The following is a 57,671-nucleotide window of genomic DNA, read 5'->3' on the forward strand; positions in this document are numbered from 1 at the left end:
ATTCCGGCTCGGGCCTCCACACACAGCCTGCGCTTAAAGCGCAGGGCCAAGAGTGCCGCTTTAGCTCAGTTGGTAGAGCACATCATTCGTAATGATGGGGTCACGTGTTCGAGTCACGTAAGCGGCACCATTTCACTCAATCGTGATCGTCGACCAGTTCGCGCGCCACTATGTGTTCGAAGTGGTCTTGGTCGCGCGAGGCATTGTCGTTGGCTCCAGAGTGAATCTGAGAGCCAACGCCGCCCTTTTCCGCGCCTATCGTTAGACGCATCTCAAAAGGGCGAATGCCGTTCATTTTAGCGCTGTACGCGGCCGGAGCCGTCGCCGCTCATCAGTTTCTCGACCTCTGGCACGGTGACGCGGTTGAAGTCGCCCATGATCGTGTGCTTGAGCGCGCTTGCGGCCACGGCGAATTCGAGGCTCTGTTGACGATCTTCGTAGGCCGTGAGGCCATAGATCAGCGCCGAGGCAAAGCTGTCGCCGCCGCCAACACGGTCAACAATGTCGGTGAGTTCGTACTTCTTGGACAGCTTGAAGCCGCCTTCCCGTGTGCGCAGGCAGGCCGACCAGTTGTTGCGGTCCGCCGACAGACTTTCGCGCAGAGTGATCGCGATCGTGTGCATGTCTGGATAGATGTCGAGCACCTTCTGTCCCAATGCTTCGTACTTCGCTGTGTCGAGTTCGCCGCTCTCGACATCAACATCGACCGTGATGTCCAAGGACTTCTGGCAGTCCTCCTCATTGGCAATGCCAACGTCGACATATTTGACCAGCTCGCGCATGACTTCAGGCGCGCTCTTGCCGTACTTCCAAAGCTTGCCGCGGAAGTTAAAGTCGCACGAGACGGTGAGCCCAGCTTCCTTGGCTGCTTTGACGCAGGCCATGGATAAGTCGGCTGCAGACTGGCTCAATGCCGGTGTGATCCCCGTGATGTGCAGCCATTTGGCGCCTGCAAAGATGGTTGGCCAATCAAACTCGTCCAAACCCGCATTGCAGATGGAGGAATGGGCCCGGTCATAAACAACCTTGGAGGGGCGCTGGTTCGATCCGGTCTCAAGGAAGTAGATACCAACACGCTCGCCAGAGCGGCTGACATGGGCTGTATCGACGCCAAACTTGCGCAATTCCATGATCGCGTTCTCGCCGATATCGTTGTCCGGCAGAGCGGTCACGAATCCTGCGTCGAGGCCGTAATTGGACAGCGCGACGGCGACATTCGCCTCGCCACCGCCAAAGGTCGCCTCGAACTCATGCGACTGGAAGAAACGTTGGTGCCCCGGCGTTTTCAAGCGGAGCATAATTTCGCCAAAGGAAAGGAATTCAGCCATGGGGAGGAGCTTTCTGTCTGGGTCTGGCTTTATGAGAAGGCGAGGCCGCCATTGATGTCGATATTGGCGCCGGTGATGAAGGAAGCTTCGTCAGAGGCGAGATATGCGACGAGGTCTGCGGTTTCTTCGGCTTTGCCTTGGCGGCGTAGCGGGGTTGAGTTGGCGACGTTCTCGCGCGCGGCATCAGGCGTGAACTTGTCGTGAAAGGTCGTCGCAATCATGCCGGGGCAAAGCGCGTTGACGCGAATGCCTTTGGGGCCAAGCTCTTTGGCCAGACCGCGCGTCATCGTCATCACCGCACCCTTGGAGGTGGCATAGGCAATCGCGCCGCCGCCGCCGCCATCGCGTCCAGCGAGAGAGGCAAGGTTCACAATCGATGCACCTTCAGACATCAGCGGGACGGCCGCTTTACAGGCAAGGAAAGTTGAGGTCGTGTTCAACTGCATCACGAAGTTGAAAAACTCCTCATCCATCTCTTCCAGCGTCTTGCGCGCGACTAGGCCGCCTGCATTGTTGACGAGGATATGCACCGCATTGCCGAATGCCTCTTTCGAGGCCGCGATCAGAGCATCGACATCAGCGGGCTTTGTCACGTCGGCCTTGACCGCGATGCCCTTGCCGCCAGCTGCTTCAACCGCTGCCACTGTGGCGTTGGCATCGGCTTCGTTCGAGTTATAGTTGACCACGACGTTAGCGCCCTCGCTTGCGAGCTTGACGCAAATCGCGCGGCCAATGTCGCGGCTTCCACCGGTGACGATCGCCACTTTGCCTGCAAATTTCATTTATGTTTCCCCTTCGAAGGACAGTTTCTGGCGCTAGGCCGATTTTGGTTTGAGTGGTTTGATTTCAGGGCACAGGATGAGCACTGAAAGAACGGTTGCGATGGCAAGACCAGCGCCAACAATGAAGGCTGGCGCGTAGCTGGTAACCGTGATCGCTGGGATCAGGAAATTGAGCCCCACAACTGCAAGCTTGGCGGCGGTTCCGGCATAGCCAGCAAGAGTGCCAACTGATGCGCCGCTGTAGAAGTCGCTCGGCAGCGTTTGGATGTTGCCAACAGCGGTTTGGAAACCGAACAAAATGGCCGCCATCATCAGAACTGCGATGAGCGGAGTCGCCGCTTGAGTGGTCGACAAGAGCGAGATCAACATGATCACACCGCCCAGCGCGATCACCGATTTGCGGGTTTTGTTGACGCTCCAGCCTGCTTTGATCCTGTTGCCAGCCAAGATGCCGCCGAACCACGCGCCGAACATCGCCCCGACATAAGGAATCCAAGCGTATACCGCGATCTCCTCGACCCCAAAGCCATAGGTTTTGGCGAGATAGATCGGGAGCCAACCAACGAACAGCCACCAGATCGGATCAAGGAAGAAGCTTGCGAGGATTACGCCCCAGCTTTCTTTCCGGCTCAGGATTTCGCCAGAGCCTGGTGCGTAGTCGGCAACCTCGTTGGTTTCGACATTACGCTGGCCGGTAAGGATAAACTGGCGCTCCTCCTCGCTAATCCATGGGTGGGCGTCAGGGCCGCTTTTGTAGACAATCAACCAAGGGATCAGCCACAAGAAGCCAAGCGCACCAATGGCGATGAAGGTCGCCTGCCAGCTTCCCAGCCAGACAAACAACAGCCCGATAATGGGCGCTGAAACAATGCCGCCAATCGCAGCGCCGGAATTGAAGATCCCTTGCGCCAATGCACGCTCATCAATGGGAAACCATTCAGCGTTTGCCTTGGTCGCACCGGGCCAGTTGCCCGCTTCTGACACGCCGAGTATGGCGCGGAAGATCGCAAAACTGATCAGACCGCGCGCAAAGGCATGGAGGATCGTCGCTGCCGACCAGACCACAATCGAAAGCACGAAGCCAAGCCGCACTCCGATCCAGTCGAAAATCTTGCCGAAGATTGATTGCCCAAAGGCATAGGCAAACGTGAAGACGTTGAGAATGATCGCATAATCATACTCTGTGAGCTCAAGCTCTTTGGATATTTCTGGCCAAAGAAAGCCCAGTGCGCCGCGATCAATATAGTTGATGATCGTTGCGAGCGCGACGAGGCCGACAATCCAAAAACGGAGTTTTCCCTTAAGCATCGCTTCAATCCCCCTCGCTCAGAAAGTCTTCGCGAAGCGGGCTGAACGTGTCGATCAGGACGCCTTCTTCAAGACAGACCGCGCCATGGTCGAGATGCGGTGCAATGTAGAAACTGTCGCCTGCGCGCAGCACCTGCTTTTCGCCATCGACAAAGACTTCGAACGTGCCGCTTTCGACATAAGTCGACTGGCTGTGATGGTGTGAATGAACCTGTCCAACGGCTCCTTTGTCAAACCAAACCCGGACGATCATGATCTCTGGGCCGTAGCCCAGTATCTGCCGAGTAATTCCGTCGCCAAGGTCCTCCTTCGGCGTGTCCTTTGCGACCACAAAGGGTGGGCTTTGCGCCTCTGCAAGTGTTGCCATTTTCTAGTTCTCCCCTCCAGGAAGTGCGATCACTGCGGCAAAGCCCGTCCAGGCGACTTCTTCGCCATCGAGCCTGGCGGAATGCGCCATCTCGGGATCGGAATTATGCGATACAGCGATCACGAATTGCTGCCCCGATTTCAGGGTCACGCGGATCAAATCCATATCCTCGACTTGGTGGTGGTCGAGGTCGGAAACTTTGCTGCGACTATCGAGCGTTTGCTCGGCCGCGCCGTCATAGCTGCCATGCGCTTCGAGCAGGCTGGCAAAGCTTGCCCCGCTATCGCGTTGAGCCCGCAGCATGATCAGCGGTTCGCGCCGCAGATTGAAGTCGGGATCGTTCGCGCCGCTTTCACCCAGAATCGCGGTGAGCGGTCCATCACTTGCAAAGCGGTAGGTGTAGAACCGGCCATCAAGGATCCAAGTGAGCGCGCCTTTGCCATCATCAATGGAAGCTTCGGCATCAACCCAGATGTGCTGATAGCCATTGTCACTGCCCAGCACGGGGCGAGAGGCGACATGGCCCTGCGCGTCGAAGTCGAACTCCATGATATGGCCGGAATAATGAAGCGGTAGATCGTACTGATGCGCTCCATCGCTGGTCGCACGGACGAGATCGATCACCAACGGCGCTTCAAGCCCCGGAAGCGTCGGCATCAGCAGCGTCCGGCGCATCGAAACGCCTTCATAAGCGCTGGAAATCTCGCCGCTTGTGACCTGCAGGCCTGGCGCGTCGGAGAAATAAAGCTGGCTTGGCCAGTATTGGTCCGCAAGGTCTGCATCACCGCCAAAATGGCTGGTTTCGTCAACCACCAGAGTGTTGTGCGCGATAGAGCTCTTCGCCCAGGTTTCATTTTCCGGCAGGTAGCGTCCACCGCGCTTCGCCTCGATATTGAGGAAACGTGCTGCGCCGTAATCGCGGACAATTTCGTTGCCGTTGTCATAGAGCTGCCAAGCGAGCTTATCGAAGTGGCCGTGGCCCATGCCTTGCGCACTGTTCTTGGCAATCAGCACGGTTGCAGGCTCACCCTCACCATTTGCAGTGCCTTGACGCAGCATTGCAACAGCCCCTTGGCCTCCATCCGGCCCATCGCTGAGCAAGAGGGACCGGAAGGGGAAAGGCTCTGCCTTGCCAGCGGCGAGGTCTTGCGCAACCAGAGCGCCATTGGCGGTCAAAACTGTGCGACCCTGAAACTCTGCAATCGACAGGAGGGCAGGATCGCGCGTCTGGCCGTAGGCGATGGCAACCCCTTCATAAAGTTCCGCTGTCCGCAGGCTCTTGTCGCGGATCGCATCGTTGAACGGGAAGAAGAACCCGCGATAACTCAGCTGCACAGTTGTGCGCAGAGCTTTCAGCAGGATGCCGTCGCGGTGTTCGAAGATGCGGCGCTCAGGCTCATTGTGCTCAATCGCATTGGCAAATACCAAGAAGGGCAGCAGCGCAAAACGCTGATAATACGGGCCTTCAGTGTAATATCCGTCGGGCGAGAACAGCAACTCTGTCTGCCGGATGAAGCCCGCGCGGCCGCTCTTGTCAGAGCCCATCAGCGCGCGCTCGACCATATCTTCGTCGCCCAGCAGATAGCCGGTCATGCCAACACCCGCTGTCGCCCATGTGGCATGGTTGTGAATGCGGTCGAAGGTGACGACTGACTCTTCCGACAAGAAGCGCGCCGCAAGGCGGAAGACGTCTTCATCAATCCGCTGTCGGTCGGCCGTACTCAATGTGTCGCGGATGTCGGCATAACCTTGCACGGCATGGACCAGCCACATCGCATCGTTCAGGACTTGCCAGAAAATGCGGCCGACATTCTGGTTGGCCTTGGCCGGATGCTCACCCAAAGTCGGATAGAGATCGGCATAGGCGAGCAGCATTTCGCGCAAGTAATCGCGATACTTTTCCTCGCCCGTGATGCGGTAGAGTTGCCCGCCTTGATAGATCGCGCGGAAATTCCGCTTGTGTTGTTCGTGGGTATAACCGCCACCGGGGTCCTGTGGGACGGGGACAACCACGCCGTCCGCCATCATTTCATCGACAAAGGCGCGCGCGCGCTCAAGTTCTTGGGCAAACAAGGGCGCATGTGCAGGTGCGGTGGAGAGGGCCGCCTCGGCCATGTCACTCGAGGCGGCCCCGTGGGTTGCAGCGGCAAGGACAGAGCTTGGCAAGCTGCCAGCTGTCATTGCTGCTGCGAGGAGAAGGGCGGGGCGGATAGTGCGCGTCATTGCTCCACCCCTTCGTCAAAAACATTGCCCGTCTGAACAGCGCGGTGCTCACCTTCGAAGATCAGCTCTTCCAGGATCATGGCATCGGTGCCGGCAAAGGCATTAGACGCAATCTCAGTTGCTGGCGTGCCAACCGTATGGACGATGCGGAACGCAGCTGAGTCTTTCACTGCGTTGCCAGTAACGGCGGCAATCTGGACGCCGTGCAGGTGGATCGATCCACCTGTCCGATTGGTTGCGGCCAAACCGACATTGTTCAGCGCGTTTCCGTCAATCGTAACATTCGGCCCAAAGGTACTCTCATCCCGGCCGCCACGATAAATGTCCGCAAGAGACCCGCCAATATTGGCAAAGGCGTTGCCGGTGATGTCGAGATATTCGACATTGTATTGGCCGTAATCCTCAGTCTCAGCCGCAGCGGAGACAATTGTCCCGCTGATATCGGAAAAGCTGCTGCCGGTGATCGAGACGTGGTCAGCAAGAGTGCTCTTGCCCAGCGTGATGACATTGAACGACTTATTCACGTCGAGATTGCGCACGGCAATCTGATCAAGCTCGATGCGCAGATTGGATTGGATCGGGTAGACCCCGGTGCGGATCATAGAGTTGCCCACCGAATCCGGAGCGCGTGCACCATCAATGGCGAGGCTTTCCAGTCGAAGGTTGCCACCTTCTCGCAGCTCGATCAGCGAGGGGCGGGTGAAAAATATTGTCGTTGCTTCAGCGCTCGCACCCGCAATCGTCAACGTCGTTTCCAGTGCGATTGACCGGTCCACTATATACTCGCCTGCCGTCAGCATCAGCACATCGCCCGCCTCAGCGGTCTGAGCAGCCTGCGCAAGAGTGCCTTGACCCGGCTCGACAGAAATCACTCTGCCAGAGGACCCAAAGGCGGTCGGCTGACCCGGTTTTGCATACCAATCAACGCCAACCTCATCGAGCGAGACAACCCGCAGATCGCGCGGTGCTCCGATGGAGGCAAGCGCTAGGTCAACCGGATAGAGCAGGCCGTTATCTGCGCGACGCATTTCAACCGGCGATTGTGCGAAATCACTCAGATCTTCGGACACGCCGCCTTCAATCACTCGGTTGTTCGCAAAAGCGAAGCCGGAGATATCATCATAGACTTCGAGGAAGGATGCACCTTCGAGCCCACCCAGCAGATTATTCGCAAATGTGCTGTTGCTAGGCGCGGCTGAGCGCTCTTCATCTGCGCCGACATTGAAGGCAACTCGGCGGCTGTCGATGATCGTGTTGTTCTCAATCCGCGCGCCTTCGACTTCGACATAGCGATTAACCGGCGAGTTCGGGACGCCGTTCATAATCGCAAGCGCGCTGGAGAATGCCTCTCCGCGCAGGCCTTCCATGTAATTGCCGCGAACCGTTTGCCCGCGATTGATGACACGAATGCCACCAGTGTAGTCTGCGCCACCGCCGAGGAAAACGTTGCCTTCAACGACATTGTTGTCGCCATGGCGCAAAGTCAGCGTTCCGCGCGCACCGAGAAAGACGTTGCCTCGAAACTCATTTCCACCAGACTTAGAGGAGATGATCTCCACTTCCCCACCAGTGCGGTCGAAGACGTTGTAGGCAACCACGCTGTTCGAGTTGAACATGGAATAGTGGCTCGTCCCGATCCGCAGGGTCTCGCCACCATTGGAACCCAGCACAGCGCGCGGTCCGAAATAGTTGTATTCGATGCGGTGATTGTTCTCGCGGCTCTCCTCGGTATCGAGCCGCACGGCGAGGGTCACACCCTTGTTGGTCTTGCCTGAGATGTGATTGTGATCGAAGCGGTTATTCTGACCGTAAATGCCAACCCAAAGGTCGCTTTCATAGCGGTCAGGTTTGCTGAACCCGTCAATCACGACCTCAGTGACGCGGCTGTTGGATGCCTGATCGTCGCGCGAAACGCGGAAGGAGATCACCTCACCGCGTGGGCTGTAGCCATCGCGAAAAACCAGTCCCGAGACCGTGATAAATTCACCGCCAATGCGCAGGCTGGATTGTCCGGTTAATATCACTTGGCCGGGCTCTTGCGCAGTGATGGCAATAGGAGCGTCAGCGCGGCCTTGACCGGTGATAACCATGTCGAAGTCATGCCAATTGCCATTGGCTAGGACGATCGTATCGCCGGCCTCTACGGTGTGAGCCGCCGCAGCATATTCGTCTTGATCGGAGACAAGGATCTGCTCAGCCACAGCTTGAGTAGAGCTCGCACATAGCAGCGCGGCCACAAGGCTGAGCCTCGTAATCATCCTACAGTCCTCTCCCTCTTATCCGGGGAGAAACTATACAGTGAGTCGAGTGCCTGTCAATCAATCTGGCATGTTATTTATTCCTAGATTGTAATACCAATTGTCTAGACTGTTTTTGCAGCGGCCAGGAAGCGTTCGCGGCTCTGGGATGCTTGCTGCTGGACCTCTTCAAGTGCCAGTCGCTCAGTGGCCTCGAGCATGGATTCCAGTAGCCGATGGAAGTGCTCGCGCATGGCGGCACGGGCTCCTGCAGGATCATGGTCTTTGATCGCGTCAAAGACCGCTCGGTGCTCCTCAGTCCGCGTTTCTGCATCATGGACGCAGACAGCGGCATAAGTCGATTTTACTTCGGGAATTTCCTCCCGCATGCGCCACAAGGTTTGGATCGTGTGAACCATTGCGGCATTGTTGGACGCCTCTGCGATAGTCAGGTGGAACTGTTCATCTGCTTCATCGGCCTCTTTCTGAGTCCCGGTGCGCATTTTCTCGACCAGTTCTTCAAGCTTTGCGATCCCCTCGTCAGAGATATTGCGCGCCGCGAGAGCTGCGCTTTCAGATTCCACCAATAGTCTGGCTTCGGTAACCTCGAACGCGCTCGCTTCAGGCAAGCCGTCGGTTGAAGCTGGCGGCCGTTCGCTGACATAGACACCCGATCCGGTCTTGATCTCGAGCCTGCCTATCGCTTGCAAGGCAATCTCTGCCTCGCGGATCGTAACCCGGCTCACCCCAAGCTTTTCAGCCAGCTCTCGCTCGCCCGGCAAACGTGTCCCCGGAGGATATGCGCCGTCGTCGATCAACTGAGCAATTTGCTCCGCGACGGATTGGAAAAGCCTTTTGCTGCTCATGCACGATCACTTTCGATTTAACGCGTCCAAAAGTTCTATACCAATTTTCCTCAAGGATAGAAGTCGAAGGTTTTGCGGTGCATCGGCCACCACGCAGCGCCTTGCGCAGTGGCCGACACACAGCAGACATTGGGCTTGTTAGAAACGCAATGTCGCCCCGAAGGTAATCCGGCGATCCGGCAGCCCCTCAAAACAAAGCAGCGCGCCATCGTTGACGCAGTACTGACGGATTTTCGATTTGGTCAGGTTCACCCCTTCCACACCGAAGCTCAGATAGTCGGTGACGTCGTAGACCACACTCGCATTGAGCTGGCCTCGCGCCTCGGTGACTACAGGGAAGCCCAGTGTTGAGTTGAGCGATGCGCCCGCTGCTGTGTCCAGCGTGCGGAATTCATCACGCCAAGTGTAGCGAGCACGAGCCGACAGACCGTATTTCTCGTAGTAAAGCGTCAGGTTGTAGGCATTTTGCGAGAAGTCGAGCAGACCCTGGGCCGCCGTCACCGATACAAATTGGGAATCGTCATAGATGCCGTTGATTGCGTTGAAGACATCCGTGCCGCGCGACGCAGAACTGTTGGTCGCGTCGCCACCACCGAAGTCCTGATAAGTGTAGTTAGCCAGGATACCAAAGCCCGACGCAAAGCCGAGCGTGTCTTCAAACCGCGACAGATCGTACTGGAACGCAACTTCGATACCGGTTTGCGTGGTGTTGCCCGTGTCGTTGATCGTGGTCGTGATCGGGACACAGATGCCTTGGCCTGGCTGGTCAGACAGCGTGTTGCGTTGAGCAATCGGGTTGAACACACCGCCGCCTTCACAAGGATCGGTGATATCGGCAAAGCCGTTGCCGTCTAGCGTGACGTCCTCAAGCTGCTGCACAAACAGGTTCGTGCGCTTCTTGTGGAACACACCGACACTTAGAACCGCTGATGGAGCGAAGTACCAGTCCAGCGAAGCATCCCAAGACTGCACCGTTTCTGGCTGAAGCCCTGGATTGCCGAACGCAACCGCAGCGTTTTCACTCGTTCCGAAGGTCACCGACGTCGACAGACGCTGGAAGTTCGGACGGTTCAGGTCTTCACCAAAGCTCGCCCGGAGCAGCAGGTCCTCGGTCAATTCCGCAGCCAAGTTGATACGCGGCAAGAATTGGGAGTAGCTACCGCTTGTGACGACCTGGGTGACATCACCCGTTACGCCATCGATCGAGTTGCCAAGCGAGTCGATCGAGGTGTCGATGTAACGGAACCCGATATTCGCGGTTACCGCTCCAAAATCGAGATTCGCCTGCGCATAAAGGGCATGGGTCTTCTCTGAAATGTCAAAGAAGCCTTGCGCACTTGCAGAGGCGTCCTCGATCGTGCCGCTCGCGCCTGAATCGGCAAACGCCTGCTGCAAGATCGCAAGAGTACCGTCCGGATCGCTGAACGAGCGGTCAGGATCGATCACAAGGAAGTTGTTGACCGCAAGCTCACGCCCGTCGAACGAGTCGAAATTGTCTGGGCCCGGCACCAGCAATTCAGCAAAGAAGTCGCCGGTTGGAACTTGCAACAGCCGGCTAAAGCTGCGGCTGAAGTTCACGTCTTGGAAGGCGCTCGATGTGTTGCTGTAACGGTAACCTGCATCAAGAGTATCAATGAAGCTCGCAAAGTCCGACGCGTCGTAGGACAAATCAATGCGGAAGGCGTTTTCGGAGTTCTCCGTCGTATCCCGGCCGATGGCAAGTGCTTCAAATGCAACATTGGACGGGTTCAGCAGATCCTGCACCGTCGGCGCAAAGGGTGACGCAAAGTCGATCCCGAAGGTCAGCGAGCCGCCAGTCAGGTCATAGATGAACGGAACGGAGTTTTCGTTCGAAGTCGAAGTGGTCGGGTTGCCGTCCACATCCAAGCCGTCGAGCGGTGCGCTGGGGTTAAGGAAGTTGAGCGTGGTGCTGAAGTTCGGGTTGGATGAATCAGAGCTGGTGGTCGACCCTTCAACGCGAACTGACAGTTTGCCGACTTCCCATTCGAAACCAGCACGGAACAGAGAATTCTCGGTAATACGAGCGCCAGTATCGCTGGAGAAGCGCAGGTTGGGATCATCGTCATCGCGGTCAAGCAGCACGGGCACAACGCCAGTAACAGCCGCTTCGATGCTTCCCAGATCTACTCCATCAAGCGTTCCGAAACTGACCGTTTCAAACGAATCAGGAACCACAAAATCACGCAGAACGCTGACGCCTGAACCCTGAATACGCGAGCTGTCCTGGCGACGTTCTTGGTCGTTGTAGAAGCCGTCTACAAAGAACGTGAGGCCGGGGCGCGGAGAATACTCGATTGAGCCCGCAATGTTGATTGTGCGGAACTCAAAGTTCTCACGCTCCTGGTTGAGGAACTGAATACCGAGGAAGTCAAAGCCTTGCGCCGCCGGGCGATCGGCTGGGTCCTGAAGGTTGCCGTCGCGAATAACGTCAGCATTGACGTTCTCGACCAAGCCGCCATCGCGATCGACACGAGGACGAAGCGAGGTTGCCTCTTGCTCGGTGTAGCTGCCAGCAATGACAATGCCGAACTCACCATCGCCGGCATCCCAGCGATTGCCAAAGCTACCAGCAAGGCGCGGCGTAACCGATTCTGAAAGTTCACTATATTCGCCCTGCGCCCGGAAGGTGAGAATCCTGTCGGTGATGTCGAGTGGGCGAATTGTACGAAGATTGATCGTACCGCCAACCGAACCTTCGATGGTCGCCGCTGTCGGCGCCTTGGTCACCTCAACCGAGGAAATGATCGCTGCGTTCACATCTTCGAAGTTGATGCCACCACGACCCGAGCCAGAACCCAAAGTACCAACACCGTTGATCTCTACCCGGTTCGCATTGGTACCGCGGATTTGAACGCCAGTACCAACGCCCGCTGTACGCGTGATTTGGACGCCCGTTACGTTTTCCAGAACTTCTGCAAGGTTTTGGTCAGGCAGCTTACCGATATCTTCCGCCTGAATGACTTCGATCAGGCTGTCTGCATTGCGCCGTTCGGTGAGCGCGCTTTGAAGCGAGCTGCGGATGCCAGTGACGATGATCGCATTGCCATCGCCGTCGCTCTCAACTGATGCGTCGTTATCCGCATCTTGCGCAAAAGCTGCGCCTGGCACGAGTGCAATAGCCGAGCCCGCCAGCATTCCTGCAATGAGGCGCTGTTTTCTTGCGGACACGGGCAGTGAATTGGAACTTCCAGCCATCAGATCTCTCCCACACTTTTCTTTTGTTATTTACCGAGGGGTAGAATTGGAGTCCCAGAGTGTCAACCTGTTTGGCCTACCTTATGATTAAAATCGATCATACCAATTGGGCTAAAAGTGGCTCTTCTACCCGTGCGCGCCGGTTTAACCCGATAGCGAGGAGTGGCGCGTTGGAGTGCTCTTTGCGAAAGTTTCCCAGTGTGACAAATTCGCATCTTGCCCTCGGCAAAAGGCGCGTTGCTGCTCGTGGCAGGCAATTGGTTTGAGAGTATATTGCCGATTGGTATGGTGATTTGGTTGACTCTGGCAATTCGCAAGGTCATTCTCCAGCGAAATAAAAAATGAGGGAGAGAATGATGGGTTTTTACGCCGCCCGAACGGGGGTTCGTTCACGTATTTCTATGTCTGCAGCTCTGTTGGCAGGGACTGCGTTTCTGTCGGTTCCAGCGATGGCGCAGGATCAGGACGCCGATGTCACAGAGGAAGCGGAAGGCGATGTCATCATCGTTGAGGGCTTCCGTGCTGTCGTCCAAAGCTCGATTGAAGAGAAGCGCAATTCCACTGAGGTGTTTGACGCGCTTTCCGCTGATGAGATTGGCGACATCCCAGCGCTTTCAATCGGTGAAGCACTTGAAACTTTAACAGGTGCAGGTTCGCACCGTGAGCAAGGCGGCGCGACGGAAATCTCAATTCGCGGCTTGGGTCCGTTCCTTGGTTCGACCGTGATCAACGGCCGTGTGGCAACCAACGGCAGCGGCGACCGCTCTGTCAATTTCAGCCAGTTTCCGTCCGAGCTCTTCACCAAGATCGGCATCTATAAGACGCAGGCTGCCAGCTACATCGAAGGCGGTGTTGCGGGCCAGATCGTGCTCGAAACGGTGCGTCCTCTCGACTACGGTGAGCGCCGCATCCAGGGTGAGATCAAAGCCGAGCTCAACCCTTACAACTTCGACATCGATTCCGATCAGCGTTTCAACGATATCGGCTATCGTGGATCGCTCAGCTATGTGGACCAATTCCAAGTCGGTGATGGTCAGCTTGGCATTTCGCTTGGTCTTGAACGTCGGGATTCGAACAATCCCGAGCAAGAGGTTCAGGTCTCCAACACGATCCGGGCTTGTTCGCTGAACCCAGCGCTCGCGTCAGAGAATGACGGTGTTGCTGATGAAGACAATTGCGATACGGACACAAGCGGCATCAATGCGCTCGGCTCGATCCTAGCAGGCGAAGAGCCCTTTGTGATTGCGCGCAACAGCTATGGCTTCCGTACCAACATCACCGATGACAATCGCGATGCCTTCTTCGGCGCGATCCAGTATCAGCCATCGCCGGATGTCGATATCAACGCCGACTTCCAGTATTCGAAGCGCCTTTTCCGTGAACAGCGCAGCGATCTGCTCTTCACCGAAGGCCGTCGCATCACGCCTGAGGGCGACACCAACAACGTAGGCGCGGTCCTTGGTCTGCCTTCAATCTTGGAGTTCACTGAAACCGGTGCCCTGCGCTTGTTCACGAACGAATCGCGCGTCGAAGCGGTTAGTGAATATCTTGAGCGCGACGAGGAGTATTACGGTGGCGGCCTGTCGGTCGAAGCCCAGGTTTCCGACCGCATGCGCCTTTCGGTCGATGCGTCCTACTCGCGCACTCAGCGGACTGAGGAAGCTGTGCAAGTTCGTTTCCGTACAGAGGATGGCGAATCCATTCTTGGTAACGAGGATGCTGATGGCAATCCCTTCTTCCCTGAAGTCATTCAGGATGATGGCGATGACAATGACGACCGCGTTGAGACGCTGACCCAGATCCTTCAAAACGGCTCGGGTGGTCTCAACTTTGTTGTCCAAAACTTCGATGTGACAGACCACAACCTGTTCGCCAACGATCCGCGCGTTCGCGCTGACCTTGAGCAGGACCGCTTCAACGAGATTTGGGCCGTGCGGGGCGACGTGGACTATGAAGTCGACGGCTTCTTTTCGAGCATCCAGGCCGGCTTGCGCTACCAGCAACTCACCTATCGTGACGTGCCCGGTGCCAGTGGGCCAAACCGGATTCAGGTCAACTTCAACGACACAGACGGGACCGGAGCTCTTGCGGTTGCCAACCAGGAATGCCGCACGAACTTCCCGACGACTGGGTTCTTGACCTCGATCAGCAACGGAAATCCGCTGTTCACCAATATCGATGCCGACGGCAACGTCATTGGAACGACCAACGAATTCGCGACTTTCGATGCACGTTGCATCGTGCAGGTTCTCGACCGTGAAGACCCGTCTGACGACATCAACTTCGATGAAGATGGCAATGTGATCTTCCCGGATGGTTCCTCTGACTCGATCCAGAACACCGATTTGGAAGAGCGCACGGTTGCGGCCTATCTCCAGGCGAACTTTGACTCGCAATTTGGCGAATTGCCGGTGCGCGGTAACGTTGGCGTGCGTGTTGTCCGGACGGATGTGAATTCCACCGGCTTCCGTGGCTCGCTGATCGCAACCGTCGATCCAGTCGACGGCACGATCACAATCGACGAAGACACCAGCACGCTGCTGCCTATTACCGGCGGTGGTTCCTACACCGAGTTCCTGCCCAGCTTGAACGTTGCGGCTGATCTCAATCCTGATCTTGTAGGGCGCTTTGCCTTCTACCGCTCGCTTTCACGGCCTGATCCATCCGATCTGAGCTTCGGGCGTTTCTTCAACGGGATCACTGATGACACTGAAGACTCAGTTACTATTGCTGAGTTGGTCGGTACGGCTACTGCCACCGGTAACCCGTTCACTGATCCGCTGTTGTCGTGGAATGTTGATGCCGGCCTTGAATGGTACCCCAACCCGGATACGATCCTGGCCTTCAACGCTTACTACAAGAGCTTTGACGGCGGGTTTGAGCGCGTTGGTCAGTTCGAGACATTCTCAGTCAGCGGTGAAGACCTCACCACTCTTGTGACGACCACGAATGTATCCGACGAAACCAGCACCATCTACGGGCTTGAGATCACTGCGGCGCACCGCCTCAGCTATCTTCCTGCTCCGTTTGACGGGCTTGGTTTCAAGCTGAGCTACAACTACGCTGACTCTAACTTTGAGTTTGAAGACGATACGCTGGGTGAAATTCTGGGTGTGAACGACGATGGGTCGACCTTCGTCAGCCAGCCCGGCATTATCCCGCCGACCAACCTGTTTGGCTTCTCCAAGCACGTTCTGTCAGCACAGGCTTACTACGAAATTGGCCCGTTCGATTTCCAGGGCGTCTACAAGTATCGCAGCAGCTACTTCCAGCAATTCGTTGGCACCCCAGGACGCATCCGGAATGTTGACGATGTAGAGGTGTTTGAGGCGCGTGTGACCTTCAAGCTGAACGACAACATTCGTATCAGCGCAGAAGGCATCAACCTGTTCAACGAGCCGCGCACCGACTTCCGCGGTGCTCCGGACGATCTGGGACAGGTGCTGGTCTATGGCCCGCGTTACTTCGTGGGTATTCGCGGCCGGTTCTAAGGCTTGTGGAGCCGCCCCGGGCCAAGGCTCGGGGCGGCCACACCACTCGCTTAAGGCGTTCAGGCCCGGTTTTGAACGCTTGGGCTACGCAAAGCCCTCACTATGAAAAGGTTGCACTTGCGCATGAAATTTGAACTCCGGCAAATGGCGATCACCCTTGCAGGCGTGATGGCCGTGGCCGCATCGCCCACGATTGCTTCCGCATGTCTTTCCGAAGATATGGTGCCGGGCGAAGTCTTCGATCTTGGCCAGTGGAAGATCACTCTTCCCACCGACGACAATCGAGACGGCAAGCCCGATGAGATTGATGTGCGCGAGATTCAAGAGTTTGAGCACTCCGATTATTTCTATCTCAACGCTGATGGGCACCTTGTCTTTGCGGCGCCCAACAAAGCGCCGACCACCGCCAATTCGACCAACACGCGCAGCGAATTGCGTCAGATGCTACGTGGAACCAACACGCGCATCGGAACGCATGATCCGCGCAACAACTTTGCAGTGGAAGCGCGGCGCGGGTCCGATGAATTTGGTGCGGTTGGTGGTAAGCTCGAAGCAACTTTGCGAGTTGATCACGTCTCTGTGAATGCAGGCGATCCGACCAAGCGACCGGCCTATTCAGTGGTCATCGGCCAGATCCACGCAGTCAAATATGACGATACCAGCAGTGGTTTTGGTTACGGTAATGAGCCGATCAAAATCTACTACAAGAAGTTCCCCGGTCACGAAACCGGCTCAGTCTTTTGGACCTATGAGCGCAATCTAGCCCGCGATGACGACAATCGCACCGATCTTGCGGTTCCGGTGTTTGGCAACACTTGGGATGGGATGGATGATCCGGGCGAGGCGGGGATCGCTCTGGGTGAAGAGTTCAGCTACACCATCAATGTCCACCGCAACACGATGTATCTGACCTTCCACAATGAAAGGTTGGGCACAATCCAGCAGGTTCGCAGTCTGGTGCGCGGAGCCGACAGGCTCGACAACCCGCTCTCTTACGGCGGCGATACGCTCTATTTTAAAGCGGGTGTGTACAATCAGTGCAGCACACGTGAAGGCACGTCGATGTGGTATGCTGGTTGCCCTGGAACGGGTGAATGGTCAGTCGATAAAGCCGCGGGCAATTACGCCCAAGCGACATTCTCACGCCTTGTCATGGGACCATCAACCAACCCCGATCAGGCGGATTGAGTACAGCCCGCTGGGAGCGGGAGGTATGGCCGCCATTTGAGCCTCAGATGCGCGCTACTACCCGACTTTTTCGCGGTCCTTTTGCAGCAAGGGCGTGATTTCCGAGGCTACTAGCGGCTTCGAGATGTGATAGCCTTGGGCATAGTCACAGCCCGCTTCGCGCAGGAAGTCGAGACATTCTGCGTCTTCGATCCCTTCACCCACGACTCGCAGCCCCAGCGAGTGAGCGAGTTGGACGGTCGATCGCACGAGCAGCGCATCGCTGCGCTCGCGGTGGGCGTTCTGGACAAAGGCGCGGTCGATCTTGAGCTCTGTCAGAGGCAGCAATTGCAGATAGCTGAGCGTCGATTGTCCGGTGCCATAGTCGTCCATTGAAATGCTGACACCCAGATCGCGCAAGCGTTCAAGGTTCTTTGCCGCCTGTTCGGGGGCGTGCATGGTTGCAGACTCGGTCACTTCAAAGATCAGGCGATCGCGGGGCACGCCCGTTGCTTTCATGATCCGCTCTGCCGTTTGGAGGAATTCTTTCGAGCTCACTAGCTTGGCTGAGATGTTGACCGCGGCGGAGATCGTTGCCCCTTGCGCGCACCATTCCTTGAGATCAGCGATGGTCTGCTCAAGCACATAGAGCGTCAACCGCTCGATCCGGTTCGATTCCTCAGCCAGAGGGATGAACACATCGGGCCCCATGAAGCCTCGCTCGGCATGGTTCCAGCGCACCAGAGCTTCAACGCTTTCAATCCGGTTGCTCGCGATCTTGAGCTTGGGCTGGTAGAGAACCTGCAATTCCTTGCGGTCAATCGCGAGGTCTAGCTCACCCATCAGCGATACGCGTTGTTCCAGAATTGCCGCTTCAGCTGCTTCGTGAGCGTGCCACAATTTGCGTTCCTTTTGCGCCGTGCTCGCGGCGCTCGACGCTGCTGCCAAGTCGGCGCCAGCAGCAATACCAAAGGCGAACTGCACATCGACCCGCTTGCCTGCGACCTCAACCGGTTTGAGCATAGCCTTGTCGATCTTCTCGAACAGCGAAATCAGGGAGCGGTCATCGCCATTGTGGGCCCAAGCAAGGATACGAGCGTCGGTGCGATAGAAAGTTTCGGATGCGGATAGACCAGCAAGCCGGTCGCTCAACCGCCGGACAAGAGTCCCGATCTCACTCTTGCCCAGAACGGTCTGCAGCGAATCGAAGTCTTTGATGAAGGCGGTTGCGATGAATTGGCTCTCTTCATAGTCCCCCTGCATCATCGCCAGCGCGTTGGGCAGTCCGCTCTCTTCATCGATCAGCGACTGTTCGTAGAATCGATCCAGCGCGATCCGGATACTCTGCCCCACCGCAATCACTATCAAGGCGAGTGCAGCCGGCATGATTGCAAGGATGGTAGATGCGAAGTGATAAGCGACGATTTGGATCAGAACGAGGACAGCGATACCGCCAGCGATAGTCAGCGCCAGCCGGCGATAGCTGGTGCGCCGCAAGGCCCACAGACCGATAAGGGTCGTCACTAGCAAAAGTGGTACTGCACCGAGCTCCAAGGCCGTGCCCGCGATCAATGTCTCTGCGGCGAGCGCTTGGATCGTGACGCCAGGGATCACGCCATAGGCAGGCACACCATAGCGGTCGCCCAGCTCGATTGCGGTTGCGCCGATCATGACGTCCTTGCCGACCATGGATTGCCCACCAAACTCACCTGCCTCTGCGTCGATGAAACTGTGGCGGGGAATGGTTGCAGGCTCGATGGAATAGTCGATCGGGAAGCTGTCGTGCGCTTGCCCCGAAACACCAGCGAGGTGCGCAGAAAGTGACGGGCGAGGGACCCCGTCAGTGATCGTGCCATACACCATCCGCCGCACCCGCGCGTCCGTGTCGGGCAAAACAGAGACCGAGGCGAGGCTGGCATGTTCGCGCAGTTCAGGAATGGGGAGCGCTTCGATCCGGGTGTGCGATTGCTCAGAGGCTGCTTGAGCGAACGTCGGTAACACGACGCGCGCATTGGAATTGGCGATCGCCTCAGCAAAGGCTGCGTCGCCTTCGTGGTCAGAGCGGGAGGAGAAGTCGATATCAAAGACGATGGATCGGGCGCCAGCTTTGCTCAACTGTTCGACTAGGCGCGCATGACGCTCACGCGACCAAGGCCATTGGCGCACTTCACTGATGCTTTTGGCATCGACTTCGACAATGTGAATTTGCTGAGAAGCGTTGCGCTTGAAGATTTGAGAGACAGCGCTTTGTTGCCCGTTCTCCGCAGAAGTCAGCCAAGCGGATTGCGCAGAAAGAACCGCGAGCAGAATCGCTGCGAGGAGGATCGCCCCTTTACCCCAAATGGTTTTTGCAGTCGTCTGCATGAAGGGTGTCTCACCTCAGCTTAGGTCCATAATGTCAGATGGCGCGCGCTATCTGTTCCTGCCGTTGCCATTGCCACGGCCCGGATTGCTTTCGTCATCATCGTCGTTGCCGTTGCCATTATTGCCATCGTCATCGTCGTCGTCGTCGTTGCTGTTGCCAAGGCCTCGACCGCGCCCGCGGTCATCATCGTCATCGTCGTCGACGCCATCGTCACGGCCGCCGCCGCGACCAGGATTACTATCGTCGTCGCCGTCTTCGTCGTTGCCGTTTCCGTTGTTTCCGTTGTCGTCTTCATCGGGGGCGTCTAGGTCAACGCAGAGCCCAAGAACGGCCACTGAACAGTCGTCCTCATCGATGTCCTCTCCGCCTTCGCCTTCGCCGTCGTCGTCATCGGTGTCTTCGCCATCATCGTCGTCGCCGTCGTTTTCGTCGTCGCCGTCGTCGTCATCAGCGTCGTCGCCCTCGTCTTCATCGTCAGAGCCATCGTCTTCTGTGTCGTCGTCATCTTCATCGGCTCGGTTCCCGTTCCCGTTTCCAGCACCGCGTTCTTCATCGTCGTCGTCGTCGCTCTCGTCGCCGCTATTGCCGTTCCCGTTTCCGTTTCCAGAACCGCGCTCATCATCATCGTCTTCGTTGTTGCCGTTCCCATTGCCAGAGCCACGGTTGTCGGCGGCATTCTCGTTACGAGCTTCCCCGCCATTGCCATTGCCATTGCCGTTGCCGTTGCCGTTGCCGTTGCCGTTGCCGTTGCCGTTATCGCTCTCATCGCCACCGTCATCATCCGATGAGGACGTATCGACGACCAGTCGATCCAAGGCCGCTTCGACCTCTCCACTGATCAGACCGTCGGACAATTCGTCTAGATCGCCGCTGGAGCTGCCAACTGCGACGGCGACAATGTCAACGCTACGGCCTGCATCTGCAGTCTCAATGACCGAGACTGCCGGGAGAGAAGGCCCATCGGACCCAACCGCTAGCGGGTTCAACGTAGGCCGCAAGGCAACGCTCGACGCCTGGGGTGAGGCGGGCGTTCCCGGCACCACACTCGCCGCTGCAGCCGGAGCTGCAACGCCACGATTGGGAGAGTCGATTTCGCGGCTGACATCGCCTTCAATGCTCAGGCGGTACATGTCGTCAGCAGCGATAATGGCAATTTCGCCCGGGCGTACAAGATCGCGCGCTTCGCCGTCATTGGTGGACGCTTCAACCGCGCCTTCGGTCACCTGCATTGAGGAGCCTTCGTCGGTCACGGTGATAGTGAAGACAGTGCCTTTGACCACAGCTGCAAGGTAGGGCGTGTCGACGCCAAAATGCGGATCAGGTTGGCGGCCAATGTTGAACAATGCAGAGCCAAAGTCCTGAATGATCTGCACGACGCCGCGTTCGCGCTCACGCGGGGCAATGGTGATGCGTGTATTGGGACGCACCGTCACAAATTCGCGCCCACGCACAATCGTTGCATTGCCGGTTCGCCCAGTGACAAGCTGATGTCCTGAGGGGATTTCGACCCCGCGCCGCGCTTCGCGTTCGCCATCAGCGCTGCGAATCACAACATTGCCGCTTGTCTCGCTGACCGTCCACGGGCCGGATTGAGCAAATGCGCTGGTGCTCGAAAGCAGCAGGGCGATGGGCAGAATAGCACTCTTCGTAACAGGCATAATATAAAACTCCGTGAGCCTGCATTAGGAGCGCGCTGTGAGCGTTTAGTGAGTGCAACTGGTTAACGGGTGATTATTTTGACCTTTTCTTAGGGGGTTGGGGCTTAGGCGCGGGCACAGTTAACGTTGAGGACCCCCGATGCCTGTTAGGCAACTGACACTAATTGCGACGATTCTATGTGTTGCGGCCCCCGCCGCTGCGCAAAGCGATGCTGATCGCGCGGTTGTCGGGAGCCTCGTTGAAGAGCGCGAGCGTGACTCGGCTGAGCAGACCGGATCAGGCGTATCCGCCCAAGCCGTCCGTCAGGCCACGCCACAAGCAAATCGTTCAAACGAACGGCGGATCGAGGTTGCCTCGGTATTGATCGAAGGCAATCAAGCGCTTCCCGACAGCGATTTTCTCGACCTGATCTCCGCCTATTCTGCGCGCAGCTTGTCCGAATCGGATCTGGCGACCTTGGTTGATGCCGTTGCCAATCGTGCGCGCGATGCAGGCTATATCTTTGCCACTGCAACGGTCCCGCGCCAGAGCCTATCGCTGGGCATTCTGCGCGTTCATCTGGATGAAGGCACGGTCGGGGCCATTCGTATCGAAGGCGCAGATGAGCCAGCCATTCGCCGTCAGCTTGCACCTTTGATGGACGGCACACCAGTCACGCGCGAAAGGCTGGAACGCCAGTTATTGCTCGCGGATGACATCTCTGGCGTGCGCATCCTCGATTCCCGCTTCGAACGCGAAGAGGGAGTGGGCATCCTCATCGTCCAGACCCGGCGCTCTCACGCTTCTGCATCGGTAGAGCTGCGCAACAATGGTTCTCGACCGGTTGGCCCTTATCGGGCGCGCATTGATGTGGATTTCAATGGCGTGTTCGATTCCGCTGATGAGATCGACATCACAATTGGCACCACGCCCTTTCAGCCTTCAGAGCTTCAGATCGCGCGCGGCTCCTATCGTATCGTCGTCGATTCAAGCGGCTTGGAGCTTGGAGCGCACCTCTCCTATTCCTCGACCGAGCCCGGAGACTTCCTGGCCGCAAGCGAGATTGATGGTGATTTCTGGCGCATTGGCATCGATGCGCAATACCCGCTGGTCCGACGCAGAGACTTCAGCGTCTGGGTCATCGGCGAGTTTGAAGTGTCCGACCTAAAACAGGAGCGCGCCGGCGAGTTGGTTCGACATGACCGTGTTCCTGCGATCCGAGCCGGGCTCTATTCGCGTGGACGCTTGGCTGGTGGGCAATATCGCGGCCGCGTGATGGTCTCGCGCGGGCTGGATATATTCTCGGCCACGCAGTTGGGCGATCCTCTTGCATCGCGCGACGATGCCTCGGTTGATTTCACGAGTCTTTATGGCTGGCTCGCATGGGACCGTCGTCTGTCTCGCAGTCTTGGCCTAACGTTGGGAGCGCGCGGGCAATTGGCGTCCGATCCGGTCCTGACGACCGAAGATATCGGGCTGGGGGGAACTTCCTTCCTGCGCGGCTACAACTTCAATGAGCGGTCTGGTGATCGCGGGGTCATGGGCTTTGGAGAGCTGAGCTATGACTGGCGAGGCGAAGGCTTCTGGCTCCCGCGCGCGCAGGTTTATGTCTTTGCTGACGGTGGCTATGTCTCCAATCTGGCCGATGGCTTTGGCGGCGGTTCGCTTGCGTCAGCCGGTGGTGGCTTGCGGCTTGATGTGACCCGCGATCTGGACCTCGATCTGGAGCTGGCAGTGCCGCTTACGGGCGAACGTTTTGACAGTGATAGCGATGCGCCGCTGATAAATCTTCGGGTCGAGCAATCGTTCTAGGCGAAAGCTTCCGACCCTGATGCGGAGGGATCACTCTTCGATAAAATAGGCCGAGATAGCTGCTTGGACGGGTATCGTTTCACCCTCTGGCTTGTCAGAGAGGAAGGCGAGCATTGAGCGCACTTGCTGCGCCTTTTCGCCGCCGTGGGGGGAAGCGGCAAGCGGCGCAAAGGCTCGCCTTGCATCTGCGATGCGCCCGTCATTCATGTGCATCATGCCCGTGATAAGCCAAAGCTCCTCGTCAGTGGGCGCAAGCTCCGCAGCCCGCATCAACGCGGCCTTCGCGTTGGCGTTTGGCACCGCGCCGCGCTCAGCAAAGGAGCGGTACGTGTAGACCAACGGAACAGGGTGATCGGGCTCTATCGCATTCAGCCGCTCAAACGGTTCCATGGCCTGTGCATAGGCGGCAGCTTTGGCTTCGGGATCGATCAAGTCCCGTGCTCGGCGGAACTGGGCTTGGCCTTTATAGACAAAGGCTTTGATCTGCGAGGCATCCAATGCCAGGGCCGCGTCGGCTGCTTTGATGGCCGCCTCGTCATCGCCTGCGGCAAACTCTGCCTTTGCAAGCAACGCGAGGACGAAGGGTTCATCCGGGAACTCCTCCGTGATTGCGCGCAGGTCACCGGCGATTTCGCGAGCTGTCTCGGTTCCCACGCCTCGCGCCAGTTGGATCGCAGCCTGCATCGCGGCTCCTTCTCCATCATTCATCGCACGGACTGTCACGTCCCCTGCGCTGAGCCGGTCGGCGGTGATGTGAATCTGCCCGCGTTCCCGATTTCGCGCATGCGCGTTGATTTGCCGCTGGAGATTGCCAAGATTGCCAAAGACCTTGCGCGCTGCCTCAAGCGAGTCCGCGCCTTGCAAAACCTCCAACCAATATTCGCGTAGTTGCCCTTGGCGTTCCTCTGAGGTCGAAAGGTAGTGATACAGCAGCCAGCTATTGCTGTAGAAAGAGTCTTTGTCCTTGGGATTGCGGATGCTGAGGCTTCCCCAATCGAGCGAGAGCAATTCGGGCACCCGTGTCTGTTGTCCATCTACCCAGATGGTCATGAAATCCCGATGCGACGGATAAAGACCCATGTAGACCGACCCATCTTCATGGAAGTGGGCTGCAGAAAAGAACTCGGCTGCCCCTTCGTTCATCCAAAGTGGCATTGGGTGGCGGTCGAGCCTGGCAAAGAAATGATGGACATATTCGTGCAGCAGTATGCGCTTGGACACATCGGAACGACTGCGGCTGTCATCTACGCTCTGCACGAAGGCTGCGCTGCCGCGCCAATTGGGGAGGTAGAACCCGGCAACCCCGGTTGTCCCGGCAAGTTTGCGGATATCGCTCTCCGATCCCACCGCGTAAATCGTGATGCGGTTGGAGGGGCTGGGCTTTTCGAGCGTGCGTCCCGTCGCCTGTTCAAGCGCGCTGTGAAAAGTCTCAAGCTTTTCCGCATAGGTGCGCACATCCTCTTCGCTCGCATCGGCATAGATGACAAAGTTGTTGCTTGAGACTTCATACCAAGTGGCGTTGGCCGCGCTCGCGCTTGCAAGGAAGAAGGCAGCGAGGCAGAATTGCGCGAACCGGCGGAAAACTGTGCTCAATTGAATGGTCCCCTAGCGCTTATCAATGCGTGTTGGACAGGTCATGCCACGGGCGCTCCCAGACACCTTGTATCAGACCGACATTGCCCGCATCGTCTTCAATTGAGGACATCAGGTGAAGTGAGGTCTGCCTCCCGCGCAGCTTCCACGTTGCGCAATAGCCTCAGCACATTGCCGCTCCAGACTTTGGCAATGTCCTGCTCGCTGAACCCCGCATCGATCAGCGCTTGCGTGATCCGGGGTACAGCGGTCACATCCTGCATGCCGGTGACGCCGCCGCCGCCATCCCAATCCGCGCCAATCCCGACATGGTCGATACCGACGAGCTCGATCATGTAGAGCAGATGCTCGACATATTTATCGAAGCTCGACCGGTTGGGCGGAAAGCGCGTGTCGAGTGCGCGGCGCTGAGCGATGTAGTCGGCCTGTTGTTCGGGCGTCATTTGGTTGAAGCTGACCCCGAAACCGGCATTGAGTTCTTCGAGCGCCGCGGCGCGCTCGGGACTGTCTGCGACGTCCTCGAGGTAACCGGGAAAGGCGTTTACATGCACGACGCCGCCACTTTGCGCGAGCTGGATCAGGAGTTCATCGGGCACATTGCGAGCATGCTCGTAGACCCCATCGGGGCCAGAGTGGGAGAGAATGACCGGCGTGCGCGACACCGCCATCATATCGCGCAAAGCATCGTCCGAGGCGTGACTGGCATCAACGATCATGCCAAGCCGATTGGCTTCGCGCACCAAATCCTTGCCCATCTCGCTAAGGCCGCCATGCAGCGGGTCGTCGGTTGAGGCATCGGCGAACTGGTTGCTGTCCCAATGGACGAGGCCTAGCATGCGCAGGCCTCCAGTGTAGAAGACCTCCAACAGGGCGATGTCCTCTCCCAACGGATAGGCGTTCTCCATGCTTTGGAAGACCACGATTTTGCCAGCCGCGTGGATGCGCGCTGCATCGTCGGCGGCAAAGGCCAGTTCGACATCGTCCGAATACTTTGCGGCGAGCTCGCGGATGGCCATCTGCCGCAACAGCGCAGAGGTGCGCGCTGATTGATAGGCCTCTTTGGTGAGGGGACCGGGAGCTGTGTAAATCACCCAGAACCCGCCATCGAGCGCGCCATCTCGCAGGCGCGGCAGATCGACGCTGGTGCGGTTTTCTTCATAGGACCCGCGTGCCGAAAAGTCATAGCTGTCGCGGTGGAACTGCGCAGGAGTGTCGAGGTGCGCATCGAGGGTCAGGATTTCGCCATGCAATGCGATGGCTTCCTCGCTCACTTGCGCGTCCTCAGCAACAGCCCCTGTTGCACATAGGATAGCCAAGACACTGGCAAGGGTCGGTCTGATCATAGCGAGAATTCCTGTTGGTTCTTAGACTTGCATAAATGCCACCCGCCAAATCGCAAAGCCCGTGTTTGGAGGGAAACTGCTTCTCAAATTTGCTCGATTGCATATCATGAGCCGCTTCAGCATCACACGACCCGCAATTGGAGCGATAATCTATGGCTGACAGCCAGCAGCCGGCAGCCGAGCCTGCCGACACACCGCGCCGCAACGCATTCACGCGGTTTCTCGACGGAGTGGAATGGCTGGGCAATTTGCTGCCGCACCCGGTCACTCTGTTTGCGGTACTCGCGCTCGGTATTGTCCTGCTGTCCGGCCTCATGGGCTGGCTTGGCGTCGCTGTGATTGATCCTCGACCAGAGGGCGCGAAGGGCGTGGCGGATGATGGCATGATCCGCGCTGTCAGCCTGATGAATGGAGACGGGGTGCGGCGCATCTTCACCAACTTGGTCGACAACTTTACCGGCTTTGCTCCGCTTGGCGTGGTCCTGGTTGCTATGCTGGGCGTAGGCGTGGCGGAGAAGTCGGGACTTCTCTCGGCTGCGGTGAGAGGCATGGTTCTCGGCGCGCCCAAGCACTTGGTCACGGTGGCCATTGTGTTTGCTGGGATCGTTTCGAACACAGCTTCGGAAGTCGGCTATGTCGTGCTCATCCCGTTAGCAGGCGCGATCTTCTACGCGCTGGGTCGGCACCCGCTTGCAGGGATGGCGGCTGCCTTCGCAGGGGTGTCAGGAGGGTACAGCGCCAACCTGCTTATCGGTACTATCGATCCGCTGCTCGCCGGGATCACCCAAGAAGCCGCGCGGCTGATCGCGCCTGATTACACAGTGGTTGCGACAGCGAACTGGTATTTCATGTTCGCTTCAACCTTCCTTATCACAATCATCGGTTCGCTCGTGACGATCTACATCGTCGAGCCCAAGCTTGGTGCTTACGATTCCTCCGATGCTGATCCTGAGATCCTTGATGATCGAATGATGGAGAAGCTCACAGACAAAGAGCGCAAAGGGCTGGTCCGCGCGGGCATCGCTCTGCTGGCGACCTTGGCATTCATGGCCTTTACGCTCGTTCCCGAATGGGGCGTGCTGCGCGATCCGGACACTGGCGATCGCATCGACAGCCCGTTCTTTGACGGATTTGTCGTGTGGATCCTGATTTTCTTCGTCGTGCTAGGCTATGCCTATGGGCGAGTGGTCGGGACGATGAAGACCGACCGCGATGTGATCGACGCTATGGCCACGGCGATCTCCTCGCTGGGTCTATACATAGTGCTGGTGTTCTTCGCTGCGCAGTTCGTGGCCTTCTTCGGCTGGACCAATCTCGGAGCGATCACGGCCGTTACGGGAGCCAACGCTTTGGTTGAGACGGGCATGACCGGTCCGGTCGTGTTCTTCCTGTTCATCCTGCTGTGCGGCGTCATCAACCTATCGCTGGGCTCGGCGAGCGCGCAATGGGCTGTGACTGCGCCGATCTTTGTGCCGATGCTGATGCTGATCGGATATTCGCCCGAAGTGATTCAGGCGGCATACCGGATCGGAGACTCCACCACTAATATCATCACCCCGATGATGAGCTATTTCGGCCTCATCCTCGCCTGGGCGACGCGGTATGATAAGAATTTGGGCGTGGGCACTCTCATCGCGATGATGCTCCCATACTCGATGTTCTTCATCCTGTTCTGGTCAGTATTCTTCTACCTTTGGACCTTCGTGTTCGGCATCCCAGTAGGGCCGGGATCGCCGACCTATTACGCGATCGGCGGGTAGCGACCGGGGCCATCCGGCCAATCCCAAAACCTGAAAAGTGGCGCTTTTGTCACAAGCATCCGCGGGCCCGAAATCGGCGCACAATTGAGTTGCATATGAGAATAAGTCTCAATAGTAGGAGCGCGAGTTCAGGACGGATAGAAAGACTCGAGCACTATGACATCAGCTATTTTCCGCAGCGCATTGCTTGTCAGCAGCGCCCTTATTGCAGCGCCTGCACTGGCTGAGAACAATGAAGAAAGCGCGGAAGATGGCCGTCCGAACATCATCGTTTCGGGCGATGTTCTGCAGTCCAACCAAGTTGCCTCGGTCAAGACGCCGACCCCAATTATCGACGTTCCGCAAAGCCTCAGCATCACTACGGCCGAGGACATTGAAGAGCGCGGCTGGACTAGCATTGGCCAAATCATCGACTACACGCCCGGCGTGAACACTTCGCAAGGCGAAGGTCACCGCGATGCCATCGTGTTTCGCGGCGTACGTTCAACCGCCGACTTTTTCATCGATGGTGTGCGCGACGACGTGCAGTATTATCGCAGCCTCTACAATCTTGAGCAGGTCGAGATCCTGCGTGGCCCCAACGCACTACTTTTCGGGCGCGGCGGGGCGGGCGGTGTTCTGAACCGTGTGACCAAGAAGGGCGTGTTTGGAGAGAACTTCTCCAGCGGACAGATCGCCATCGACACGTTCGGCGAATTCAGCGTCTTCGCTGACCTCAACCTCTCCTCCAGCGAAACCGCCGCCTTCCGCATCAATGCTGCGTATGAGAGCCTCAACAATCACCGCGATTTCTACGATGGAGAGCGGATTGGCATCAATCCGACAGCGCGGCTGGCGCTCGGCGAAGGCACGGTGCTCGATCTGTCCTACGAATACGCCGACCACGAACGTTTCGTGGATCGCGGGATCGTGACGGGCACGGACGGCCGCCCGGTCGAGGCGTTTGAAGACATCGTCTTCGGCGACCCTGAAGACAACTTCACCACGCTCGAAGCGCACCTGCTGCGCGCCAATCTGCAGCACAATTTCTCGGACAATTGGAAAGGCACCTTCAGCGCATTCTACGGCGACTATGACAAGGTCTACGCCAATTATTATGCGAGCGCTTACGATCAGGCGAACACGCCCGATGAAGTCACGCTCGACGGTTACATCGATACGACCCAGCGCGAGAACCTGATCCTCACCGGCAACCTTGTCGGCGAGTTCGAGACCGGCAGTATAGCACACACTCTGCTGATCGGTGGTGAGTATATCAACACCTCGTCCGATCAGGATCGCTTCAACCCCTTCTGGTCCGCGCAAGGCGCTGACCGCGCGGCCGAGATTGCTGCGACCGGCAGTTCCTCGATCCGCACTGATACGACGAACTTCCTCATCAACCGCCCGCTGGCTCTGCGTGGCAGTGTCGGGACGCGCACCGATGGAACGCCCAATGTCAACATCTATGGCGATTTCAGCGTGCCCAACGCAGATGTCGCCAACTCGGCGATCCTGAACGACTTCACCTTGGTCGATATCGATGTCGTCTCGATCTACATTCAGGATGAGATCGAAGTCACCGACTGGCTCAACCTCGTGGTCGGAGGGCGCTTCGACAGCTTCGACATCACCGTCGATAATGTCGTGTCGGGCGAAGTCCGCACCCGCAAGGACGAGGAATTCTCCCCGCGCGGTGGCATTATCCTGAAGCCGCAGGAAAACATCTCCTTCTATGTCAGCTATTCAGAGAGCTTCCTGCCGCGTTCGGGAGAGCAGTTTGCCAACATCAACGGCGACAACAATGCGCTCGATCCCGACACCTTCGTGAATCTCGAAGCCGGCGTGAAGTGGGACTTTGCACAGGGCCTCAGCTTTACTGCTGCTGTGTTTGATATTGAGCAAAGCTCGCCGCAGCCCAACGATGACAATCCCGAAACGCTCGATGTGATCGATTCAACGATCCAGGGTTTCGAGCTGCAATTGGACGGCGAAATACTTCCTGGTTGGACAGTCTCTGTCGGCTACTCATATCTCGATGGTGAGCAGCAGGGCCTCACAGGTCCAACCGGTCTTCGCCCACGTGAACTGCCCGAAAACATGTTCTCGATCTGGAACAGCGTCAGCGTGACGGACCGTCTCGGGCTGGGCCTTGGCCTGACGCATCAGGGCGAGAGCTTTATCAACAATGGCAACACCGCCACGCTACCCGCCTACACACGGATTGATGCAGCGGCATTCTACGACATAAGCGAGAATCTGCGCATTCAGGTCAATGTCGAGAACGTGACTGATACGCTCTATTTCCCAAACAGCCATGCGACCCATCAGGCAAGCGTGGGCGCGCCTATCAATGCGCGATTCGCGATCTCGGGTCGCTTCTAAGACGCTCCGTGACTGCCCATCGGTCGAGCTGTGCGGCCCGAAGGCCACATTTCAGTGCGGGTTCATGTTTGAGATAACATGCGGAACACTCTAAGCGGTCTGCTTTCGCAGCCGCGAAATGGACCAAATCGATTCTCTGGAGCTTTCTGAGCATGCCCACTGCGCTGACCTATCGCCCCTATCTGACGATCCTTTTGCTGACCTTCGCCGCTTTGGCGCTCGCAGCATGCGGAGAACGCGAACGGGATGTCGATGTCGCTACGCAAGAGGGAATTCTGCTGGTCGGCAACGGTTCGGAGCCCAAGTCGATCGACCCGCATCTCGTTACGGGCGTGACTGAAAACCAGATCATCCAGACGATGATCGAAGGCCTTATCGCCTATCACCCCGATGACGACACGGTTCCCTATCCCGGCGTTGCGGAAAGCTGGGAGAGCAATGATGACTTCACGGTCTGGACCTTCAAGCTGCGCAACAATGCCAAGTGGACCAATGGTGATCCTGTAGTCGCGAGCGACTTCGTCTACAGCTGGCAGCGCGCGCTTAGCCCGGCTCTCGGTTCCGAGTATGCTGAGATGCTGTACGTGGTCGAGAACGCAGAGGCCTTCCACGCTGGCGACATCACCGATTTTAACCAGGTCGGGGTTAAGGCGCTGGACGATTACACGCTTGAAGTGACGCTTAAGGGCTCAACCCCTTACTTCCTCTCCATGCTTAAGCACTATAGCTTCTATCCCGTGAACCCGCGTGTGGTCGAAGAGTTTGGCGGCATGACCGATCGTCAGAGCGGCTGGTCCACGGTTGAGAATTTCGTCGGCAACGGCCCGTTCAAGATCACCGCGTGGAACACCAACGACTTTCTGGAAGTGGAACGTAACCCGACCTATTGGGACGCAGAAAATGTCGGCCTTAATGGTATCCGCTTCTACCCGATTGAGAACCTCAACACCGAACACACCGCTTTCCAGGGCGGCCGTCTGCACGTGACCTATGAAGTTCCTGCCGATCGCATCCCGCGACTGCAGGAAGCCAATGATCCGGCGCTCAACATCGACCCGTATCTCGGTTCCTACTTCTACCGTGTGAACGTCACGAAAGAGCCGTTCAACGATCCGCGCGTGCGTGAGGCTTTGTCGCTGACCATCGACCGCGAACTGATTGTCGAGCGTGTTTCGCAAGGCGGCCAGACCCCGGCGACCGGCTTTGTCCCCGGCGGTATCTCCACCTATCCGACTGCGCAGGCTGTTGGTTATGATCCGGAGCGTGCACGGACCCTGCTGGCAGAGGCTGGTTATCCGGGCGGCGAGGGCTTCCCAGCGGCTGAGATCCTCATCAACACCTCGGAAAACCACCGCAAGATTGCCGAGGCCGTTCAAGCCATGTGGCGCGAGCAGCTTGGCGTTGAAATCGGAATCTACAATCAGGAGTGGAAGGTCTATCTCGATAGCCAGAGCTCGCTGAATTATGACATTTCGCGTTCCGGTTGGATCGCTGACTATGTCCACCCGATGACGTTCCTTGAGATTTTCACCGCGGGGAATGGCAACAACGACACTGGCTGGGAAAATGCTGAATATGACAGCCTGATCCGTCAGGCCCAGCGCGCGAGCACTGAAGAGCAGCGCACTGAGCTTATGGCCCGTGCTGAAGCTATCCTGCTCGAAGAGCTGCCGATTGTGCCTATTTACTGGTACACGCGCCCTCGGATGATCGATCCGCGGGTGCAGGGTTGGAACCCGAAGCTGCTGGACAACCGTCCGTTTAAGCACATTACCCTGTCCGCCAACTGATCCTGGGCAAGCAGCACTTTTAGAGAACAGGGCCCAGCGCTATGACCCGCTTCATCCTCACGCGCATCGCGCAGGGCCTGCTGGTTCTGTTGGCGATCTATGCGCTGACTTTCATTCTGGTAGCTCTGACACCTGGCTCACCCTTCAGTAGTGAGCGCGCGATCCGGCCTGAAATCCTCGAGCAGATCGAGGCGTTTTACGGCTTCGACAAGCCTCCATTGGAGCGGTTCTGGACGTCGCTGACCAACGCGCTGCAAGGCGAATTCGGCCCGTCGGCGGTCTATGCCAACCGTTCAGTGACGGACATCATCGGAGAAGCCTTTCCGGTCTCGCTGACACTGGGCGCAATCTCGCTGCTGGTGGCGCTCGGGATCGGCATTCCGGCAGGCATTCTGGCAGCGGTAAAGCGGAATACCTGGCTCGACTACGTTCCGATGTCGGCTTCGATGGTGGGCATTTGCCTGCCGACCTTTGTGCTTGGCCCACTGCTGGTGCTGATCTTCGGGATCAACTTGCAGGTGCTCCCCGTTTCGGGCTGGGGCTATCCAGAGTTTCATAGTCCTGCCGGCCGCAACGCTCGGCCTGTTCTACGCAGCTTATTTCGCGCGACTGACACGCGGCGGGATGCTCGAGATGCTTAATCAGGATTTCGTTCGCACCGCGCGCGCCAAGGGCGTTCCTGAGCGCACGATCATTTGGAAGCACTGCCTCAAAGGCGGGCTGATACCGGCGATCACCTATCTTGGCCCGGCGCTCGCGGGGATCATCTCAGGCTCATTCGTGGTCGAGACGATCTTCCAGATTCCGGGCCTTGGCCAATGGTTCGTGAAGGGCGCATTGAACCGCGATGACTTCCTGATCCTGGGCCTCACTGTCCTGTTTGCCGCGCTGATCGTTGTCATGAACCTTCTGGTCGACATCATTCAGGTCGCGCTCAATCCAAGGTTGAAATATGACAAGTAGCGCCGCAGCAAGCCCGATAGAGGTGCGCCCATGAGTGCTCGCACTGCCAAAATGGTGGCGGGCGCGGAGGAGCGTATCGCCGCTCAGCCCACTGTAGAAGAGCTTGAGAAAGGCTCGTCCTTGTGGGTCGATGCCTGGCACCGTTTGCAGAACAACCGGTTGGCCATGGTCAGCTTCTTCCTGTTCATCGCAATCGTGCTGTTTTGCGTGATTGGCCCATTCTTCTCGCCGCATAGTGGTGAGACGCAGGACCTGGTCAAAGGCGCGACGTCTCCGTCGGCTGAACACTGGTTTGGGACAGACACTCTGGGCCGCGATCTGATGGTGCGCACGATGGAGGGCGGACGGATTTCGCTGCTCGTCGGGATGGTCGCCACGCTGGTCGCGCTCGCCATTGGCGTGATTTACGGAGCGACCGCAGGCTATCTTGGTGGCCGAGTGGATGCAGTGATGATGCGGATCGTCGACACGCTTTACGCGCTGCCATTCACGATTTTCGTCATCCTGCTGATGGTTGCCTTTGGTCGCTCGCTATGGCTGATTTTCGTCGCCATTGGCGCAGTTGAATGGCTCAGCATGGCGCGTATCGTGCGTGCGGGCGTAATCGGTTTGAAGAAACAGGAATTTGTCGAGGCGGCAGTCTCACTTGGCTACAGCCACACGCGGATTATCGTGAAGCACCTGATCCCGAACGTGCTCGGCCCGGTGATCGTCATCGCGACGTTGACCGTACCGGCGGTGATGCTGCTGGAGGCGTTCCTCAGCTTCCTTGGCCTTGGCGTGCAGCCGCCCAACGCTTCGTGGGGTGTGCTGATTAACGAGGGCCAGCAGAACATGGATATCTTCCCGTGGCTGCTGATGTTTCCCGCCTTCTTCTTTGCGCTGACGCTGTTCACGCTCAACTTCCTTGGCGATGGCCTGCGCGATGCGCTCGATCCCAAGAGCTCGAAGGACTGATCCGGTGGCGCTACTCGAAGTCAGAAACCTTTCGACCTCATTCCACCTGCGCAGCGGGATTGTGCGCGCGGCTCAGAATATCGACTTGACGTTGGAACGCGGCGAGACGCTCGGCATTGTCGGCGAGTCAGGTAGCGGCAAGTCGGTCACGTGTTATTCGATCATGCAGCTTATCCCGCAACCTCCGGGCCGGATTGAGAGCGGCGAGGTGATGTATGACGGGCAGGATCTGCTGAAGCTGTCCGAAGCGGAGATGCGCGGCATTCGCGGCAAGAAGATCTCGATGATTTTCCAGGACCCGATGACCTCGCTCAATCCGTATTTGCGGATTTCGACCCAGCTGATTGAAGCGGTGAAGGTCCACGAGGATATCGACGACAAGGCCGCTTTAAACAAGGCGATACAGGGTCTCGAGGAAGTGGGCATTCCCGACGCTTCCAAGCGCGTGATGAGCTATCCACACGAATTCTCCGGTGGGATGCGGCAGCGTGTGATGATCGCAATGGCGCTGATCAACGATCCCGATCTGCTGATCGCGGATGAGCCGACGACGGCTCTCGACGTGACGGTGCAGGCGCGCGTTCTCGACATTATCAAGGAACGGCAGGAGCGGCTCGGTACATCGGTCATCCTCGTCACCCACGACTTGGGCGTCGTCGCGGGCACCTGCGACAAGGTGCAGGTCATGTATGCGGGTCAGGTTGTCGAGAGCGGCACCACCGACCAGATCTTCTACAACCCACAGCACGCCTATACGCGCTCGCTCCAGAAGGCGATCCCGTCGCTCAAAGAGAAGAACGAGACGCTGTATACGATTGCAGGGACGCCGCCTGACTTGTCCAAACCGATCAGCGGCTGCGCCTTCCACCCCCGCTGCCCATACCCGAAGATCGAGGGGGCAGAGGGCGCCCCGCAGCTCGTTGGACTGGGCGATGGCCATTGTGTGCGCCAATGCGGCCAGTGCGACCGTTCGAAGCCTATCGAAGAGCTGTTGGCCGTTGAAGTCGCGGAGGACGTGGCATGAGCGAGCTTGCAGACAAAGACGGCTTCCTCGTCCTCGACAATGTGTCGCAGCATTTTGATCTCGGCAAGGAGCTCTTCACCCGCAAGACCAAGGGCGTGGTCAAGGCGGTCGACGGCATTTCACTCTCAATCCGCAAGGGCGAAATCCTCGGCATTGTCGGCGAGTCTGGCTGCGGCAAGACGACGCTCAGCCGCACAATCATGCAGCTGCTGCGGCCGACCGGAGGCCGCATCTTCCTCGAAGGCAAGGAGCTCTCCGCGCTGAGCGATAGCGACGTTCGGGTTGAGCGGATCAACTTCCAGATGATCTTTCAGGACCCCTATGCCTCTCTCAACCCGAGGCTGACGGTGTTCACGACTTTGAGCGAGGCGATCCGGACGCGACATCCCGATGCGAGCGGCGATGCGTTGCGCACACGAGTGGTTGAGCTGATGCGCACAGTTGGCCTCAATCCCGCGCAGATGAATCGCTATCCGCATGAGTTTTCCGGCGGTCAGCGCCAGCGCGTTGCGATTGCCCGCGCTCTTGCGCCCGAACCCAAGCTGGTGATCGCGGACGAGCCTGTCTCCGCGCTCGACGTGTCGATCCAGTCGCAGATCCTGAACTTGCTGAAACGCCTCTCGGCCGAGATGGAGTTGACGATGATCTTCGTCAGCCATGACCTGTCGGTGGTGCGTTATATCTCGGACCGGATCGCTGTGATGTATCGCGGTCAGATCATTGAGCTCGGGACCGCCGAGGCCATCGTCGATGACCCGCGTCACATCTACACCAAGGCTCTGATGAGCGCGATTCCCTTGCCCGATCCCAAGAGCGAGCGTTCGCGTGAACGCATCTTGCTCGAAGACGATCCGGATGAGAATTCGGGGGGCAGTGACGATGGTGAAGGCACACTCGAAGAGGTCGTCCCCGGTCACTTCGTATCCTCACGCAGCTTCGATCGGCGGGTGAAGACGGCCTAAGGCTCCAGTCCCTTTGCAGCGGGCAGGAGCTATGGCATTACCTTTGCCATGGCATCGCAGATAGAGCTCGCCCCGATACCGCAACCGCCCGGCCAGCCGATCATTGGCAATGCGTTGACGGTTGACGCCTCGCGGCAGATCCAGTCGCTGATGGAGCTTGCGGACGAGCACGGGCCCATCTTCCAGCTCGACATTATGGGCAACCCGATTGTCATCATCTCGGGCGCGGATCTGGTCGCGGAAGTGTGCGACGAGAACCGCTTCGACAAAACTGTGCGCGGGCCGTTGAAGCGGCTGCGGCTGATTGGCGGGGATGGCCTCTTCACCGGCGATACGGACGCGCCCAATTGGGCGAAGGCGCACAACATCTTGCTTCCATCTTTCAGCCAGAAGGCGATGGGCAGCTACCTGCCGATGATGATCGATATCGCCAGCCAGCTTATGCTCAAGTGGGAACGGATGAACTCGGACGACGTGATCGACGTACCCAAGGATATGATCCGCCTAACGCTCGACACGATCGGCGTGTGCGGGTTCGGATACCGCTTCAACTCCTTCTATCGCGAGGACTTCCACCCCTTTATCGCCGCGCTCAGCCGGACCTTGCAGACGACGCAGACAATGCGTGGGCTGCCCGGCGAGAAGCTGATGAAGAAGGGGGCGATCGACCAACTCCACCGCGATGCCGACTACATGAACAATCTCGTCGATGAGATCATCAAGGAGAGGCAGCGCGGGACTGGCAATAATGGCCCTGAAGACCTGCTCGACTTTATGCTGTCAGGACGTGATGCAGCCACGGGTAAGCGATTGTCGGATGAAAATATACGTTATCAGATCAACACTTTCCTGATTGCGGGACATGAGACGACGTCGGGGCTGCTCTCCTTCACGCTCTACTACCTGCTAAAAAACCGCGATGTTCTGACCAAGGCCTATATCGAGGTCGACGCCGTGCTTGGGCGCAATATCGATCAGACACCAACGCTCAAGCAGATTGGCCAGATGCCCTATATCCGCGCGATCCTGCTGGAGGCGTTGCGACTGTGGCCGACTGCACCTGCGTTTGGTCTTGCGCCGTTCAAGGATGAGGTGCTGGGCGGGAAGTATCTGATCCCGAAGGGTACGTTTACGACCGTGCTGATCCCCTCGCTCCACCGCGACACGTCGGTTTGGGGAGAGGAGCCGGATCGGTTCAACCCTGACAACTTCTCCGCCGAAGCGGAAGCGGCACGCAATCCGGCTGCGTATAAGCCGTTCGGCAATGGGCAGCGGGCGTGCATTGGGCGGCAGTTTGCCATTCAGGAATCTATCCTCGTTCTGGCCATGCTGCTGCAGCGGTTCGAGCTGTTTGATCATTCGAATTACCAGCTCGACATCAAGGAGACGCTTTCGATCAAGCCTGATCAGTTCACCATCAAGGCTCGGTTGCGGGATGATGTGGAGCGGGGTGGGGCAACACCTCAAGTTGATGAAACACATCCGCACGGGCCGAGTGAACAAAACCGGGTTCCGAAACACGATACGCCGCTGCTTGTTTTGTTCGGATCGAACCTTGGTTCGAGCGAGGGGTTTGCGCAGGAAGTCGCGCAAACTGCTGAATTTAATGGCTTTAATGTCACCCTCGCGCCGCTTGATGCCTATGCTGGCAAGCTCCCGGAGGAGGGCGCGGTCGCCATCGCCTGCGCGTCCTACAACGGCAAAGCGCCGGACAACGCCGCCAAGTTTGTACAATGGCTGGAGGACACCTCACAAGACCTCTCCGACACCTCCTATTTCATGCTCGGCTGCGGCAATTCGGACTGGGCCGCGACCTTCCAGGAAGTCCCGCGGCAAATCGATGCGCGCCTCGAAGCGCTCGGAGCCAAACGCCTGATCGCCACCGAGGAACTCGACGCGCGCGGCGATGTCGACACGCAATTCCACGACTGGCTCGACAGGGCGGTCCCGCAATTGGGCGAGGCTTTCGGGATCGACTTGTCGGGTGAGAATGCCGCCATCGCCCAGCCGCTCTACTCGGTCGAGATCACCGAAAGCGTCACCGCCAACTCCGTTGCCTCACGCGTTGGCGCGCATGATGTGACGCTGGTCAGCAACACCGAGCTGAAACCCAGCGCTGCCCAGGGAGGTCGCTCCACCCGCCATATCGAGGTCGAGCTGGCAGACGGCATGGAGTACGAACCCGGCGATCACCTCTGCGTCGTTCCGCTCAACGATGACGCCGTGGTCGAACGGCTGCTCAGACGCTTTGGCCTCAACGCCGACACCCATGTGCGAATTGAATCGCGCAGCGAAATGCGCGGACCGTTTCCCAGCGGCAGCACCTTCTCCGTCCTCAACTTGGCCAAGACCACCGGAGAGCTTCAGGCCGTCGCCACGCGCAAGGACATCGCGACGCTCGCACGCTATTCGGAATGCCCCAATTCGCGCTCCGGGCTGGAAGCGCTCGCCGCCCCGCCGTCAGAAGACGGCACCGATCTCTACGCCACCGAAGTGCTCGCCAAACGCAAATCTGTCCTCGACGTGCTGGAGGATTTCCCCGCCTGCGACCTGCCACTGGCGGTGTTCCTAGAGCTCATCCCGTTCCTAGCCCCGCGCTATTATTCGATCGCCTCCGCGCCGGAATCGAAGCCCGGCCAATGCGCGATCACGGTCGGCGTGGTCAAAGGCCCGGCGCTTTCAGGCAAGGGCGAGTTCAAGGGCACGTGCTCCAACTATCTGACCGAGCTTGGGCCCGGCCAGCGTTTCAAAGCCATCATCCGCAAGCCCAGCGCAAATTTCCGCATGCCCGATGACCCGTCGGAGCCGATCATCATGGTCGGCCCCGGCACCGGCATCGCGCCCTTCCGCGGCTTTCTGGAGCGGCGCGCGGCGCTTAAAGCCAAAGGCGCGACGCTGGGCGAAGCCATGCTGTTCTTCGGCTGCCGTCACCCGGACGAGGACTTCCTCTACCGCGAGGAGCTGGAGGGGTTCGCCGCCGAGGGCATCGTCGACCTCCACACCGCCTTCTCCCGCATCGAGACCGAGCATGAAGGCGGGCGGGCCTATGTCCAGGATGTGATCGAGCAACAGTCCGAGCGCGTCTGGTCACTGATCGAAGGCGGCGCGCGGATCTATGTCTGCGGCGACGGCGCGCAGATGGAGCCTGACGTGCAGCGCAAGCTGAAGGCCCTTTGCACGGCTAAGACGGGCCGCAGCGCCCAAGAAGCTGACGTCTGGATCGAGGAAATGATCGAGGCCGAGCGCTATATGCTCGACGTCTGGGTTGGGTAGGTCGTAAACTCCCACATCACGCATCCGAGGGCCCCCGTTGGGGTTTGGCCCAAATGGCCCATCCCAGCGTCAGAAAGTCTTGAAAGACCGCCGGTATTCCTGCGCCTTCCTTCCTTGTGCTGGGCCATTTTCATCCAAACCTCGAACGCGTGGTGTGGGAGTTTACGACCTTGGGTCTACTCGCTCAGGCGGAACGATGTTGCTGGATTGAGATCATCGCGCGGGTCGGTCAGGTGCCCTGCCGGGAAGGACACCGACAGAACAGGCTCTGTCCGATCAAGGCACAGCAAATGGTTGTTGTCCCCGTCGCCTGTATCTGCGAGCGCGAAGGGCGCGATCACCTCTGATCCGCTGGATGCGGTTTCGAGCTCGACTTCGTAAAGCTGCCCCTCTTCCATGTCAGCCGGAGAGCCATCGGGCTTGGTAATCCCACCTTGCCACGTGACGCGGACGATCTGGGCGGTTCCTTCAGGGCAGAAGTTGCCGCCGCCAAAGGGGATGGGCGTGGCGGGCGTGTCCAGCTCCCATTGATCCTCTGGCACAATTTCTGCGTGCGCAATGATGGGCCCTTCTTCAAGCGGCACGACCGCGATCCCTGCCCCTTTGAAACTCACTTCGATGGGGTCGGAGAAAATGTTGCCCGTGACCTCCACCCAGACAGGCTGGTTCTCGGCGCTGCCAAAGTCTCCGGCGAGCAGGACGGTGCGCAGCTCGCCCACATCGTCAGCCGGGGCGAGGGTCAGGCATGTGACTTCGCCCAATGTCCCGTCTGCCAAGCGCACTTCGAAATCGCCGGGATCGAGGCTCTCAAGCTCGACCTCGTGCGAGAAGATGACGGGCATCCCGTCCTGTCCGCCAGCGCCTTCGCAAATGACCCGGTCAGCGATCATGCCGGGCAAGCCATTATCGACCCCGAAGAAGGCGGAGAGCAGCACCGCCTCGCGTCCCTCGCCATCGAATTGTGCTGACACAATCGGTGTGGTCGTGTCCTCTTGCGCATAGCGGTCGAGCGTGCGCTCATACTGGCTGGCGTAATAGGCGTTGCGGACGATGCGCGATTGGCTGGCGGCGATGACGAAGGCCAGCAGGGCCGCGATAATCGCCAGAAGGATGAGGCGGCGCTTGCTCATGCGGGACCGCTTACATCGAAGCGCGGATCATCGCCTCAAAGTCCTCCGCCGAGCAGCGCCGCGGATTGCCACGGGCGGCGAGGTCGCTGAGTGAATACTCGACCATGCCGGGGATGTCGTCTTCGACAATGCCCATTTCCGCAAGGCCTGAAGGGATGCCAATTTCGGCGTTCATTCCCTCAATCGCTGCGGCCAGATCACCGCCGGGTTCAAGCCCGATGGCTTGACGCAGGCGGACATATTTCTCCTCGCATTCCGGCTGGTTGAAGCGCAGCACGGCGGGCAGGAACACCGCGTTCAGCGTCCCGTGGTGCAGGTTCAAGCGGCGGATACGGCCGGTCGCGTGGCTCATCGCGTGGACCGCGCCCAGACCCTTGATGAAGGCCATCGCGCCCTCGGTCGAACACATCATCATGTTCCAGCGTGCCTCGCGGTCGGAGCCGTCCTTCACCGCGCGCGGCAGATATTGCCATCCGCGCCACAGCCCGTCGAGCGCGACGCCCTCTGCGGGAGGATTGGGCGTCGGCACCAGAAACGCCTCGATGCAGTGCGTGATCGCATCCATCCCGGTCGCGGCGGTCATGTTCGCGGGCAAGCCCATGGTCAGCTCCGGATCGCAGATCGCGGCCTTGGGGATGAAGAGCGGGCTGGCAAAGGTCATCTTGCGCCCGTCTTCGAGGATGATGACGAAGCCCACCGACACCTCGCTGCCCGTGCCCGACGTGGTCGGAACTGCGATGACGGGAGCAACCGATTTGATGAGCTTGGCGCCGCCGGTGAGTGGGTCATATTGCTCGAGCGGACCGCCGCTCCCAGCCAGCAGCGCGACCGCTTTGCCGAGGTCCATGGAGGAGCCTCCTCCGAGCGCGATCACGCCGTCGCAGCCTTGCGCTGTGTATTGCGAGAAGGCTTTCTTGACCGCTTCCTCGGTCGGATTGCCGGGGGTTTCGTCGAAGACGCTGTACTGCGTGCCATCCTCCAATGCGCCAGCGACCGTGTCGACGATCCCTGCGCCCACCAGCCCCGCGTCAGTGGCGATAAACGGCTTGGTGATGCCCGCCCTTTTCAGCTCCTTGGGCAGCATTTCCAGCACGCCAAAGTCGAAATGCGTCGTCGTCAGATATGTCAGTGTAGGCATGCGCTCGCGAATCCTCTTCCCTCTTCTCTTGTGCAACGTCTTGGGAAAGTGCGGGCAGCTTGGCAAGCGCAGGCGACAGGATTTGCAGCGAATCTCGAACCGCACTAACGCTACGCAACAATATTGCTTTGAACGATTGGCCGCGCGCGGATCGCAGCGCCACGCCACAAAGGGGAAGACCGACATGAAGACCACTCAAACCCTCGCGCTCAGCCTGCTGCTCGCGACCGCTCTTTCGGCGCCTTCAGCGGCCAAGGAAGGCATGTTCACCCCCGACCAATTGCCCGACATCGCCGAACAGTTGGAAGAGGCCGGGCTGGAGCTTGATCCCGACAGCCTTCAGGATCTCACCGGCTTCCCGATGGGGGCGGTTGTCTCGCTGGGCGGTTGTTCGGCGAGCTTTGTCTCGGAGCAAGGCCTGGTCGTCACCAACCACCACTGCGCGCGCGGCTCTGTCCAGTTCAACTCGACGGCAGAGAACAATTATCTCGAAGATGGCTTCCTTGCGAAAACTCTCGTGGAAGAGCTGCCCGCAGCCCCCGGCAGTCGCATCTATGTGACCACCGCGCTGACCGATGTGACGGATCGGATGCGCGCAGGCGTTGATGATATGGACTCGGTCGAACGCTACGAAGCGATAGACCAGCGCCGCAAGGATATCACGGCGGAATGCGAGGAGCGCGAAGGCTATCGCTGCCTTGTCGCCAGTTTCTATGGCGGCGCGCAGTACAAGCTGATCGAGCGGCTGGAAGTGCGCGATGTGCGGATCGTCTATGCGCCGGGCGATTCCATCGGCAAATATGGCGGCGACATCGACAATTGGCAGTGGCCGCGCCACACGGGCGACTTCGCCTTTTACCGCGCCTATGTCGCGCCCGATGGCTCTGCCGCCGATTACTCCGAAGACAACATCCCCTACGAGCCAGAGCACCACTTGCAGGTGAGCGCGGCGGGGCTTGATGATGGCGATTTTGTGATGGTCGCAGGCTATCCCGGATCAACCAGCCGCTACACGCTGCTGGCTGAGGTCGAGAACACTTTCGACTGGACCTATCCAACCTTCCAGACCCTGCTGACCGACTGGATCGCGACGATCAACGAAGCCGCGCCCGATGGATCGGATGCGCGGGTCAAGTATGAAAGCCGCCTTGCAGGCCTCAACAATTTTGAGAAGAACCTGCGCGGTCAGATTGATGGCGCGCGGCGTGTGGGTCTGGTCGATCGTCGGAGGACCCGTGAAGCGGAACTGGCGGAGTGGATCGCGGCTGATCCTTCGCGCGCTGGCTATGGAGAGGCGATTGCGGCTCTGGGCGAATTGTCAGAGGAAAGCGCGCAGGCCTCGCGCACCAGCTTCTGGTACAACAACGCGACCCGTCCCGCTCTGCTGGGTGTAGCGCAGCGCCTCCTGCGTCTGGCGCATGAGCGCGAGCTTCCCAATGCTGAGCGTGAGAGCGGCTATCAGGAACGCGACATGACTTTCTTCCGCCAGGGTTTGCAGGCGATTGATCGCCGGTTTGATCCGGCGGTCGACAAGGCGGAGTGGCTGCTGTTCCTGAGCGGTTATGAAGCGCAGCCCGATGAAGAGCGCGTGGCCGTTTTCGACGCAGCGCTGGGCCTTGATGCGGATACGCCGACCTCCGAACTGCTCGACGGCTACTACGCCAACACCACGCTCGGCGATGTCGAGACGCGGCTGGCTTTGATGGAAGCCGATGTTGCGACTTTTGAAGCAAGCGAAGACCCCTTCATCCAGCTCGCCGTGGCGCTCTACGAATACGAACGCGGGCTTGAGGCTGAGTCGGAGGAACGCGCGGGCCGTGCGCTTGCTCTGCGTCCGGCTTACATGGAAGCGATCACGCAGTGGCAGCGCGAATCCGGTTCGCTGCCCTATCCCGACGCCAACTCAACCCTGCGCATCACCTTTGGCAATGTCATGGGTGGGTCGCCGTTTGACGGGATGGCATATCTGCCCTTCACGACGCTGGAGGGGATCACTCAGAAGGACACCGGCGAAGAGCCTTTCAACGCGCCGCAGCGCCAGCTCGATCTGATCGAGGCGGGTGACTATGGCGAGTATGAGCTGGCATCCATCGGATCGGTTCCGGTGAATTTCCTCTCCGACTTGGACGTGACCGGCGGCAATAGCGGCTCGGCGACTTTGAACGCGCAAGGGCAACTGGTTGGCTTGCTGTTCGATGGCACGTTTGAAAGCGTCAATTCGGACTGGGACTTTGACCCGCGCACGACCCGCTCGATCCATGTCGACTCGCGCTACATGCTGTGGGTGATGGAGAAGGTCGACGGGGCCGAGGGGTTGATCGCTGAAATGGATATTGTGCGCTAAGCGATTTAGCTCGCGCCATAATCAAACTGGGGAATTACGTTGCGTTTTCTTGTTCTCATCCTCGCGTTTTTTGCCGCTTCACCGGTATTGGCTCAGGGTATTCAGCAGACCAAAGGCGATTTTGAGGACAAGTTTCGCCAGCTCGACGAAGTGCTCCCCGACCCCAATGTCTATCGCAATGCGAGCGGCGCGCCGGGCCATGAATATTGGCAGCAGGAAGCCGACTATCGCATTGTCGCTGAGCTGGACGAGGAAGGCCGCCGGCTGAGCGCCAACGCAACGATCACCTACACCAACAACTCGCCTGACACCCTGCCGTGGATCTGGATGCAGCTCGACCAGAACCGTTTCCGCGACGATTCCATGGCGGAGCTGACCGACACATTTGGCGGTCCGGGCAGGCGGGGGCCGGCGCGCAGTCTGGGCAGCGGGGATAGCCCGTCACGCCTGTCGATGGAGGAGCTGCGCCGCCAGCAGGCGATGGCGGACAATTCCTTTGGCTATGACATTAGTGGTGTGACCACGGTCGGCGGTCGTCCGATTGACCACACGATCGTTGGCACTCTGATGCGGATCGACCTGCCGACGCCTTTGCGCCCCGGTGCGAGTGTCAGTTTCAAGATCGACTGGGCCTACAACATCGTTGAAGAGAACGTGATCTTTGCCCGTTCCGGCTATGAGCACTTCCCCGACGACCCGCGTGAAGGCGGCAATGACATCTTCATGTTCGCCCAGTGGTTCCCGCGCCTCGTCGCCTATTCCGACTATGAAGGCTGGCACAACAAGGAGTTTCTGGGCCGCGGCGAGTTCACTCTGGAGTTCGGCGATTACGATGTCTCGATGACGGTGCCGAACGACCATATCGTCTCCTCCACCGGCGTGCTCGCAAACCCGAACGCCGTGCTGACCGCGACGCAGCGGCAACGTTTGGCGCAGGCGCGCAATGCTGATGAGCCGATGTTCATCGTTACCCCGGAAGAAGCCGCCGCCAATGAAAGCTCCAACCCGACCGGAGAGAAGGTCTGGCGCTTCACCGCTGAAAATGTGCGCGACTTCGCCTGGGCGACCAGCCGCAAGTTCATTTGGGACGCGCAAGGCCACCGCCAGCCGGGCGCGGAGCAAGAGCTCGTCATGGCCATGTCTTTCTGGCCCAAGGAGGGCGGAGAGCTGTGGCGCAAATATTCGACCGCCGCGGTGGTCCACACGATGCAAGTTTATTCGCGCTATTCCTTCGACTATCCCTATCCCACCGCGCAGTCCGTCAACGGGCCGGTCGGCGGGATGGAATATCCGATGATCACCTTCAACGGCCCGCGCACGACGCTGAATGAAGACGGGTCGCGGACATACTCTTTGTCAGAGAAGGTCTATCTCGTCGGGGTCATCATCCACGAGATTGGCCACATCTATTTCCCGATGGTGGTCAATTCGGATGAGCGGCAATGGACGTGGATGGATGAAGGGATCAACTCATTCCTCGATAGTGTTGCGGGCTATGAGTGGGACCCGGATATGCCGTGGACCCGCAGCCTGCCGCGCGATCTGATCCCTTATATGACTTCGGATCAGCAAGTGCCGATCATGACCCATTCGGACAGCGTGCTGAACATCGGCCCCAACGCCTATGGCAAGCCGTCTGCCGCCTATCACGTGCTGCGCGACACGATCATCGGGCGCGAACGCTTTGACTTTGCCCTGCGTGAGTACGCACGTCGCTGGCGCTTCAAACGCCCGACGCCCGCCGACTTCTTCCGCACGATGGAGGAAGCCTCCGGCACCGATCTCGACTGGTTCTGGCGCGGTTGGTTCTACACCACCGATCACGTCGATATCTCGCTCGATACGATCCACCGCCTGCGGCTGGATACTGAGAACCCCGACATTGATCTGGCCCGCCGTCGTCAGGAGCTGGCGGACGAGCCTGAGAAAGTCGGGGTGCGCCTGAACCGCGAACAGGGCCTGCCGATCTGGGTGCTTGAGAACCCGGACGTGACCGACTTCTACGACGAGAATGACCGCTTTACCGTCACCCCGCGCGATACGCGCAGCTATGAAAGCTTCCTCGACAGCCTCGACGATTGGGAGCGGCAGGTCTTCGACCGCGCGGTGGCGGAGGACAATAACTATTACGTCCTCAGCTTCTCCAATGTCGGCGGGCTGGTGATGCCGATCATTCTCGATCTGAGGTTTACCGATGGCACCACCGAACGCATGATGATCCCGGCGGAAATCTGGCGGCGCAATTCGCGCAATGTTTCGAAGCTGCTGGTCTTCCCGCGCGATCAGGAACTGGCCGAGGTTGTGATCGACCCCGATTGGGAAACCGGCGATGCGGATGTGAACAACAATCACTATCCGCGCCGCATCATCGACAGCCGGGTCGAAGCGTTCAAACGCCCCGCTCCGTCATCGCGCACAGGCCGCGATCTGATGGCCGAGGTGCTGGTGGTCGATGAGGAAGAAGCGCCCGAGAAAGAGGCGGCTGAGGACGCGCCCGAGTGAGGCGTCTCTGGCTCCTCATCCTGGCGCTGCTGATCGCCGTCCCTGCCGCGGCCCACCAGCAGAAAGCGGCGATCTCCACGGTCGAGCACAATCCGCGCAGCGGCATCGTCGAGGTCGTCCACTTTGTCCCGCTGCATGATGCCGAGCACGTCTTGCGGATGCGCGGGGACGGGTCAGCGGACATTGTCGGCAATATCGAAAGCCGCCGCGCCTTTGCGCTTTATGTCGCGGGGCGCTTCACGATTGCGGTTGAGGGAGAGCCTATCGAGCTCACCATTCTGGGCAGCGAGATCGATGGCGGAAACCTCGTCATTTATTCCGAAGGCACTTCGCCCGGACCCGGCACGCCGATCACCGTGCAGTCGCTGATCCTCACCGATGTCTGGAGGGCGCAGGTCAACCGCGTCAATGTGGGGCGGACCAACGCGCCCACCACTCTTGTCTTCCGCGCAGGCGACCGGGCCAAGGCAGCTATTCTACAGTAAAGCCCTTGCAGCCCGTCTGTCGGCGGCGCTTGAGATGTGTTTGCGACATCACGCGACAAACTGCGACTCATACGGATTTGACTAAAGACCCGTTTCGCATCAGCCTCTTTCTCATCTGAAAACGAGGGGGCTTGAATGAAGGGGGTTGGCGTGTCGCAGCTTGATAGCTCTGTCATCGAAGACGAAGTGGATTTGGTTGAGGCTGACACCGAGATTGATCCTTCCCCCGATGATCCCCGCTCCGATGATGACGGCTCCAAACGCACACCCCTTACCGCCGGAGCCAGCGCGCTGGCCCTTGGCCTTGCCACGGCTGCCTGCGGAGGTGGCGGAGGCAGCGGCGGTGCGACCGGCGGTGGTGGTGGCGGCACAGGCGGCACGCCAACCCCGACAGTCGTCGCACCGCAAACCGATGCAGCGGCCTCCCGTTTTGCCCTGCGCGCCGGACTCTCGGTCAGCGAGAACGACATCACGGAGATGCGCCGCGACGGTTACGAAGCCTGGCTCGACCGAGAGATCGACCAACCGATTGAGCTAAGCGCTGAGCAATTCCTCTCCAGCAACGGTTTGGAGGAGGTGACCGACGACCAGTTCTTCTTCCGATCCGACCTTGCCGACTACATGATCTGGAACCAGCTGCTGACCGGCAACAATTCGGTCAGGAAACGTGTGGCGCTGGCCATGTCGGAGTTCTTCGTTGTCTCGCTCAACGCCAATCTCGGCATTTGGCCCAGCAGCGCAATCGGCGCCTATTGGGACATCTTAAAGGACAACGCCTTTGGCAATTTCCGCGATTTGATTGAGGCGATCACGCTGAACGCGGCGATGGGCCGGTTCCTCAACACGCTCGGCAACCAAAAGGCGGACCCCAATACAGGCCGCGTTCCGGATGAGAATTACGGGCGTGAGGTCATGCAATTGTTCTCGATCGGCCTGTTTGAGCTCAACATTGATGGCTCAGTCCGCACCGATGGGTCGGGCAATCCGATTGAGACCTACACCAATGAAGACGTGACCGGCATCTCCAAGGTCTTCACCGGCTACGACTACAATTTCTCCGGCGACATCCAGTTCAGCTCGCCCCCGTCGCGACCGGATTTCAATGTTCCCGAAGCACGCCTGCTGCGCAACCCGATGAGCGCCGATCCAAACCTGCGCCCGCCCTTTGGGCGCGACACGCATTCGCTGGAGGAGAAGAGCTTCCTTGGCACGACGATCCCGGCGGGAACGGGGCCTGAAGAGTCGATGCGCATTGCGATGGACGCGCTCTTCAACCACCCCAATGTCGGGCCGTTTTTCGGCCAGCAGATGATCCAGCGTCTGGTCACCAGCAATCCTTCACCCGCCTATGTCGAGCGGGTGGCTCGGACCTTCAACAACAATGGCGCAGGCGTACGCGGAGACCTGCGCGCGGTGTTCAAGGCGATACTGCTGGATGATGAGGCGCTGACGGAGACGACGCTCACCTCCACCACCTTTGGCAAATTGCGTGAGCCGATGCTGCGCTTTGCCCAATGGGGGCGGACCTTTGGGGCGCAGAGTGCTTCGGGGATATGGCTGATGCAGCAACTCTCCGATCCGTCCAACCGGCTGGGTCAATCACCCTTGCGATCTCCGTCGGTGTTCAACTTCTTCCGCCCCGGATACACCCCGCCCAATTCGCAGGCCGATGCGAATAATCTGATCGCGCCGGAATTTCAGCTGGTGAATGAAACCTCGGCGGCAAGCTACATCAACTTTATGGAGCGCTCCATCGATGGGCGCGGCGGTTGGATGTTCGACGTCAAGGCGACCTACTCGGCCGAGCTTCCTATCGCCCATGACACGCCCGCATTGCTCGACCGGCTCGACTTGCTGCTGACGGCGGGCCAGCTGTCCGACGCGACCCGCAGCACGATCCAGTCCGCGCTGGATGCGACCCCTGTGGCGCAAACGGCGAGCGATGACGACAAGCTGCAACAGATTCATCGAGCGGTGCTGCTGGTGATGGTCTCCAACGACTATCTGGTCCAGAAGTAAGGCCGTCCGGACACATTGGTTGTGGTCACGGTGAGACGAGAAGCTGCCATATCAAGGAGTGAGGACGCAGGACATGCTTAGCATATTCAAGGACGAGCAACGCCGAGATGGCAGCTTCTCGTCTCACCCCGAAGGGGTTTGGCCCAAATCCGCCCTCGCTTCGTTGCGAACGCTTGAAAGTGCCCCGCACTTCCTGCGCGCTCGCGCCTCGCGAGGACAAATTTGGACTCAAACCGTGATCCACAGCCAATGTGTCCGGACGGCCTAGGGAAGGCGTGAGAACCATGTTCCATATCGGAAAAGCCAACGAAATCTCGCGCCGGGCCTTCATGCACCGCTCCGCGCAATTGGGCATTATGGGCGCAGCCTCTGGCTATGCATTGGGGCTGTCAGGCCTCGCCGATGCGGCGGCGTTTAATGGCGGCGGCGGGTACAAGGCGCTGGTCTGCGTCTTCCTGTTGGGCGGGAATGACCATGCCAACACGCTGATCCCCTTCGATGTCGCGAACTACAATCGCTATTCCGAGATTCGCGGCGGGCTGCCATCAGGTGGCGGGATTGCCATCGACCGCAATACCTTGGCCTCCCAAGTGCTGAACCCCAATATCGACCAGACGCTGACCGATGACATGCAGCTGGCGCTTGCGCCCACCATGCCGCGTTTGAAAGCGCGGTTTGACGAAGGCGTGATGGCGCCGCTGTTGAATGTCGGCCCGTTGATCGTGCCGCTGACCCGCGCGCAATATGAAAGCGGCAATGTCCAAAGCTTCCCGCGCCCGGCCAAGCTTTTCTCCCACAATGACCAGCAATCGACCTGGCAATCCGGCTCGCCCGAAGGATCGGTGTCAGGCTGGGGAGGGCGGATCGGTGACTTGGCGGCGAGCAGCAATACGAACTCCATGTTCACCGCGATCAATGCGACCGGCAATGCAGTGTTCCTGTCCGGCGATCAGACTCAACCCTATGGCATTTCGCCCAGCGGCGCGATTGAGATCAATGCGCTGGGTCGCAATGTCTATGGCTCGGGAGCGGTGCGCGACGCGCTTCGCACGTTGGTGACGGCGCAGGACAACCATGTGCTGGAGAGCGACTACGCGATGGCGAATGCACGCTCGATCGAATATTCGGGCTTCATCAATGACGCGCTGGCCAATGTGAATGTCACGACCGATTTTGGCAGCGGAAACAGCCTCGCCTCGCAATTGCAGGTTGTCGCTCGGCTGATCGCGGCGCGCGGATCGTTGGGCGTGAACCGGCAGGTGTTTCTGGTTGCGACCGGCGGCTTCGACAATCACGACGGGCTGATCGGCACGCATGAAGGCCTACTCTCGGGTGTCGATTTCGCGATGGATGCCTTCTACCGCGCGATGGTTGAGATTGGCGTGGCGGATCAGGTGACGGCCTTCACCGCGTCGGATTTTGGCCGCACTTTGGCCTCCAACGGAGACGGCTCTGACCACGGTTGGGGTAGCCACCACTTCATCATGGGCGGCGCGGTTGAGGGCGGGCGGTTCTATGGGCGCGCGCCGCAAATCTCGGTCGATAGCGACGATCAGGTCGGGCGCGGACGGCTGTTGCCGGATACCTCAGTCGATCAATATTCCGCGACACTGGCGCGTTGGCTGGGCGTCGAGACGGGCGAGATCCCCATCGTCTCGCCCAATATCGGCAATTTCAACCAGATGGATTTGGGCTTTATGCGCTCCACATAGTTTGACGCTAGGTAGCGCGCTGTTAGTGTCCGCGCCGTGAGTGAGGGCACTTCCAGTTCAGGCGGCAAGACGGTTTTCGTAGCCGGCGCCAGCGGGACGATTGGCCGCGCGGTGGTGCGCGCCTGTGTTGCCGATGGGCACCGCGTCTTTGCGCTGCTTCGTGCCTCTCCTAACGAGCCGATTGCGGAGCTCGCAGGAGCGCAGATCGTCACCGCAGACCTGTCCTACCAAGGGTCAATCACAAGGTTGCTCGCCGAGCATAAGCCCGACACCGTAATCTCCTGCATCGCATCGCGCAGTGGCTCTCCCAAAGACGCGCTGGCGGTGGATTACGAGGCGAATTGCACACTGTTGAGAGCGGCGGTTACGGCCGGAGCAGAGCACTTCATCCTGCTCTCCGCGATCTGCGTCCAGAAGCCCAAACTGGCTTTCCAGCACGCCAAGCTGGCGTTCGAGAAGGAACTGATTGACGCGGAGATTGCGCACACGATCATCCGGCCCACCGCCTTCTTCAAATCGCTGTCGGGACAGGTGAAGAAGGTCGGCAGGGGCAAGCCATTTGCGATGTTCGGCGATGGTGAACTGACGCGCTGCAAGCCTATCTCGGATGCGGACCTCGCGCGTTTCATCGCCCTTGCCGTGACCGATCCGGAGAGGCGGGGGCGGGTCCTGCCCATCGGCGGTCCGGGGCCGGCGATCTCTCCGTTGGATCAGCACGAAATGTTGGAGGCGATCCTCGGCAAGCCCGTGCCCAGGAGATACATCGCTGTGAAATGGCTCGACCGGATCGGAGGCGTGCTCAATTTCGCAGCCCGCACCAGCCCGCTGGGGCGCGATTGGCTGGCGGAGAAAGCGGAATATCTGCGCATCGCCAAGTATTACGCGACTGAGAGCATGCTGGTGCTCGACCCCGCAACCGGCGAATACAGCGAAGGACTGACGCCAGAGTTTGGGCAGGATCACCTCTCCGATCACTATATCGACCTGCTGGACGGCAACGCTTGAGCGGCGCAAATCTCCTCTTCACCCTCGTCACTTGCGTCTTCTTCATGGCGCTGGTCGGCCTCGTCAGCTGGTACAAAACGCGCGGCACGACGGAGACGAAGGAGGGCTATTTCCTCGCAGGGAGAGGCCTGGGCGCGACGTTTATTGCAGGCTCCTTGCTCCTCACCAACCTTTCGGCAGAGCAGCTCACGGGCCTCAACGGATCGGCCTATCGCTTTAACATGTCGAGCATGGGGTGGGAGGTGACAGCGGCGGTCGCGACCATTGCCATGGCGCTGATTTTTCTGCCGAAATATCTCGCTGGAGCCTTCACCACTCTGCCGCAATTCCTGAACGACCGCTTTGATGCGGGCGTGCGGCGAATGTCGGTGGTGCTGTTCATGCTCGGTTATGGCCTCGTGACGATCCCGAGCGTGCTTTACGCGGGCAGCCTGACCGTGATCGCTTTGTTCGATGTGCCTGCGCTGACGGGTCTCGCCGAGTTCGACGCGCTGGTCGCGATGGTGGTGCTGATCGGCGTGATCGGGTCGGTCTATGCTATCTTCGGCGGCCTGCGGGCGGTGGCGGTGTCCGATACGCTCAACGGCATCGGCCTGCTCATCATCGGCATCGCCGTGCCGGTCTTCGGGCTGATTGCGCTGGGAGGAGGCGACTTTGGCGCAGGCCTTGCTCAGCTCACCGCCGAACATCCCGAAAAGCTCAATGCGATCGGCGGCGCGGATGACCCGACCCCCTTCGGCACGCTGTTCACCGGCATGATCTTCGCCAACCTCTTTTACTGGTGCACCAATCAATATGTGATCCAGCGGACATTGGGCGCAAAGAGCCTGGCGGAGGGGCAGAAGGGCGTGCTGTTCTCCGGCTTCTTCAAGATCCTTGTGCCCTTCATGATGATGTTGCCGGGCGTCATCGCCTTCCATCTCTATGGCGCAGGCCTCACCGATATGGATCAGGCCTATGCGCGGCTGATCCGCGATGTGCTGCCGCTTTGGATGAGCGGGTTTTTCCTGGCCGTGCTGCTGGGTGCGGTGCTGTCCTCGTTCAACTCGTTGCTCAATTCAGCGGCGACGCTTTTCGCGCTCGATGTCTATGCGCCGGCGATGAAGCGCAAAGTCTCGGACGTAGAGCTGGTCCGCATCGCCAAGATTGCCAGCGTCGTCATCGCGCTTGCCTCCTTCGTTATCGCGCCGATGCTCGCCCATGCGCCCGAGGGGCTGTTCCAACTGATCCGCAAGTTCACCGGCTTCTACAATATCCCGACAATCGCCGTGGTGATGGTCGGCCTGTTCACTCGCCGCGTGCCAGCGCTGGGAGCCAAGATTGCGATCATCTTCCACGTCATCGCCTATGCTTTGCTGCGCTTCGTGTTTGAGGAGGAGGTGACGCTCCACTTCATCCACCAATATGCCATTCTGTTCGTGATCGAGGTCGGCATCATGTGTGCGTGCGGATATTGGGCGCCGAGGGATAAGGACTGGCAGTTCACCCGCAACGCCAAAGTCGACATGACCCCGTGGCCCTATGCGAAGCCGCTGGCGGTGACGCTCTTCAGCTGCGTGGTGGCGACCTACCTGCTGTTCTCGCCCATCGGAGCGGCGCAGGTTGGCGGTCCGGGCACGCTGTTCGGAGGGCTGATCGCAGCGATTGTGGCGGGCAATCTGGCGTTATGGGCTGTTAGCTTACGACGAGCAGAGCGTGGTTCGAGTTGAAGCGAGCGCCAATACGTAAAATCACGTAAACGGCTGTTTGTGGTCAGGTCCCAGTGGGTTAAAACATGGCAACAGGGGTGCGATCAGTTTTTTACGGAGAGCGCCATGACGCTTCAACCAAAGCACCAATACTCACGCCCACGCCTTACGCGCTACGGCAGCTTGCGCAATCTGACGGGTGGCAGCGGCTGCAATGGCCGCGATGGCAACGGAACGCAGACCCGCAACACGCCGGGCAGCGGCTGCTAATCATCCAATCAGGCTGGCCAGCACGCGGCGCTTTCCTGCAAACGGGCGACGTCCGTGCATCACCGCGAAATTGTCGATCAGAGCCACGTCTCCGGACTCCCATGCGAGGTCGTAGGTCAGCGCGTCTGCGATGCGGATGGCGGGGGCGATGTCCTCGGCGGTGATGGGGGTGCCATCGCCATAGGTGATCGCCTTGTTCGGGTCGTTGCGGCTGTCCGCCCAGCCTCTGAACGCGGCGATCAACTGGTTGAAGAAACTGCGCCGTCCATCCCCAATATCGCGCACCGCTTGCAAAGCAGGCGTCGTGGCCCGGAGCGCGCCGTCGTCTTGCCACTCCCATGAATAGCCGAGCTGTTTGAGGCGTGCCTCCGCTTCCTCGCGGGTCGCGGCGCTCAGCGTGCTGCGCCAACTGCGCCCTTGGCCGGAGCCTGCATCATCATCGCCCGGCATGACATTGGTGTAGCGCACGCCTTCACGCTCAACCCTCGCGACAAACTCAGGAGCCTCGGCAGCGAGCCGTTCGAGCACCCAGTCGGACCGGCATAGCGGTGTTGCGCCTCCGCTTTGCGCAGCGATTTCGCAATAGAAGAACAGTTTGGACGGGTAGAGCGGCGTTTGCGCCATTTCGTGATGGAGGAAAATCTCCGTTTCTGGCGGCGCTTCGTTGGCTGTGAAGACGCGCGGTGTGACATTGGTGCGCACCGCATTGCTGAGCGAGTCTTCGTAAGTGAAGCCAGCCTCCCCATACCCCTCAACCGCCGCGTCAAAGGCGAGCGGGTCGCCCACATCAAACCCGCGAAACAACAGCGCGCCCGCATCGGCGAGGGCTGCATCCACGGCAGCCTTGTTGGCGGAGAGGAACGCGGCGAGATCGCCGCCACCCGGGATGATGCCTGGAAACTCAGATTGGCTCATGTCAGTCATAGATCGGGTGGAACGTGTTGAAGGCAGCCTCGGCAAAGACGCCCGGATCGTTGAAGCGGCGGTTTTGGTTGAGCGAATTGATCGCCATCATCTCAACCGGCGAAAGCTCGAAATCGTCGATGTCGAGGTTCTCGCGCATGCGCTCTGGCTTGGTGGTTTTCGGGATCACCGCCGTGCCGCGCTGGATGCCCCACTTGAGCAGCACTTGCGCAGGCGTCTTCCCATGGGCCTGCGCTGCCACCATCACAGGCGCTGTTCCCAGCAAGCTCTCGCCAGCCTCGGCCATGTTGAGCTCAAAATAGCTCTGCGCGCCCAATGGCGAGAAGGCGGTCACGTCGATCCCATAGCCATTGGCGCAGCGGATCAGCTTCTCCTGCGTCAAATAAGGGTGCGCTTCGATCTGGAGCATGGCGGGCTTGATCCGCGCGTAGGTCATCAGATCGTGGATCAGGGCGGAGTTGTAATTGCAAACCCCGATTTGCTTCACGAGGCCCTTTTCGACGAGCTTTTCCATCGCACTCCAAGTCTCATGCAGCGGCACATTGGCTCGCTCCATCACCGGCTCAGCGGCGTCCGGGTCGGCGATCCATTCGGGCGGATAACGCTCTGCGATCGGCACATATTTGAGCGCGATGGGGAAGTGGATCAGGTAGAGGTCGAGAGTATCGAGTTGGAGGTCGGCGAGCGTTTTGCGACAGGCCTCTTCAACGTGTTCGGCCGCGTGGAAGGTGTTCCACAGCTTGCTCGTCACCCACAGATCCTCGCGCGTCACCAGCCCTTCATCCATGGCGCGGGCGAGGCCCTCTCCAGTCTGCACTTCGTTGGCGTAGTCCGCCGCGCTGTCGAAATGGCGATAGCCTGCGCGCACGGCTTCGACGACGGTGTCAGCGGTGGTTTCCTGCGGGATTTTCCAGAGGCCAAAGCCTTGGCGGGGCATGGTGTCAGGCACTTCTAATCCTCATCCTCAAAATGAATATCGACCGGTTGCCGCGTGGCAATGCTCTGCTGCGCAGCCGCTCCCATCACGACCGAGCGATAGCCGTCGCGCGCGTCGATGAGTGGCTTTGTGCCGCTCACCAATGCTGCGTGAAAGTCGCGCTGCTGGAAGAAGGTCGCACCATGATGCGATCCGGCGGCGAGGGCGTCGGGCGGGGTTGCGACACTCTCGACCTGAGGGCGCTCTGCACCGGGGATGCGCTGCCCTTCGCTGTCGGTTGTGCCGGAGCGCGGCGACCATGTCACTTCGCCCACGGGGAGTTTCACTTCGAGCTTTCCGATGGGGCCAACGGCGGAGATTTCCTCCTGTTGCTCGGACCCTTCCGCAAACATGCACAGGTCAAGGCAAGCGCGCGCTCCGCCGGCAAAATCGACCAGCACAAAGGCGTTGTCGATAATGTCGGGGGTCTCTCCGCCATAGCTTTCGTCGAGGTGGTTCACGTCTTGGCCGCCACTCGCAAAGACGCGCACTGGCTCGTCGCGCAAGATGTGGCGCATCAGGTCAAAGAAGTGGCAGCATTTCTCCACCAAAGTCCCGCCCGTATTGCGGTTGAAGCGGTTCCAGTCGCCGACTTTCTCCAAGAACGGAAATCTGTGTTCGCGGATCGCCAGCATCTTGATATCGCCCGCTTCGCCCGCATGCACACGCTCTATAAAGCGCGTGACCGGCGGCATGTAGCGGTACTCGAGACCCACCCAGAAGAGGTTGTCATAACGGCTCGCCGCAGTGGCCAGCACGCTTGCATCCTCAACGCTCGTGCACATCGGTTTTTCGAGCAGGATGGCAGCGCCCGTCACCATCACCGAATGGGCGATGTCAAAATGGGTGAAGTTGGGCGAGGCGATGATGACGGCATCAGGCTTGACCCGCGCCATCATTTCATACGCGTCGTCGAACAGTTGGACCGTCTGGCCCAGCGCATCGGCCTGTATCTTGGCAGCTTCGCGCGAGTCTGCATCCGGATCGGCAATCGCGACCAGTTCGGCACCATCGACCAGCGCGAGATTGCGCATATGTTCACGGCCCATCATGCCGCAGCCGATGATGGCGTAGGTTTTGCTCTCCCTCATAACTAAAGCGCCGTAACCGAAACGCCTGCGGGGTCAATCGTCTCGCCCAGCGCCTGCACAAAGCGCGGCTCGCTCGCATAGTTGAAGGTGAAGAGGTGGGAGCTCGTCCGCCGCATCCGCACACCTTCGGGCAGGTCGGTGAGGGGGAGGTCTGCCTCCCCTGCGATCCGCGCCACCAATAGGTCTAGCAGCGAGCGGTCGGGCCATGCCGCGACGTAGCGCACGTTGCCCGAGGCAAACACAATCCCTCGACCGTCTTCCAGCGCCAGTTCCGGTTCCAGAGCGCTCTCCACATCCTCCCGCCAGCGTGAGATGGTCCAGTCGCCGCCGCTCTCCACCTCGCCATCGCGAAGGCTTTCGACGCGGGTGACGGTGATGGGGATGAGGGAACGCAGCGCGTCTCCGGGCGGAAGGCCATCGGGGATGCAGAAGCTGTGCGTCTTGCTGCCTGTGCGCGGGCCAATGAGGACGGGGCAGGTGAGGTCTCGCAAATTCTCGACAAAGGCGTCCTCCGCATGGGGAAGGGTGGGGACGACCACCGCCTTGTAGCCCTCCAGCGGCTTGCCCGGCTCGACAAAATCGACGTTTAGTCCCTTGCGGCGCAACGCCGAATACCACTCAAACGCCAGCTCCAAATAGCGGAAGCTCTTGCCCTGCGGCTGGATCCCGCAAATCCACGCCGCCTCATAGGAGAAGACGAGCGCAACCGGGGCTTGGCTCGTTTCCTGCTCGCCGATCTCAGCAATCACTGCCGCCGCCTGACGCGCCTCATCCGCTGCCGGTGCATCGGCGCTGTCGGGGCGGAGCAATCCTGCATGCATCTGCTCCTGCGCAAATGGCGCCTGACGCCAGCGGAAATAGCTCGTGAACTCAGCCCCATGCGCCATCGCTTCCAGGGTCCAGAGATTGACCATTCCGGGCAGCGGAGCGGGATTGAAACGCGCCCAGTTTACCGGCCCCGGCTGCTGCTCCATGACGCCCCAGCGGCCATTCGAACAGGCGCGGTAGAGGTCGTGGTGGAAAGCGGCGATGTCGGGATGGCCCTGCCGCAGATAGGCGTGTTTTTCCTCTGCGGAGAACCAGAACTGCTCCAGAAAGCCGAGCGGATAGCTGTCCCACGTCGCCACATCCAGATCGCGCCCGACGTCGAAATGGTCGAACTCGGTGAAGAAGCCCATGAAGTTGTGCGTGATATCGCGGCCCGGAGAGTGGCGGCGCAGGATTTCCACCTGCTCACGGTTGAACTCGGCCACCATGGAAGAGGCGTATCGGCGATAATCGAGCCAATGCGCCGGGTTGGCTTCGGTCACAGTGAGGTTGGGCGGATCAATCTCATCGAAGAAGCGATATTCCATCGACCAGAAGACATTGCCCCAAGCGCGGTTGAGCGCGCCAATGTCGCTGTAGCGCTGGGCGAGCCACTTGCGAAAACCGCTCGCTGCGGCTGGCGAGAAACTCAGCACCGTGTCGTGGCAGCCATATTCATTGTCGGTCTGCCAGGCGGTGATCGCGGGATGCTCGCCATAGCGCTCAGCCAAGGCAGTGGTGATGCGGCGCG

At 59.1% G+C, this 57,671-nt stretch carries 39 protein-coding genes and 2 tRNA genes (2 of these 41 running past the window's edge); 22 read left to right on the forward strand and 19 right to left on the reverse strand.

Features of this window, described 5'->3' with window-relative positions; translation table 11 throughout:
• Positions 1-19, forward strand: a tRNA-Cys gene (locus AC0V6X_RS00305); it begins 55 nt to the left of the window's first position.
• 35 nt (positions 20-54) lie between these two features.
• Positions 55-130 (forward strand) — tRNA-Thr (locus AC0V6X_RS00310).
• A gap of 6 nt (positions 131-136) precedes the next feature.
• Here the strand turns inward: AC0V6X_RS00310 and AC0V6X_RS00315 are convergent.
• The 9 genes from AC0V6X_RS00315 to AC0V6X_RS00355 all read right to left on the reverse strand — a co-directional run bounded on the left by AC0V6X_RS00315 (position 137) and on the right by AC0V6X_RS00355 (position 12,327).
• A complete protein-coding gene (locus AC0V6X_RS00315) occupies positions 137-295 on the reverse strand; it encodes a hypothetical protein (RefSeq protein WP_486182597.1) in 159 nt (52 codons plus the stop codon).
• 1 nt (position 296) lies between these two features.
• Positions 297-1,328 carry a PfkB family carbohydrate kinase gene (locus AC0V6X_RS00320; protein WP_486182598.1) on the reverse strand — a complete coding sequence of 344 codons (1,032 nt, stop codon included), beginning with the start codon at positions 1,326-1,328 and terminating at the stop codon, positions 297-299.
• Between the two features lie 29 nt (positions 1,329-1,357).
• A complete protein-coding gene (locus AC0V6X_RS00325; RefSeq protein WP_486182599.1) occupies positions 1,358-2,110 on the reverse strand; it encodes an SDR family NAD(P)-dependent oxidoreductase in 753 nt (250 codons plus the stop codon).
• Between the two features lie 33 nt (positions 2,111-2,143).
• Positions 2,144-3,418, reverse strand: a complete 1,275-nt coding sequence (locus tag AC0V6X_RS00330) for an MFS transporter (RefSeq protein WP_486182600.1) — start codon at positions 3,416-3,418, stop codon at positions 2,144-2,146.
• 4 nt (positions 3,419-3,422) lie between these two features.
• Complete coding sequence (locus AC0V6X_RS00335; RefSeq protein ID WP_486182601.1) at positions 3,423-3,785, reverse strand: cupin domain-containing protein; 363 nt, start codon at positions 3,783-3,785, stop codon at positions 3,423-3,425.
• Between the two features lie 3 nt (positions 3,786-3,788).
• On the reverse strand, positions 3,789-6,008 hold the full coding sequence (locus AC0V6X_RS00340; RefSeq protein WP_486182602.1) for an alginate lyase family protein: 2,220 nt from the start codon (positions 6,006-6,008) through the stop codon (positions 3,789-3,791).
• Positions 6,005-8,266, reverse strand: coding sequence for a polysaccharide lyase 6 family protein (locus AC0V6X_RS00345; RefSeq protein ID WP_486182603.1), 2,262 nt, complete (start codon positions 8,264-8,266; stop codon positions 6,005-6,007). Before AC0V6X_RS00345 ends, AC0V6X_RS00340 begins: the two co-directional genes overlap by 4 nt.
• A gap of 104 nt (positions 8,267-8,370) precedes the next feature.
• On the reverse strand, positions 8,371-9,111 hold the full coding sequence (locus tag AC0V6X_RS00350) for a FadR/GntR family transcriptional regulator (protein WP_486182604.1): 741 nt from the start codon (positions 9,109-9,111) through the stop codon (positions 8,371-8,373).
• Between the two features lie 138 nt (positions 9,112-9,249).
• Positions 9,250-12,327 (reverse strand): TonB-dependent receptor, encoded by a 3,078-nt coding sequence (locus AC0V6X_RS00355; protein ID WP_486182605.1) that lies wholly within the window; start codon positions 12,325-12,327, stop codon positions 9,250-9,252.
• 401 nt (positions 12,328-12,728) lie between these two features.
• On the opposite strand from AC0V6X_RS00355, the gene AC0V6X_RS00360 reads away from it, so the two are divergent.
• Together AC0V6X_RS00360 and AC0V6X_RS00365 are read left to right on the forward strand one after the other, a co-directional pair.
• The gene (locus tag AC0V6X_RS00360) at positions 12,729-15,818 is read left to right on the forward strand and encodes a TonB-dependent receptor (RefSeq protein ID WP_486182606.1); all 3,090 of its coding nucleotides are present in this window, start codon (positions 12,729-12,731) and stop codon (positions 15,816-15,818) included.
• Positions 15,819-15,941: 123 nt separating this feature from the next.
• Positions 15,942-17,006 carry a polysaccharide lyase family 7 protein gene (locus AC0V6X_RS00365; RefSeq protein ID WP_486182607.1) on the forward strand — a complete coding sequence of 355 codons (1,065 nt, stop codon included), beginning with the start codon at positions 15,942-15,944 and terminating at the stop codon, positions 17,004-17,006.
• A 57-nt stretch (positions 17,007-17,063) separates the two neighbouring features.
• Here AC0V6X_RS00365 and AC0V6X_RS00370 read toward each other — a convergent pair whose 3' ends face one another.
• Together AC0V6X_RS00370 and AC0V6X_RS00375 are read right to left on the reverse strand one after the other, a co-directional pair.
• Complete coding sequence (locus AC0V6X_RS00370) at positions 17,064-19,349, reverse strand: EAL domain-containing protein (RefSeq protein ID WP_486182608.1); 2,286 nt, start codon at positions 19,347-19,349, stop codon at positions 17,064-17,066.
• Positions 19,350-19,397: 48 nt separating this feature from the next.
• A complete protein-coding gene (locus tag AC0V6X_RS00375) occupies positions 19,398-21,008 on the reverse strand; it encodes a FecR domain-containing protein (RefSeq protein ID WP_486182609.1) in 1,611 nt (536 codons plus the stop codon).
• 139 nt (positions 21,009-21,147) lie between these two features.
• On the opposite strand from AC0V6X_RS00375, the gene AC0V6X_RS00380 reads away from it, so the two are divergent.
• Positions 21,148-22,800 (forward strand): ShlB/FhaC/HecB family hemolysin secretion/activation protein, encoded by a 1,653-nt coding sequence (locus AC0V6X_RS00380; protein WP_486182610.1) that lies wholly within the window; start codon positions 21,148-21,150, stop codon positions 22,798-22,800.
• A gap of 30 nt (positions 22,801-22,830) precedes the next feature.
• Here the strand turns inward: AC0V6X_RS00380 and AC0V6X_RS00385 are convergent, their stop codons facing one another.
• A complete protein-coding gene (locus AC0V6X_RS00385; protein WP_486182611.1) occupies positions 22,831-24,393 on the reverse strand; it encodes a hypothetical protein in 1,563 nt (520 codons plus the stop codon).
• A 98-nt stretch (positions 24,394-24,491) separates the two neighbouring features.
• Complete coding sequence (locus tag AC0V6X_RS00390; protein WP_486182612.1) at positions 24,492-25,736, reverse strand: dipeptidase; 1,245 nt, start codon at positions 25,734-25,736, stop codon at positions 24,492-24,494.
• A 152-nt stretch (positions 25,737-25,888) separates the two neighbouring features.
• Here AC0V6X_RS00390 and AC0V6X_RS00395 point away from each other — a divergent pair, with 152 nt between their 5' ends.
• The 9 genes from AC0V6X_RS00395 to AC0V6X_RS00435 all read left to right on the forward strand — a co-directional run bounded on the left by AC0V6X_RS00395 (position 25,889) and on the right by AC0V6X_RS00435 (position 38,829).
• Entirely contained in the window at positions 25,889-27,496 is a 1,608-nt protein-coding gene (locus AC0V6X_RS00395) for an AbgT family transporter (protein WP_486182613.1), read from the forward strand.
• A gap of 156 nt (positions 27,497-27,652) precedes the next feature.
• Positions 27,653-29,860: a TonB-dependent receptor gene (locus AC0V6X_RS00400; protein WP_486182614.1), complete on the forward strand. Its 2,208-nt coding sequence runs from the start codon at positions 27,653-27,655 to the stop codon at positions 29,858-29,860.
• 152 nt (positions 29,861-30,012) lie between these two features.
• Entirely contained in the window at positions 30,013-31,650 is a 1,638-nt protein-coding gene (locus tag AC0V6X_RS00405) for a peptide ABC transporter substrate-binding protein (protein ID WP_486182615.1), read from the forward strand.
• 41 nt (positions 31,651-31,691) lie between these two features.
• Positions 31,692-32,291: an ABC transporter permease gene (locus AC0V6X_RS00410; RefSeq protein WP_486182616.1), complete on the forward strand. Its 600-nt coding sequence runs from the start codon at positions 31,692-31,694 to the stop codon at positions 32,289-32,291.
• A complete protein-coding gene (locus AC0V6X_RS00415) occupies positions 32,260-32,613 on the forward strand; it encodes an ABC transporter permease (RefSeq protein ID WP_486185490.1) in 354 nt (117 codons plus the stop codon). Before AC0V6X_RS00410 ends, AC0V6X_RS00415 begins: the two co-directional genes overlap by 32 nt.
• Before the next feature lie 30 nt (positions 32,614-32,643).
• The gene (locus tag AC0V6X_RS00420) at positions 32,644-33,570 is read left to right on the forward strand and encodes an ABC transporter permease (protein ID WP_486182617.1); all 927 of its coding nucleotides are present in this window, start codon (positions 32,644-32,646) and stop codon (positions 33,568-33,570) included.
• Between the two features lie 4 nt (positions 33,571-33,574).
• Complete coding sequence (locus AC0V6X_RS00425; protein WP_486182618.1) at positions 33,575-34,594, forward strand: ABC transporter ATP-binding protein; 1,020 nt, start codon at positions 33,575-33,577, stop codon at positions 34,592-34,594.
• Entirely contained in the window at positions 34,591-35,556 is a 966-nt protein-coding gene (locus tag AC0V6X_RS00430; protein WP_486182619.1) for an ABC transporter ATP-binding protein, read from the forward strand. The genes AC0V6X_RS00425 and AC0V6X_RS00430 overlap by 4 nt, the downstream gene beginning before the upstream one ends.
• A gap of 48 nt (positions 35,557-35,604) precedes the next feature.
• The gene (locus tag AC0V6X_RS00435) at positions 35,605-38,829 is read left to right on the forward strand and encodes a bifunctional cytochrome P450/NADPH--P450 reductase (protein WP_486182620.1); all 3,225 of its coding nucleotides are present in this window, start codon (positions 35,605-35,607) and stop codon (positions 38,827-38,829) included.
• Between the two features lie 176 nt (positions 38,830-39,005).
• Here AC0V6X_RS00435 and AC0V6X_RS00440 read toward each other — a convergent pair whose 3' ends face one another.
• Both AC0V6X_RS00440 and AC0V6X_RS00445 read right to left on the reverse strand, forming a co-directional pair.
• Complete coding sequence (locus tag AC0V6X_RS00440) at positions 39,006-39,959, reverse strand: hypothetical protein (protein ID WP_486182621.1); 954 nt, start codon at positions 39,957-39,959, stop codon at positions 39,006-39,008.
• Between the two features lie 10 nt (positions 39,960-39,969).
• Entirely contained in the window at positions 39,970-41,097 is a 1,128-nt protein-coding gene (locus AC0V6X_RS00445; RefSeq protein WP_486182622.1) for an iron-containing alcohol dehydrogenase, read from the reverse strand.
• Positions 41,098-41,281: 184 nt separating this feature from the next.
• Between AC0V6X_RS00445 and AC0V6X_RS00450 the strand changes: the two genes are divergently transcribed.
• The 8 genes from AC0V6X_RS00450 (at position 41,282) to AC0V6X_RS00485 (ending at position 53,122) form a co-directional block, all read left to right on the forward strand.
• Positions 41,282-43,441: a S46 family peptidase gene (locus AC0V6X_RS00450; RefSeq protein WP_486182623.1), complete on the forward strand. Its 2,160-nt coding sequence runs from the start codon at positions 41,282-41,284 to the stop codon at positions 43,439-43,441.
• A gap of 39 nt (positions 43,442-43,480) precedes the next feature.
• Positions 43,481-45,943 (forward strand): M1 family metallopeptidase, encoded by a 2,463-nt coding sequence (locus AC0V6X_RS00455; RefSeq protein ID WP_486182624.1) that lies wholly within the window; start codon positions 43,481-43,483, stop codon positions 45,941-45,943.
• On the forward strand, positions 45,940-46,428 hold the full coding sequence (locus AC0V6X_RS00460) for a DUF6702 family protein (RefSeq protein ID WP_486182625.1): 489 nt from the start codon (positions 45,940-45,942) through the stop codon (positions 46,426-46,428). The genes AC0V6X_RS00455 and AC0V6X_RS00460 overlap by 4 nt, the downstream gene beginning before the upstream one ends.
• 150 nt (positions 46,429-46,578) lie before the next feature.
• Positions 46,579-48,447 carry a DUF1800 domain-containing protein gene (locus AC0V6X_RS00465; protein ID WP_486182626.1) on the forward strand — a complete coding sequence of 623 codons (1,869 nt, stop codon included), beginning with the start codon at positions 46,579-46,581 and terminating at the stop codon, positions 48,445-48,447.
• 284 nt (positions 48,448-48,731) lie between these two features.
• A complete protein-coding gene (locus tag AC0V6X_RS00470) occupies positions 48,732-50,159 on the forward strand; it encodes a DUF1501 domain-containing protein (RefSeq protein WP_486182627.1) in 1,428 nt (475 codons plus the stop codon).
• A gap of 36 nt (positions 50,160-50,195) precedes the next feature.
• On the forward strand, positions 50,196-51,164 hold the full coding sequence (locus tag AC0V6X_RS00475) for an NAD(P)H-binding protein (RefSeq protein ID WP_486182628.1): 969 nt from the start codon (positions 50,196-50,198) through the stop codon (positions 51,162-51,164).
• Positions 51,161-52,873, forward strand: a complete 1,713-nt coding sequence (locus AC0V6X_RS00480; protein WP_486182629.1) for a solute:sodium symporter family transporter — start codon at positions 51,161-51,163, stop codon at positions 52,871-52,873. Before AC0V6X_RS00475 ends, AC0V6X_RS00480 begins: the two co-directional genes overlap by 4 nt.
• Positions 52,874-52,978: 105 nt before the next feature.
• Positions 52,979-53,122 carry a lasso RiPP family leader peptide-containing protein gene (locus AC0V6X_RS00485; protein ID WP_486182630.1) on the forward strand — a complete coding sequence of 48 codons (144 nt, stop codon included), beginning with the start codon at positions 52,979-52,981 and terminating at the stop codon, positions 53,120-53,122.
• Here AC0V6X_RS00485 and AC0V6X_RS00490 read toward each other — a convergent pair whose 3' ends face one another.
• The 4 genes in view from AC0V6X_RS00490 to AC0V6X_RS00505 are tightly spaced (at most 2 nt apart) and all read right to left on the reverse strand, a layout consistent with a single transcriptional unit that may run on beyond the window.
• Entirely contained in the window at positions 53,123-54,046 is a 924-nt protein-coding gene (locus tag AC0V6X_RS00490; protein ID WP_486182631.1) for a TauD/TfdA family dioxygenase, read from the reverse strand. It abuts the gene before it with no gap.
• A complete protein-coding gene (locus AC0V6X_RS00495; RefSeq protein WP_486182632.1) occupies positions 54,039-54,995 on the reverse strand; it encodes an aldo/keto reductase in 957 nt (318 codons plus the stop codon). The genes AC0V6X_RS00490 and AC0V6X_RS00495 overlap by 8 nt, the downstream gene beginning before the upstream one ends.
• Positions 54,996-54,997: 2 nt before the next feature.
• Positions 54,998-56,113: a Gfo/Idh/MocA family protein gene (locus AC0V6X_RS00500; protein ID WP_486182633.1), complete on the reverse strand. Its 1,116-nt coding sequence runs from the start codon at positions 56,111-56,113 to the stop codon at positions 54,998-55,000.
• A gap of 2 nt (positions 56,114-56,115) precedes the next feature.
• Positions 56,116-57,671 carry the 3' portion of a beta-galactosidase gene (locus AC0V6X_RS00505; protein ID WP_486182634.1) on the reverse strand. It continues 349 nt past the right edge of the window, so the window shows 1,556 of its 1,905 coding nt (coding positions 350-1,905); the start codon falls outside the window, past its right edge — the gene reads right to left on this strand; the stop codon is at positions 56,116-56,118.

This window comes from Erythrobacter sp. S267, assembly GCF_057365045.1.

Bases quoted from the DNA above. Each gene is read 5' to 3' on its own strand.
- AC0V6X_RS00435 (WP_486182620.1), top strand. From the start codon at position 35,605: ATGGCATCGCAGATAGAGCTCGCCCCGATACCGCAACCGCCCGGCCAG.
- AC0V6X_RS00485 (WP_486182630.1), top strand. From the start codon at position 52,979: ATGACGCTTCAACCAAAGCACCAATACTCACGCCCACGCCTTACGCGC.
- AC0V6X_RS00420 (WP_486182617.1), top strand. From the start codon at position 32,644: ATGAGTGCTCGCACTGCCAAAATGGTGGCGGGCGCGGAGGAGCGTATC.
- AC0V6X_RS00410 (WP_486182616.1), top strand. From the start codon at position 31,692: ATGACCCGCTTCATCCTCACGCGCATCGCGCAGGGCCTGCTGGTTCTG.
- AC0V6X_RS00375 (WP_486182609.1), bottom strand. From the start codon at position 21,008: ATGCCTGTTACGAAGAGTGCTATTCTGCCCATCGCCCTGCTGCTTTCG.
- AC0V6X_RS00440 (WP_486182621.1), bottom strand. From the start codon at position 39,959: ATGAGCAAGCGCCGCCTCATCCTTCTGGCGATTATCGCGGCCCTGCTG.
- AC0V6X_RS00330 (WP_486182600.1), bottom strand. From the start codon at position 3,418: ATGCTTAAGGGAAAACTCCGTTTTTGGATTGTCGGCCTCGTCGCGCTC.
- AC0V6X_RS00405 (WP_486182615.1), top strand. From the start codon at position 30,013: ATGCCCACTGCGCTGACCTATCGCCCCTATCTGACGATCCTTTTGCTG.
- AC0V6X_RS00340 (WP_486182602.1), bottom strand. From the start codon at position 6,008: ATGACGCGCACTATCCGCCCCGCCCTTCTCCTCGCAGCAGCAATGACA.
- AC0V6X_RS00325 (WP_486182599.1), bottom strand. From the start codon at position 2,110: ATGAAATTTGCAGGCAAAGTGGCGATCGTCACCGGTGGAAGCCGCGAC.
- AC0V6X_RS00335 (WP_486182601.1), bottom strand. From the start codon at position 3,785: ATGGCAACACTTGCAGAGGCGCAAAGCCCACCCTTTGTGGTCGCAAAG.
- AC0V6X_RS00430 (WP_486182619.1), top strand. From the start codon at position 34,591: ATGAGCGAGCTTGCAGACAAAGACGGCTTCCTCGTCCTCGACAATGTG.
- AC0V6X_RS00315 (WP_486182597.1), bottom strand. From the start codon at position 295: ATGAACGGCATTCGCCCTTTTGAGATGCGTCTAACGATAGGCGCGGAA.
- AC0V6X_RS00355 (WP_486182605.1), bottom strand. From the start codon at position 12,327: ATGGCTGGAAGTTCCAATTCACTGCCCGTGTCCGCAAGAAAACAGCGC.
- AC0V6X_RS00450 (WP_486182623.1), top strand. From the start codon at position 41,282: ATGAAGACCACTCAAACCCTCGCGCTCAGCCTGCTGCTCGCGACCGCT.
- AC0V6X_RS00390 (WP_486182612.1), bottom strand. From the start codon at position 25,736: ATGATCAGACCGACCCTTGCCAGTGTCTTGGCTATCCTATGTGCAACA.
- AC0V6X_RS00470 (WP_486182627.1), top strand. From the start codon at position 48,732: ATGTTCCATATCGGAAAAGCCAACGAAATCTCGCGCCGGGCCTTCATG.
- AC0V6X_RS00365 (WP_486182607.1), top strand. From the start codon at position 15,942: ATGAAATTTGAACTCCGGCAAATGGCGATCACCCTTGCAGGCGTGATG.
- AC0V6X_RS00350 (WP_486182604.1), bottom strand. From the start codon at position 9,111: ATGAGCAGCAAAAGGCTTTTCCAATCCGTCGCGGAGCAAATTGCTCAG.
- AC0V6X_RS00395 (WP_486182613.1), top strand. From the start codon at position 25,889: ATGGCTGACAGCCAGCAGCCGGCAGCCGAGCCTGCCGACACACCGCGC.
- AC0V6X_RS00445 (WP_486182622.1), bottom strand. From the start codon at position 41,097: ATGCCTACACTGACATATCTGACGACGACGCATTTCGACTTTGGCGTG.
- AC0V6X_RS00400 (WP_486182614.1), top strand. From the start codon at position 27,653: ATGACATCAGCTATTTTCCGCAGCGCATTGCTTGTCAGCAGCGCCCTT.
- AC0V6X_RS00370 (WP_486182608.1), bottom strand. From the start codon at position 19,349: ATGCAGACGACTGCAAAAACCATTTGGGGTAAAGGGGCGATCCTCCTC.
- AC0V6X_RS00490 (WP_486182631.1), bottom strand. From the start codon at position 54,046: ATGACTGACATGAGCCAATCTGAGTTTCCAGGCATCATCCCGGGTGGC.
- AC0V6X_RS00345 (WP_486182603.1), bottom strand. From the start codon at position 8,266: ATGATTACGAGGCTCAGCCTTGTGGCCGCGCTGCTATGTGCGAGCTCT.
- AC0V6X_RS00360 (WP_486182606.1), top strand. From the start codon at position 12,729: ATGTCTGCAGCTCTGTTGGCAGGGACTGCGTTTCTGTCGGTTCCAGCG.
- AC0V6X_RS00500 (WP_486182633.1), bottom strand. From the start codon at position 56,113: ATGAGGGAGAGCAAAACCTACGCCATCATCGGCTGCGGCATGATGGGC.
- AC0V6X_RS00380 (WP_486182610.1), top strand. From the start codon at position 21,148: ATGCCTGTTAGGCAACTGACACTAATTGCGACGATTCTATGTGTTGCG.
- AC0V6X_RS00320 (WP_486182598.1), bottom strand. From the start codon at position 1,328: ATGGCTGAATTCCTTTCCTTTGGCGAAATTATGCTCCGCTTGAAAACG.